Source organism: Nostoc cycadae WK-1 (assembly GCF_002897135.1).
Classification (GTDB): domain Bacteria; phylum Cyanobacteriota; class Cyanobacteriia; order Cyanobacteriales; family Nostocaceae; genus Nostoc_B.
This window is the reverse complement of sequence record NZ_DF978445.1, coordinates 1-57,671: the sequence shown is the minus strand read 5'-3', so window position 1 is coordinate 57,671 and position 57,671 is coordinate 1. Positions and strand designations below refer to the sequence as shown.

58 protein-coding genes, 1 tRNA gene and 1 riboswitch are annotated in these 57,671 nt (G+C 40.0%); of the genes, 28 read left to right on the top strand and 31 right to left on the bottom strand.

Annotated elements, in window-relative coordinates; all coding sequences use genetic code 11:
* Positions 1 to 328: 328 nt before the first annotated feature.
* Positions 329 to 502 (bottom strand): ribbon-helix-helix domain-containing protein, encoded by a 174-nt coding sequence (locus NCWK1_RS26245; RefSeq protein WP_015115823.1) that lies wholly within the window; start codon positions 500 to 502, stop codon positions 329 to 331.
* Between the two features lie 1,535 nt (positions 503 to 2,037).
* Positions 2,038 to 3,669, bottom strand: a complete 1,632-nt coding sequence (locus NCWK1_RS26240) for a DUF6930 domain-containing protein (protein ID WP_103126723.1) — start codon at positions 3,667 to 3,669, stop codon at positions 2,038 to 2,040.
* A gap of 317 nt (positions 3,670 to 3,986) precedes the next feature.
* Here NCWK1_RS26240 and NCWK1_RS26235 point away from each other — a divergent pair, with 317 nt between their 5' ends.
* The 3 genes from NCWK1_RS26235 to NCWK1_RS26225 all read left to right on the top strand — a co-directional run bounded on the left by NCWK1_RS26235 (position 3,987) and on the right by NCWK1_RS26225 (position 5,224).
* Positions 3,987 to 4,343, top strand: coding sequence for an iron-sulfur cluster assembly accessory protein (locus NCWK1_RS26235; RefSeq protein ID WP_096577724.1), 357 nt, complete (start codon positions 3,987 to 3,989; stop codon positions 4,341 to 4,343).
* 80 nt (positions 4,344 to 4,423) lie between these two features.
* On the top strand, positions 4,424 to 4,846 hold the full coding sequence (locus tag NCWK1_RS26230; RefSeq protein WP_096577722.1) for a tetratricopeptide repeat protein: 423 nt from the start codon (positions 4,424 to 4,426) through the stop codon (positions 4,844 to 4,846).
* 135 nt (positions 4,847 to 4,981) lie between these two features.
* On the top strand, positions 4,982 to 5,224 hold the full coding sequence (locus NCWK1_RS26225) for a hypothetical protein (RefSeq protein ID WP_103126722.1): 243 nt from the start codon (positions 4,982 to 4,984) through the stop codon (positions 5,222 to 5,224).
* A 51-nt stretch (positions 5,225 to 5,275) separates the two neighbouring features.
* Here the strand turns inward: NCWK1_RS26225 and thyD are convergent, their stop codons facing one another.
* Positions 5,276 to 6,196 (bottom strand): thylakoid membrane protein ThyD, encoded by a 921-nt coding sequence (gene thyD, locus NCWK1_RS26220; RefSeq protein WP_103126721.1) that lies wholly within the window; start codon positions 6,194 to 6,196, stop codon positions 5,276 to 5,278.
* A 194-nt stretch (positions 6,197 to 6,390) separates the two neighbouring features.
* Here thyD and NCWK1_RS26215 point away from each other — a divergent pair, with 194 nt between their 5' ends.
* Entirely contained in the window at positions 6,391 to 6,738 is a 348-nt protein-coding gene (locus NCWK1_RS26215; protein WP_103126744.1) for a hypothetical protein, read from the top strand.
* A gap of 104 nt (positions 6,739 to 6,842) precedes the next feature.
* Here NCWK1_RS26215 and NCWK1_RS26210 read toward each other — a convergent pair whose 3' ends face one another.
* The 5 genes from NCWK1_RS26210 to NCWK1_RS26185 all read right to left on the bottom strand — a co-directional run bounded on the left by NCWK1_RS26210 (position 6,843) and on the right by NCWK1_RS26185 (position 14,363).
* Positions 6,843 to 7,352: an FHA domain-containing protein gene (locus NCWK1_RS26210; RefSeq protein ID WP_096577716.1), complete on the bottom strand. Its 510-nt coding sequence runs from the start codon at positions 7,350 to 7,352 to the stop codon at positions 6,843 to 6,845.
* Positions 7,353 to 7,534: 182 nt separating this feature from the next.
* A complete protein-coding gene (locus NCWK1_RS26205; protein WP_103126720.1) occupies positions 7,535 to 9,970 on the bottom strand; it encodes a heavy metal translocating P-type ATPase in 2,436 nt (811 codons plus the stop codon).
* Between the two features lie 723 nt (positions 9,971 to 10,693).
* Positions 10,694 to 10,972 (bottom strand): TM2 domain-containing protein, encoded by a 279-nt coding sequence (locus NCWK1_RS26195; protein WP_096577710.1) that lies wholly within the window; start codon positions 10,970 to 10,972, stop codon positions 10,694 to 10,696.
* 904 nt (positions 10,973 to 11,876) lie between these two features.
* A complete protein-coding gene (locus tag NCWK1_RS26190; protein WP_103126719.1) occupies positions 11,877 to 13,439 on the bottom strand; it encodes a CPBP family intramembrane glutamic endopeptidase in 1,563 nt (520 codons plus the stop codon).
* A 540-nt stretch (positions 13,440 to 13,979) separates the two neighbouring features.
* Complete coding sequence (locus tag NCWK1_RS26185) at positions 13,980 to 14,363, bottom strand: hypothetical protein (protein WP_096577706.1); 384 nt, start codon at positions 14,361 to 14,363, stop codon at positions 13,980 to 13,982.
* 477 nt (positions 14,364 to 14,840) lie between these two features.
* On the opposite strand from NCWK1_RS26185, the gene NCWK1_RS26180 reads away from it, so the two are divergent.
* Positions 14,841 to 15,032: a CbtB-domain containing protein gene (locus NCWK1_RS26180; RefSeq protein ID WP_096577704.1), complete on the top strand. Its 192-nt coding sequence runs from the start codon at positions 14,841 to 14,843 to the stop codon at positions 15,030 to 15,032.
* Here the strand turns inward: NCWK1_RS26180 and NCWK1_RS30470 are convergent.
* The gene (locus tag NCWK1_RS30470) at positions 15,029 to 15,163 is read right to left on the bottom strand and encodes a hypothetical protein (protein WP_281259172.1); all 135 of its coding nucleotides are present in this window, start codon (positions 15,161 to 15,163) and stop codon (positions 15,029 to 15,031) included. The two genes, NCWK1_RS26180 and NCWK1_RS30470, sit on opposite strands and share 4 nt — an antisense overlap.
* 5 nt (positions 15,164 to 15,168) lie before the next feature.
* Here NCWK1_RS30470 and NCWK1_RS26175 point away from each other — a divergent pair, with 5 nt between their 5' ends.
* Positions 15,169 to 16,362: a peptidase associated/transthyretin-like domain-containing protein gene (locus NCWK1_RS26175; RefSeq protein WP_245894996.1), complete on the top strand. Its 1,194-nt coding sequence runs from the start codon at positions 15,169 to 15,171 to the stop codon at positions 16,360 to 16,362.
* Here the strand turns inward: NCWK1_RS26175 and NCWK1_RS26170 are convergent.
* Positions 16,359 to 17,027 carry a tetratricopeptide repeat protein gene (locus NCWK1_RS26170; protein WP_096577702.1) on the bottom strand — a complete coding sequence of 223 codons (669 nt, stop codon included), beginning with the start codon at positions 17,025 to 17,027 and terminating at the stop codon, positions 16,359 to 16,361. The genes NCWK1_RS26175 and NCWK1_RS26170 overlap by 4 nt on opposite strands.
* A 44-nt stretch (positions 17,028 to 17,071) precedes the next feature.
* Positions 17,072 to 18,400, bottom strand: a complete 1,329-nt coding sequence (locus NCWK1_RS26165) for an Nramp family divalent metal transporter (RefSeq protein WP_103126718.1) — start codon at positions 18,398 to 18,400, stop codon at positions 17,072 to 17,074.
* A gap of 245 nt (positions 18,401 to 18,645) precedes the next feature.
* On the opposite strand from NCWK1_RS26165, the gene NCWK1_RS26160 reads away from it, so the two are divergent.
* Together NCWK1_RS26160 and NCWK1_RS26155 are read left to right on the top strand one after the other, a co-directional pair.
* Positions 18,646 to 20,622 (top strand): heavy metal translocating P-type ATPase, encoded by a 1,977-nt coding sequence (locus NCWK1_RS26160; protein ID WP_103126717.1) that lies wholly within the window; start codon positions 18,646 to 18,648, stop codon positions 20,620 to 20,622.
* 61 nt (positions 20,623 to 20,683) lie between these two features.
* The gene (locus NCWK1_RS26155; protein ID WP_103126716.1) at positions 20,684 to 21,361 is read left to right on the top strand and encodes a hypothetical protein; all 678 of its coding nucleotides are present in this window, start codon (positions 20,684 to 20,686) and stop codon (positions 21,359 to 21,361) included.
* Positions 21,362 to 21,581: 220 nt separating this feature from the next.
* On the opposite strand, the gene NCWK1_RS26150 is transcribed toward NCWK1_RS26155, so the two are convergent.
* From NCWK1_RS26150 to NCWK1_RS26140, 3 genes are all read right to left on the bottom strand, one after another.
* The gene (locus NCWK1_RS26150; RefSeq protein WP_103126715.1) at positions 21,582 to 22,640 is read right to left on the bottom strand and encodes an aromatic ring-hydroxylating dioxygenase subunit alpha; all 1,059 of its coding nucleotides are present in this window, start codon (positions 22,638 to 22,640) and stop codon (positions 21,582 to 21,584) included.
* A gap of 390 nt (positions 22,641 to 23,030) precedes the next feature.
* On the bottom strand, positions 23,031 to 23,225 hold the full coding sequence (locus NCWK1_RS26145) for a heavy-metal-associated domain-containing protein (RefSeq protein ID WP_103126714.1): 195 nt from the start codon (positions 23,223 to 23,225) through the stop codon (positions 23,031 to 23,033).
* A 24-nt stretch (positions 23,226 to 23,249) separates the two neighbouring features.
* Positions 23,250 to 23,909: a DUF305 domain-containing protein gene (locus NCWK1_RS26140; RefSeq protein WP_096577690.1), complete on the bottom strand. Its 660-nt coding sequence runs from the start codon at positions 23,907 to 23,909 to the stop codon at positions 23,250 to 23,252.
* A gap of 399 nt (positions 23,910 to 24,308) precedes the next feature.
* On the opposite strand from NCWK1_RS26140, the gene NCWK1_RS26135 reads away from it, so the two are divergent.
* Complete coding sequence (locus NCWK1_RS26135; protein ID WP_096577688.1) at positions 24,309 to 24,626, top strand: RNA recognition motif domain-containing protein; 318 nt, start codon at positions 24,309 to 24,311, stop codon at positions 24,624 to 24,626.
* Between the two features lie 472 nt (positions 24,627 to 25,098).
* Here the strand turns inward: NCWK1_RS26135 and NCWK1_RS26130 are convergent, their stop codons facing one another.
* Positions 25,099 to 25,548 (bottom strand): TOBE domain-containing protein, encoded by a 450-nt coding sequence (locus tag NCWK1_RS26130; protein ID WP_096577686.1) that lies wholly within the window; start codon positions 25,546 to 25,548, stop codon positions 25,099 to 25,101.
* Positions 25,549 to 25,648: 100 nt separating this feature from the next.
* Here NCWK1_RS26130 and modA point away from each other — a divergent pair, with 100 nt between their 5' ends.
* Positions 25,649 to 26,443, top strand: coding sequence for a molybdate ABC transporter substrate-binding protein (gene modA, locus NCWK1_RS26125; RefSeq protein WP_103126742.1), 795 nt, complete (start codon positions 25,649 to 25,651; stop codon positions 26,441 to 26,443).
* 239 nt (positions 26,444 to 26,682) lie between these two features.
* The gene (locus NCWK1_RS26120; protein ID WP_096577682.1) at positions 26,683 to 27,459 is read left to right on the top strand and encodes an MBL fold metallo-hydrolase; all 777 of its coding nucleotides are present in this window, start codon (positions 26,683 to 26,685) and stop codon (positions 27,457 to 27,459) included.
* Here NCWK1_RS26120 and NCWK1_RS29775 read toward each other — a convergent pair.
* Positions 27,456 to 27,629: a hypothetical protein gene (locus NCWK1_RS29775; RefSeq protein WP_187308254.1), complete on the bottom strand. Its 174-nt coding sequence runs from the start codon at positions 27,627 to 27,629 to the stop codon at positions 27,456 to 27,458. The two genes, NCWK1_RS26120 and NCWK1_RS29775, sit on opposite strands and share 4 nt — an antisense overlap.
* Positions 27,630 to 27,739: 110 nt before the next feature.
* Between NCWK1_RS29775 and NCWK1_RS26115 the strand changes: the two genes are divergently transcribed.
* From NCWK1_RS26115 to NCWK1_RS26100, 4 genes are all read left to right on the top strand, one after another.
* Positions 27,740 to 28,171 carry a hypothetical protein gene (locus tag NCWK1_RS26115; RefSeq protein WP_103126713.1) on the top strand — a complete coding sequence of 144 codons (432 nt, stop codon included), beginning with the start codon at positions 27,740 to 27,742 and terminating at the stop codon, positions 28,169 to 28,171.
* 180 nt (positions 28,172 to 28,351) lie between these two features.
* Positions 28,352 to 28,491: riboswitch (cobalamin riboswitch) on the top strand.
* 22 nt (positions 28,492 to 28,513) lie between these two features.
* Complete coding sequence (locus tag NCWK1_RS26110; protein ID WP_096577678.1) at positions 28,514 to 28,933, top strand: DUF1636 domain-containing protein; 420 nt, start codon at positions 28,514 to 28,516, stop codon at positions 28,931 to 28,933.
* Between the two features lie 4 nt (positions 28,934 to 28,937).
* Positions 28,938 to 29,699 carry a cobalt-precorrin-6A reductase gene (locus NCWK1_RS26105; protein ID WP_103126712.1) on the top strand — a complete coding sequence of 254 codons (762 nt, stop codon included), beginning with the start codon at positions 28,938 to 28,940 and terminating at the stop codon, positions 29,697 to 29,699.
* A gap of 179 nt (positions 29,700 to 29,878) precedes the next feature.
* The gene (locus NCWK1_RS26100; RefSeq protein WP_245894997.1) at positions 29,879 to 30,142 is read left to right on the top strand and encodes an ArsR/SmtB family transcription factor; all 264 of its coding nucleotides are present in this window, start codon (positions 29,879 to 29,881) and stop codon (positions 30,140 to 30,142) included.
* A 10-nt stretch (positions 30,143 to 30,152) separates the two neighbouring features.
* Here NCWK1_RS26100 and NCWK1_RS26095 read toward each other — a convergent pair whose 3' ends face one another.
* Positions 30,153 to 30,941 (bottom strand): metal ABC transporter ATP-binding protein, encoded by a 789-nt coding sequence (locus NCWK1_RS26095; protein ID WP_103126711.1) that lies wholly within the window; start codon positions 30,939 to 30,941, stop codon positions 30,153 to 30,155.
* A 35-nt stretch (positions 30,942 to 30,976) separates the two neighbouring features.
* Positions 30,977 to 31,966, bottom strand: coding sequence for a metal ABC transporter substrate-binding protein (locus tag NCWK1_RS26090; RefSeq protein WP_103126710.1), 990 nt, complete (start codon positions 31,964 to 31,966; stop codon positions 30,977 to 30,979).
* Positions 31,967 to 32,284: 318 nt separating this feature from the next.
* Here NCWK1_RS26090 and NCWK1_RS26085 point away from each other — a divergent pair, with 318 nt between their 5' ends.
* The 5 genes from NCWK1_RS26085 (at position 32,285) to NCWK1_RS26060 (ending at position 40,613) form a co-directional block, all read left to right on the top strand.
* Complete coding sequence (locus NCWK1_RS26085) at positions 32,285 to 33,982, top strand: iron uptake porin (protein WP_103126709.1); 1,698 nt, start codon at positions 32,285 to 32,287, stop codon at positions 33,980 to 33,982.
* A gap of 200 nt (positions 33,983 to 34,182) precedes the next feature.
* Entirely contained in the window at positions 34,183 to 34,446 is a 264-nt protein-coding gene (locus tag NCWK1_RS26080; protein ID WP_146034046.1) for an alpha/beta fold hydrolase, read from the top strand.
* Between the two features lie 576 nt (positions 34,447 to 35,022).
* The gene (locus NCWK1_RS26075; RefSeq protein ID WP_245894995.1) at positions 35,023 to 36,330 is read left to right on the top strand and encodes an efflux RND transporter periplasmic adaptor subunit; all 1,308 of its coding nucleotides are present in this window, start codon (positions 35,023 to 35,025) and stop codon (positions 36,328 to 36,330) included.
* Positions 36,331 to 36,347: 17 nt separating this feature from the next.
* Positions 36,348 to 39,587 (top strand): efflux RND transporter permease subunit, encoded by a 3,240-nt coding sequence (locus NCWK1_RS26070; RefSeq protein ID WP_103126708.1) that lies wholly within the window; start codon positions 36,348 to 36,350, stop codon positions 39,585 to 39,587.
* A gap of 738 nt (positions 39,588 to 40,325) precedes the next feature.
* On the top strand, positions 40,326 to 40,613 hold the full coding sequence (locus NCWK1_RS26060; RefSeq protein WP_187308253.1) for a hypothetical protein: 288 nt from the start codon (positions 40,326 to 40,328) through the stop codon (positions 40,611 to 40,613).
* Between the two features lie 15 nt (positions 40,614 to 40,628).
* Here NCWK1_RS26060 and NCWK1_RS26055 read toward each other — a convergent pair whose 3' ends face one another.
* The 7 genes from NCWK1_RS26055 to NCWK1_RS26025 form a co-directional block, all read right to left on the bottom strand.
* A complete protein-coding gene (locus NCWK1_RS26055; protein WP_103126706.1) occupies positions 40,629 to 41,267 on the bottom strand; it encodes a ThiF family adenylyltransferase in 639 nt (212 codons plus the stop codon).
* 2 nt (positions 41,268 to 41,269) lie between these two features.
* Positions 41,270 to 42,100: a hypothetical protein gene (locus NCWK1_RS26050; protein ID WP_103126705.1), complete on the bottom strand. Its 831-nt coding sequence runs from the start codon at positions 42,098 to 42,100 to the stop codon at positions 41,270 to 41,272.
* Between the two features lie 462 nt (positions 42,101 to 42,562).
* Positions 42,563 to 43,996 carry a vWA domain-containing protein gene (locus NCWK1_RS26045; RefSeq protein ID WP_103126704.1) on the bottom strand — a complete coding sequence of 478 codons (1,434 nt, stop codon included), beginning with the start codon at positions 43,994 to 43,996 and terminating at the stop codon, positions 42,563 to 42,565.
* Between the two features lie 187 nt (positions 43,997 to 44,183).
* Entirely contained in the window at positions 44,184 to 44,564 is a 381-nt protein-coding gene (gene rplL, locus NCWK1_RS26040; protein WP_103126703.1) for a 50S ribosomal protein L7/L12, read from the bottom strand.
* A gap of 81 nt (positions 44,565 to 44,645) precedes the next feature.
* A tRNA-Leu gene (locus NCWK1_RS26035) sits at positions 44,646 to 44,716 on the bottom strand.
* A 33-nt stretch (positions 44,717 to 44,749) separates the two neighbouring features.
* A complete protein-coding gene (locus NCWK1_RS26030) occupies positions 44,750 to 45,469 on the bottom strand; it encodes a hypothetical protein (protein ID WP_103126702.1) in 720 nt (239 codons plus the stop codon).
* Positions 45,470 to 45,943: 474 nt separating this feature from the next.
* Positions 45,944 to 46,144, bottom strand: coding sequence for a hypothetical protein (locus NCWK1_RS26025; protein WP_103126701.1), 201 nt, complete (start codon positions 46,142 to 46,144; stop codon positions 45,944 to 45,946).
* Between the two features lie 91 nt (positions 46,145 to 46,235).
* Between NCWK1_RS26025 and NCWK1_RS29295 the strand changes: the two genes are divergently transcribed.
* The 6 genes from NCWK1_RS29295 to NCWK1_RS25995 all read left to right on the top strand — a co-directional run bounded on the left by NCWK1_RS29295 (position 46,236) and on the right by NCWK1_RS25995 (position 51,387).
* Positions 46,236 to 46,439 (top strand): hypothetical protein, encoded by a 204-nt coding sequence (locus tag NCWK1_RS29295; protein ID WP_148666405.1) that lies wholly within the window; start codon positions 46,236 to 46,238, stop codon positions 46,437 to 46,439.
* Between the two features lie 132 nt (positions 46,440 to 46,571).
* Complete coding sequence (locus tag NCWK1_RS26015; protein WP_103126700.1) at positions 46,572 to 47,132, top strand: HD domain-containing protein; 561 nt, start codon at positions 46,572 to 46,574, stop codon at positions 47,130 to 47,132.
* Between the two features lie 181 nt (positions 47,133 to 47,313).
* Entirely contained in the window at positions 47,314 to 47,850 is a 537-nt protein-coding gene (locus NCWK1_RS26010) for a methanogen output domain 1-containing protein (RefSeq protein ID WP_103126699.1), read from the top strand.
* A 141-nt stretch (positions 47,851 to 47,991) separates the two neighbouring features.
* Entirely contained in the window at positions 47,992 to 49,332 is a 1,341-nt protein-coding gene (locus NCWK1_RS26005) for an ATP-binding protein (RefSeq protein WP_103126698.1), read from the top strand.
* An 89-nt stretch (positions 49,333 to 49,421) separates the two neighbouring features.
* The gene (locus NCWK1_RS26000; protein ID WP_103126697.1) at positions 49,422 to 50,777 is read left to right on the top strand and encodes a DUF697 domain-containing protein; all 1,356 of its coding nucleotides are present in this window, start codon (positions 49,422 to 49,424) and stop codon (positions 50,775 to 50,777) included.
* Between the two features lie 331 nt (positions 50,778 to 51,108).
* Complete coding sequence (locus NCWK1_RS25995; RefSeq protein WP_096577635.1) at positions 51,109 to 51,387, top strand: Calvin cycle protein CP12; 279 nt, start codon at positions 51,109 to 51,111, stop codon at positions 51,385 to 51,387.
* Between the two features lie 173 nt (positions 51,388 to 51,560).
* On the opposite strand, the gene NCWK1_RS25990 is transcribed toward NCWK1_RS25995, so the two are convergent.
* The 6 genes from NCWK1_RS25990 to NCWK1_RS25965 all read right to left on the bottom strand — a co-directional run bounded on the left by NCWK1_RS25990 (position 51,561) and on the right by NCWK1_RS25965 (position 55,406).
* A complete protein-coding gene (locus NCWK1_RS25990) occupies positions 51,561 to 52,379 on the bottom strand; it encodes a TlyA family RNA methyltransferase (RefSeq protein WP_103126696.1) in 819 nt (272 codons plus the stop codon).
* A gap of 52 nt (positions 52,380 to 52,431) precedes the next feature.
* Entirely contained in the window at positions 52,432 to 52,878 is a 447-nt protein-coding gene (locus NCWK1_RS25985) for a DUF29 family protein (RefSeq protein WP_096577631.1), read from the bottom strand.
* A 271-nt stretch (positions 52,879 to 53,149) separates the two neighbouring features.
* Positions 53,150 to 53,533 carry a hypothetical protein gene (locus NCWK1_RS25980; protein ID WP_103126695.1) on the bottom strand — a complete coding sequence of 128 codons (384 nt, stop codon included), beginning with the start codon at positions 53,531 to 53,533 and terminating at the stop codon, positions 53,150 to 53,152.
* Between the two features lie 168 nt (positions 53,534 to 53,701).
* Positions 53,702 to 53,980, bottom strand: coding sequence for a hypothetical protein (locus tag NCWK1_RS25975; protein ID WP_103126694.1), 279 nt, complete (start codon positions 53,978 to 53,980; stop codon positions 53,702 to 53,704).
* 737 nt (positions 53,981 to 54,717) lie between these two features.
* On the bottom strand, positions 54,718 to 55,146 hold the full coding sequence (locus NCWK1_RS25970) for a type II toxin-antitoxin system VapC family toxin (protein ID WP_103126693.1): 429 nt from the start codon (positions 55,144 to 55,146) through the stop codon (positions 54,718 to 54,720).
* A gap of 20 nt (positions 55,147 to 55,166) precedes the next feature.
* Positions 55,167 to 55,406, bottom strand: coding sequence for a hypothetical protein (locus tag NCWK1_RS25965; RefSeq protein WP_103126692.1), 240 nt, complete (start codon positions 55,404 to 55,406; stop codon positions 55,167 to 55,169).
* 281 nt (positions 55,407 to 55,687) lie between these two features.
* Between NCWK1_RS25965 and NCWK1_RS25960 the strand changes: the two genes are divergently transcribed.
* Both NCWK1_RS25960 and NCWK1_RS25955 read left to right on the top strand, forming a co-directional pair.
* Positions 55,688 to 56,125 carry a hypothetical protein gene (locus NCWK1_RS25960; RefSeq protein ID WP_103126691.1) on the top strand — a complete coding sequence of 146 codons (438 nt, stop codon included), beginning with the start codon at positions 55,688 to 55,690 and terminating at the stop codon, positions 56,123 to 56,125.
* A 144-nt stretch (positions 56,126 to 56,269) separates the two neighbouring features.
* On the top strand, positions 56,270 to 57,671 hold a 1,402-nt coding region (locus tag NCWK1_RS25955), incomplete at its 3' end, for a tetratricopeptide repeat protein (protein ID WP_245894994.1).

Genomic DNA, 57,671 nt, shown 5'->3' with positions numbered 1-57,671 from the left:
CAAATTGTAACTGGGTTGGTGTCGGAATTTGCTATTAATATCAAGCCTATTTGCGAGGTTTTACACTCGCTGAGTTAGAAGTTAATTGTCAGAGATTTATCAGGAGTCCACCAATATGTAGATGCACGATGGGTTTTAACCCACTAGTAATAAAATTGCATTTATTACTTTATTTGATTCCTGATCACTAAATTTACTGCCTTCAAAATGCTTGTGTTGAGCTACACAAACTTTAGTAAAGGTGGACTGAAAAAAGTATGATAGAGATTTTTTAGGTATCCCAGCGACAATCTACGACGCTGTGGAAAAAATTCCTGATTTTCCCTATCTATTTTGCTTCTTTGTTGTCATCAGATGTTGGTAATCCGCGAATAAGTTCTCGAATTACATCTGTCGCAGGTCTACCTGTTTGCTGACAATATTTTTCTAGTTTCTCTGCTTCCTGTGTTGCTAAATTCACAGTGATACGTTTAACGGCCCATTTTTTATTAGTCATTATCATGCTATCTGCTGTATATTAACACCATCAAAACAACAAAAGACTCCAGACAAGGAGGAATAAGATTATCAGAGTTTGTGTCAAGAAACAAGAAATGCTATAGACACAAAAAATCGTCATTTTGTCAAATTATTCATCATTTTCCCAGAAGATAATCATAACGGGATTACTATTGTGGCAGGAAAAGTCCTTAGTGTACATTCATGTCTTGTAACAATTGCACTAGTGATGTTTTCAAGAAAACCAGACAATTGAATTCTCTAAATTAATTTGAGACACCTAAGTTTCACTCAATCGAGATTACCAAGATTTTTATTCACATAAAGTATTTCAACTTCTCTGCTTTATTAAGATCAGCGTACACTTCTTAAGAGACAATTTTTTGAATAACTTGAGACCTTAATAGGTCTACTGATTATCAGGTGTGTATATTTGGCTGGTAATTACCCAATAATACGCACCTATAAGCGATCGCTCTTATGTGAAAAAGTATTTACTTTGATCTATCAACTGTTTTTTGGTACTCATTGGGTGTAGATATCCACAAATTCATATTTAGTGTTTAAGTCATCATGAGTCGGCTCCTTTATCTCAGTCGGTTAAATTTGAGATTTTATTAGTAACTACTAAAAGTAGTAATACAGTGATGTTTGGCGTGTTTACGAATCTCCGCAAAGATTTTCGTAAATGTTTAAAGATATTTGTGTTGTCTGCACACATCACCATCTTTGTTTCAGAAGTTTATCAATTAAAATAAACATCTGCTTTCTATCCTAAATATTTAGCCAGATTTCAATACAAATTTAGGAATATCTCTAAATTTGTATATCTAAAAATCAAAGCAAATTAAAATTTGCCCTCCTGGAAATTTTCCATCATAAAATTATTTAGTAAGCACTTACCATATAAGGTAATATCTGCTTGATTTTTAGTGTTAAGGCTATTATAACCATGATTTTTAGGCTTTAAATAATCTTCATTTAATACTTAATTGCCATATTTTCTCAACTTTATAAAGAAAATACAAAGAAAATTAATAGCAAATAAAGATTTAAGTAATTTCCTTGAAATATGATGCTAATGATTATCAAGAAAAAGAATATTCCTAAATTTTTAGGATAAAGATCAAAGCTTATTTGATTTCATAATTACTTTGAAAGAAAAATATCTCTGCGGCGAATAGCATAATGTAGTAAAAACATTACTAAAAAGCCAAATAATATCTATGCTTCATGAACTTTGTATAAAGTAATTAACTGCACAAAGCGATCGCATCGGAAATATGGGAACATCACCACGAATCTTGGTTAAAAGAATCGCACATACTCCTATTTCACTTGTCAGATAACTAAATCCTGATTTTTTTATATGTCCTAGACAAAAAAGCTGAAAAAGCTGGTTTGATGAGGTTTTTCTCCAGAGTAGACCAAGAAGAGCAGTGTTGAACTCAGGTGAATTAAGCACAGCGAAATATCCAACAACTCTGGTTTGGGGAGATTCTCAATTTAGTTATGGTGATTGCCAAGTATTTGTGGGAATTACAACTGCGGCATAAGTTGCAGCATTCCCAGACCTAAATCTTTTGGTGAAAGCGATCGCGCCTCAAACAAAGCCACCATATCACGCAGTTGAGGATTACCACGAGCCGACCCTGTTAGCCCTTTGGCTATGATTAAACCGCAATAACCTTTGGTATTTTTACACCGCTGATTCCATTTTTTACGAGCTTCGACATGGATGGGATCATCATCTAAAAATTCACCGAAGAGAAACAATTCACCATTTTGAGTTTGTAACAAACCCAAATCGTAGCGATCGCCATCAAAAGGATCTGCTCCAGGATTAAAGCAAATGGCTTGTAGTCCACCTGCTGCCTCTATATTTTCAATTACAGTTTTAGCTTTGGGGCGAGAAGTTTGAATCAAAATTACTGGTAATCCATCGCCTACCTGCTTAATTTCGCCGGCGGGATGATAAGTCACCCCTTTACGCAGATACTCCAGCATCTCCCACGAAACCACACCCAAACTCAGAAAAGAATCTTCGGGAATTAAGTCATCGCGTAAAGACCGGAATATTGGTAAATCTGGTGTTTCCATTTCCGACTCCGACACACCAAACCCTGCCATTTCCTCTAACTCAGATGCCAACTGTGGCATTGAAGCCACCGTCACAGATACTGATTTCGTGCCAGTATCTGATTCTGGTAGAGAAATCCGATAGCGATGGCTGAGTTCAGGGAAAGTTTCATCACGTAACTGCCGACGGTGATCACGAATGAAGCGACACAGGCTTTCTAAGGCAACGTAAACGACTAGTGCCTCTTCATCATATAAAACAGACCGCAGCCCTTCTAAGGGGTGAATATTGCCGAATGTTGGGGCAATTTCAGCTAAAGGCATCTCTGCTAAATTGTCAATTTCATCCTCATCTTCGTCATCAGCATCTAAACTTTCAAAAGTGAGAAACAGACAATCTTGCTTGAGAAAAGCTTCTTCTAAACGTCCTTGCGACTCCTCACTTTGTAAAACGGCGGCACGAAATCGTTGGAGTGATTCTTCCGAACGATAAAACAAAATGCCATACTCCATCCCCAACATACCCATAACTGAGGCGTAAAGCGTCCCGACATCCCATTTATTAATTTCTATAGATAAGATTTGTTGCTCTTCCAAAAATTCCCAAGGAGCTGCTTGCCAAAGGGCAAATGCTTTTTCTTGCAAAGCTTCGGCATACTGTGGTGGTAAATCTGGGATTTGGCTATCAACAACTTCCGCAAAACCACGAAATAATTCATCAATTAACGGTAATTCTGGGGCGTAGTCAATGGCAATATCCAAATCTTGTAACACGCCGCGCAGGTAAAATTGAATTTCTCGGTCTCTGACCACAATTTTGTGAGGTCTAGCAGGTTTAGCAGGGCTGTGGGGATGTTCCATTGCCCGCATAAGGGTGCGAACAATTGCTTCCGGTCCTGTTTCAGGAGGTACTACGTCCATACCACGGACAACACCTTGTGAGCCATCAACCCAAAGAATGCAATCACCATTGGCGGATGAATCAGGATGTGGGATGGGTGATGATAATGGACGGCGATCGCCCTCCCATACAGAAGGAATTTGAGGTAATTTATTCAACCGACGACTGGTAGAGCGATTAAAACTTGTCATAGAGTCAGTTAATCAAAGGAAGCAATTTGCATATCAATGGTTGGGGATGGCTGGCCTGGGAGGAGACTTTCCGGGTTGCACCTGAAGAGGGACTGCGACTCAGGCTGCCACAAGGCTGAAATTCTGAAAATACCGAATCTATAAATATACCGAGTCTCTCAATTCTAGAATAAAAAGCTTTGGCTGCTTTTGACGGAGTGTTTACAATTGGCAATTTCTGGCCTCAATGTCGCTAGAATATATACAAAAATTACCCATTAACCCAGCAGCAATCATCAGCTTCTATCAGGTTACTAGTTATAAGGAGTTAACAAAAGATGACACAAGCAACGCAGCCTCAACAACGCGGCATTTTGTTAAGCGAAACAGCCTTGCGCCAAGTCAAACTCCTGCAAGAAAAGCAAGGTCAAGATTTGTGCCTGCGGGTAGGCGTGAGACAAGGTGGATGCTCCGGGATGTCTTATATGATGGACTTTGAGGATACAAGCAAGATCACCCCGCAGGATGAAGTTTTTGACTATGATGGCTTCCAAATTATCTGCGATCGCAAAAGCTTGCTTTACCTCTATGGCTTAATGCTTGATTATAGTGATGCGATGATTGGCGGTGGTTTTCAGTTCACCAATCCCAACGCTAACCAAACCTGTGGTTGTGGTAAGTCATTTGGTGTGTAGTAAGATTGTCAATTGTCAATTGTCCTTTGTATTTACTCATGACCATTGACCATTGACCATTGACTAATGACTAATGACTAATGACTAACACTGTTGAATCCCTGTTTGATACGGGTTTGGAACGCTATAAAGCTGGCGAAGCAGTGGATTCTTTGATCCCTGTGTTTAAGGAGGTATGCGATCGCGCTCCTAAAACTAGTGCAGCTTGGATTTGTTTAGCATGGTTGTATCTGTTAGATAACAAAGGCAACTCAGCTTATAAAGCCGCACAAAAAGCAGTCAAGTTAAGCCCACAAGACCCTCAAGCCAGAGTTAATCTAGCTTTAGCAATGCTAGAAACTGGTCAAAAAGGCTTGCGTCAACATATTGATGCTGTACAACAGTTATTCTTGGTGAACCCAGAATGGCGCGATGAAATCAAAAATAGTATTGAAGACGGTCTGAATAGAAAACCAGACTGGGATAGTTTACTAAAAGTCAAGAAGTGGTTATTTGAAGAATAGCGGTGAGGGGCTAGAGGTTAGAGTAAGATTCCTATGATCGTCAATATCTAATAGCTAATTTCTAGTTCTTGATTCTTATGTTCCTAGTCTCTATTCTCTAATTCCTAGTCCTAGTCTCTATTCTCTAATTCTGATATGAAAGATAAATTGTTAAATTGGCTGAACTTGATTTTGGTAGCCGATGTATTCTTAGTTTTATTTGGCTTTGGTTGGTTTGCGATCGCGGTTTTTGGTGATGCTGCGGGGATAAATTTGGGTCTTGATTTATGGCATCAGCTTTGGCAGCCAGTATTTAACCCAGCAATTGGCATTTTGATGGGAGGTGCAATTCTCAGCGGAATTATCAGTTGGATATCTCGCAAATTTCAGGCTGATTAATTATTCGTCAATGGTCAATAGTTCAATTTTGCTACTATTAACCATTGACTTTTATCTTAAAATCTGATTCAAAGCTGGTTGTAAATTCGGATATTGATAAGCAAAACCGGATTCTAAAGTACGTTTCGGCAAAACTTGTTGACCTTCTAACACCACAATTGCGCCATCTCCCAGCAGGGCTTCAATGGCAAAAGCTGGAACAGGTAGCCAAGAAGGACGATGCAATACTTGGCCTAGAGTTTGGCTAAGATCATTCATTCTGACTGGATTTGGAGCAGTGGCGTTATACACCCCTTGCATATTTGACTGATTTAAAGCTTGCAAAATTAAGTTAACTAAATCGTCAAGATGAATCCAAGAAAACCATTGGCGGCCACTGCCAATTGGCCCCCCAGCAAAGAGTTGAAAAGGTGGAATCATTTTGGCTAAGGCACCACCATTGCCGAGAACAATGCCAAACCGCAAAATTACGAGTCGCACCCCAGCTTCTTTCACTTTTGAGGCTTCTGCTTCCCAAGCTTGACAGACTTGAGCCAGAAAATCATTGCCAGAGACACTGGTTTCATCAAAGGTCGCGGTTTCACTTGTACCGTAGTAACCAATAGCTGAAGTATTAACTAATACTTTAGGTTTAGGGTTAGCTTTAGTTATGGCTTCAACTATTTTCTGAGTACCTAGCTGACGACTGTTGAGGATTTCTTGCTTGCGTTCTGTTGTCCAGCGTCCCTCACCAATAGGTTCACCAGCGAGATTAACTATAGCTTCGCAACCGGCAATTGCATCTTGCCAAGCACCCGATGTAGTTGGAGTATAAGTAACAATCTCAACACTTGGGAAATTTGTGGGGGGAAAAACCTTTTGAGCAAAGCCAGAGTTACGCGTTAACACCAATACTTGATGACCTTCTTTGTAGAGTCGTTCTACCAAACGACTACCGACTAATCCTGTTGCGCCAGTAATTGCTACCTTCATAATCCACTTCCACCAAAGCCTTATTTTAAAGTTTTTTATCAATTTTTCAACTTGTGTTTCTCTGGGATATTGATGAAAAGCACTTAGTTTTAGCTTATTTCCCAGTACCTTTATGTAATCAATCTGTAACGAATTACCGTTTGATGGCTTCGGTATTATACGATGGACGGAGTGTTGCAATACTTGGGGCTATTATGGCTCGCTATACCTGTTCATTTACGATTTCTCTTTCTATTGACCATCTTCAGCCGTTACTTTTAGATCTTCTCCAAGGCTGTGATTTGGAAATTCAGTATTACAACGCTGATTACATTCTGGCTCGTGAGATTCCGGGTAATGTTTCGTTCTCCAAATTGGTCAAGGTTGAAGTATTCATTGACAGATCAAGCGCTACGGAAACAGAATCCCGGATGAATATCGTTATTAAAAATGAGGAATTGCCACTCCAACTGGATAATCACTGCCGACAAATGTTTGAATTTGTCAAGCAAGAGATTGAACACAGTCGCCATTGGCATTTAATTGAAAGTCTTGCCGGTTGACATCGCTGACTAGGCTGGCTTTGGGTAAAGCTATCTCTGACAAATTTGGGTATTGGAAAACGAGTCAGCTAATAGTCAACATCTATCTGAAAATTAGCTAGTTTTTAATCTTCCATGTCTTCTGGGTCGTCGGTCATACCGGGGTTGATGAGGGTAATATCATATTCGCTGGAATCTGTTTGTCCTGAGCGCTGAGTATTTCTCAAGAGATAATAGATGGCACGTACCTGGGGGCCAAAAACGATTTCGTCTTCATTTTTTAAATCGTGAGCCGGGATTTTGCGGCCGTTAATCATCAATCCATTGGCACTGGGTTTACCTTTAGCATCACCATCGACAATCCGATAGTAATAGCTATGAGTGTTTTGCCCTCTTGGCAATCGTACTAAGGTAGCATGACGGCGAGAGACAAACTGAGAGACTAAACGGATGTTGCAATCTCGGTCTCTACCAATAGAGTAAACGGAATTTTCTAGAGAAAATTCTTTGCGACCCTGATCATCTTCAAGAATCAGTAGATGGCTTTCATTAGTTTCTGGTGCCATTGATATATCGTTATGACTATCAGCGAAATTTTGATTGATTAGTGTTGGTCTATTATTGTTTCCTACCATTCTTACGTACTACAGTCTGTGGTAATAACTCTGACAAACTTGAAAGCTATTCTGACTGAGAAGAGTAGAACATTCCTGTTCTACTCTTTGAGATGTATAACATCTAACTATCGATTTAGTTTAACCTGAGTTGGTAAAAACCGACATTTAGTTTGCAGTTTTACATTCAACAGCAGTCTTGATCAACGGTGAGCTAGTCTTCGTAAGAATATAGAGTTAGTCACAACACTAACTGAGCTAAAGGCCATAAGTGCAGCGGCGTTGGATGGACTGAGGACAAACCCCATAGTGGGTAACAAAACACCAGCAGCTAGAGGAATGCCCAAGGTATTGTATGCAAAAGCCCAAAATAAATTCTGGCGGATTTTGTTGAATGTGGCACGACTCAGGCCAATTGATTCTACAACGTCACTTAAGCGATCGCGCATCAAGATAATTTCCGCGGTTTCCATTGCCACATCTGTGCCTGAGTGTAAGGCAATGCCGACATCTGCTTGGGATAAGGCGGGAGCATCATTAATGCCATCACCAACCATTGCTACTTTAGCCGCAGATTTTGTCTGTAATTCTTGGATAAAGGCAGCTTTTTTACTGGGGGGGACTCCGGCGATGATATCACCACTATCTAATCCTAATTGTTTACCGATCGCCTGGGCGGCTTCTTGGCGATCGCCACTCAGTAGCATAACTCTTAAACCCAGTTGACGCAATTTGTCTACTGTGGTTTGGGCATCTGGTCTGAGGGTATCTTGAATAGCTATAAGTCCCGCTAAACCACCGCCAACGGCTACGCAAACAACTGTTTTATCTGCTGTTGCTAGTCTTTGAATTTCTTGTTGGGCGGTTTCACTCACAGCAACTCCGTGCCAACTTAACCAATCTTGATTGCCTAAAAGTACTGTTGTATTTTCTACAACCGCAGACACTCCTAATCCTGGTTCGGTATGGAAGTCTGCCGCGTTAGGAACAGTTAACTGTTGGCGTTGTACTTCTTGCTGAATTGCTTTGGCTAAGGGGTGGTATGTGCCACTTTCAACGGCGGCGGCGAGTTGAATCAGGGAGTAGGATATGGGGAGTTGGGAGGAGGCAATTTCCAGGCAATCAGTCACAGTAGGATTACCTGTAGTGAGAGTACCAGTTTTATCAAAGACTACGGTATCTAGTTTGTGGACTTTTTCTAAAACATCACCGCCTTTGATTAATAAACCTTGTTCTGCGCCTACACCAGTACCGACGAGAATGGCTGTGGGTGTGGCTAATCCTAAAGCACAGGGACAGGCGACGACCATAACGGCGATCGCTAGTTTTAAGCTGGTTAAGAGTGCTGAGTGCTGAGTGCTGAGTACTGAGTGCTGAGTACTGAGTACTGAGTACTGAGTACTGAGTGCTGAGTGTGTGTTGTGGGCGGCGTGACTCATCATTTCCATGCCACTGGAGGTGAGATCAGGCCAGAGGTAGGTGCCGTAAAAGTACCAAAATACAAAGGTTAATACAGAGACTGTCAACACGCCGTAGGTGAAATAACCCGCTACTTTATCGGCTAATTTTTGTACGGGTGCTTTGCGGGTTTGGGCTGCTTCGACTAAGGCGACAATTTGCGCCAAGGTGGTATCGTTGCCTGTACGAGTTGCCTGAAGTGCGATCGCTCCTGATTGGTTGATAGTGCCGGCTGTGACTATATCCCCTGGTTGCTTGCTTACAGGTACGGCTTCACCAGTTAACATCGATTCATCTATGGTTGTTTGCCCAAAGCGAACTTCACCATCTACAGGAATTTTATCTCCAGGCAATACTTGTAACCACTCACCAACCCGTACTTGTTCTGCGGGAATTTCGAGACTGTTAGCACCGACTCCCCATTTTTCTGGGTCTGGGTTGGGAATTAACCTTGCTACCTGTGGTTGGAGGGCGAGTAATTGTCTAAAAGCAGCAGCAGCTTTACCTCTGGCTTGTCGTTCTAATGTTCTACCCAATAAGATAAAGCCTAACATCATCACTGGTTCATCAAAGAAGCACTCCCAACCCATTTGCGGGAATAACAGGGCTACTAAACTGGCAGTGTAAGCGGTGAGTGTTCCCAAACCCACTAAGGTGTTCATATTGGGACTGTTGCGCCGCCAGCCTATCCAACCATCGACGATGATGGGACGGCCAGGAAATAACAAGGCAACTGTTGCCAATCCACAGTGAAACCAAATGTTGTCTAATATGGGCAAAGTTACGCCAATGATGCTGCTGAAATGCCCAATTCCTGACAACACCAGTAATATAGCAGCGATCGCCAATTGTCGGAATGCAGCACGCATTTCTTGGTGCTGTCTTTTTGCTGAATCGTTTAAAGCAATTTGGTTACTAGATTTGCGGGGTTGAGTTGGGAATCCAGCGGTGGTTAATCGCTGTGCTAGTGCATCTGGATTTACCACCCCAACTTCTGACTCTACGACTGCTACTTCTGTCGCCAAATTCACGCAGGCAGTCTTGACCCCTGGATATTGGGTTAGCTGACGTTCTACAGCACTTACACACCCAGCACACTTCATTCCTCCCACATCCAGAATAATTTTTTCGGATGTTAGGGCTAGTTCTGGGTCAAGGTTCGTTTTTGGCACAAGTTGCATGGCAAGTTTTTGGATTCGCTACGAACATTTCACGCCTGACTAAAAGCGTCTCTAATTCGAGGGTAGGCGAAATCTGGAACTATGACTGAATGTAAATAACATTAATTTTCTTTATTTGTCTTTTGGCTTTGGCCTCAACTGCGGTTCCAGCGTAGATAAGTCACATAAAAAATAGCTGCAAACTGCAATGGCAGCATGAAAACTACACTCTTTAAATAAGAATTAATTTCTAAATTAGACATAGCACTAAAATATCCACAGCTTAATAGCAGTAAGCAAAACCAGATGAGATGTTTACGTTTGATAGTTGGCATGGCATTAAAATCAGACTGTTTTCTCAAAAGGGTAGACTAAATAGCCATTTCATAAAGTACGTAGGGTGGGCATTTGCAGTAAAAATATCAATCAACCTAGAATAAATATTTACTGTAGAAGCAATTGACATAAAAGAGATTTGCTAAAATTAATATATAGTTCGCCTATTTGTAATAAGTGAGATAGTCGGAAAATAATTACTTTATACATACGTATTTACACTAATAACAAGATCATTCATAATTCGTAATTACAATTAGTGGGTATTTATTCTCTCAAAATTACGAATTATGAATTAGTAATTATTTAGTAAATATATGACTCTTGGTTACTTTAGCTAACTAAACATTTAGTTTTCTCTTTTGGCTAAAGGAACACAAGAGCGAATTAGCTTGTGCAGTAGAAATTTTAGAACCAGCCCTGCTTATTCACAAAGTAAGTATCTACGAATTCTTCCGAGGACTTGTTTAAATAAATCATGCCTTCAATCAGTCCTACCAGTTGCATAACTATCAAGGCAATTCCATAAGTGAATGTGCCTGCAACTATAGATATAGCTAACATCATGAAGCCTTCTGCGGCGTATCCTAAAATAAATTTATGAACGCCAAACCCGCCAAAAAGAATCCCACAGTAACCAGCCAGAAGTTGCTTATTAGGATTACTAGTAGGGTTGAGATTTGCCATAGTATTGTGACTCCTCAAAGATTAGGTAAAAAATTAAATTTTTCTTTTGATTAAGAACCAGTAATATTCAGTGATATTTTGCAATTAAGGTTCTTTAAGCTCAACAAAGATATTGTGAAATAACTAAGAAAAAACCTAGTTTTTCTCAGTTTTGCATAAATAGTAAGCTAGGAAAAAATGTTTATGGGAACTGGGATTTTGTTAGTATACGCCTAACTTCTGTCCAAAGAAAGATTTCAACACTTTAAAAGAAACACTAAAGAATATGAGTAATCAAAGCAAGTACTTTGTAGCCGAGAACTAGAAAGCTATTTGATGTATATATTTAATTAGGATTATGACACCAAATACAGCAGTTTTGCAGATTTGTAAGTATGATTTCTCTGGATGAGTATCAAGACTCAAGAACAGCAAAAAACGGCGGTATCATACCATTTTCTACAAGCCCATTAATGTTATTTCCGGACTTTTTTGATGTGGCTACGATGATGAGATTCCAATTTAGCGAGAAATGTCTAATTAGCTACAGATGACATATATCTATTAACTAGAAAGTTATGCCATCTTGGTTTCAGTAAATTGAAGTTACACTGAATACTTTATTTAGTTGTCGTTCGTAACTCCTATTGTTAAGTACTATTATTCAATATTGCCTGTAACACACAATACATAGGCAATCAACATCTGAAAAATAGCTTTAACTATCTAGATAATACTAAATGTTTATCTAGAAATTTTGTCATCTATTTAACAGTAATCATGATATTTCCGTTGCCGTCAATATTGTTAAATTTGAGTCAAAATTCACTGAATACTTAATTTAATCATGACCAGCGAAAAATCATGACCTACGCAGATGAAATCAGATATTTTTTGTTACCGCAACCGTATAACACATGTTTCATTAATTACTGCCTAGCAAAAATAAACTAAGTAGTGTGCCACTATTCCAAAGGCTGTGGAGTAGCATAGGAGCGAGGAGATTGCGCGATCGCGTGTAGACTACTCCCAAGACGATCCCCAAGGCGGTGAGTGGTAAAACTTCTGACAAGCTAAGATGAGCGATCGCAAACAATAAACTACTAGCTAGAATTGCGCCCCACACTGGTAAGTAACGAGTTAGGGAGGGCAGCAAAAAGCCGCGAAATAAAATTTCTTCAAATAGTGGTGCGGCGATCGCAGCTGTAGAGAAAAATATACCTAGTGCTACCCCATCTTGGCTTTCTAGTGCCAATTGCAATAACGGATTACTCCCGCCTTGTCCTTGCCAGAGTTTTTGATTAATCAATGACACCACGACAACGATAGGTAAAGCGGTGCAATAACCTCCTAATCCCCACACCCACCAATTATCTCGTAGCTGTAATTTAAACCACAATCTTGGTAGAGGGAAAAACCGTTTGATGGAAAAATACATCACTGAAAGCGCACCCACAGCCACAAACAGGTAACTAATTAACACAGATACAGCTTGTAGGCGCACACCCACAATCGGGCGGGGAATCGGCAGTAGAGACAACAACAGGGGAACAAATATCTGTCCCATAAAGAAAAATCCCACAACAAAAACTTGGAGTATGGTTTCCCCATCCCAAGGTGTTGTCCAAACTAAATCACCATTTTGTGCAAGTAACGCCTCTTTTCCTTTAAGCAAGCGTTGCGTCAATAAGAAAATTAGCAGGATTGTCCCTATCAATGCTGCCAAAGCTGGTATCGTACCGATGAGGGTGAGTTTAAATACAGCTTGAGATGCTGCTGATTGCTGTGCGGCTGTAACTGCTGCTAAAGATTCTTGACGTTGCTGGAGTTGGTATAGCTGAATCAATGCAGTGTTACGAAACCAACCATCTAAATTTTTTTGAATCAACTGTTGAGCATTAGGTAAAATCCGGGGGGGATTACTCCAGATTCCACTTAAGACAGTAGCTGTATCTTGAAATTCAGTATTGAGTGTAGGCTGTTGTAATTTACCCCAAGTTTTCAAGGCTAAGTCTTGTTGTCCTTGTTGTACTTGTAAAATCCCCAGACGCAAATCTAATTCCCCTAGTAATTGTTGCTGTTGCTTAAGGGATTGCTGTAATTGTTGCCGCGTTACTTCAGGAGAGGCGTTAGTATCAACCGTTTCTTGTGGTAGGGGTTTAGCTGGAGTTGTAATTTTTGGCTGAGAACTTAGCTGTGCAAGTTGCTTTTCAACTTTATCTAGATTAGCTTGTACAGATATTTGTGCCTCTTGATATTGCTTTGTAGCATTTTCTAGAGGCTGGTCTTCGAGTATAGCTTGGCGAATCACCTGAAGATTATCACCATCTTCTGGTTGCCAAGCTTGGGCTTGCAGTGCAATATTTGTTTGATAAAGTTCCAGACGACTTTGGAACTGGGGTTTTTGCCAACTACTGACTAGAGATAAAGTTGCCAATCCAACCGCTATCACAGTCGAAATTATTAAAACCAATCGTTTGATCGTCATCTATCCCCCTTTAACAAACCAGAACATGCCCCTTGGGAATTATCGCAAGAAAAAGCAGGAGGTGGATAGATATCATCAATATTGTGAGTCTACTTTACAAGGACAGCGGCTCAGATCAACCCACCATGTTAAATGGCAACCTGCGGCATTGCTTCCCCTGTGCGAAAGATTTATCAATACAACCTACTAATTTTTTTGATTTCTTACCCAAGTACAAAGTAATTTAAGCAAAGCAATTTCTCCGATGTTTTGACTTTAACTACAAGATCCCCGACTTTTTAAAAAAGTCGGGGATCTGAGCCTCTCGATTTCTACAATCAAATAAGATTGCTATATAGTATATGGCTACAAAAGCTTTTGATAATTGAGAAGTTAGATTTTACTAAGGTAGACTCAGAAAATCTATTACCCTGATTATTTTCTAAATCTAAATAAAATTTTTAACCACAGGCTTACGAAGATTTGAGTTTTCCGCTGATATTCATTTTCTCATCAGCTTCGCCAGCTTTTTGGGTAACACTTGCATGGCGGTAATGTAGATTAGTAAACTAAATTACCTGTACCACGTAATTGTCTTAAAGAATTGATGCAATAAGGACAGTCGCACTTAAAGATTCTAATTGCCGCATCACTTTCTTCGTCTGTAAAATTCAGTTCTGCAACGTTGTTATCAGATGGTCTGGATGAAACCACCATAGATTTAGGAGCAGGAGCAGCCTTGGGATCTCTTTCAGAATCTCGAATACAGACAAAATCTTTTAGTCCGTGGGGATTGGTGATACAGGTACGACCGTCGTCTGTGTGTATTAATCTTTGGGTGAGGTTAACAGAGGCATGGGCTGGATTGATTGCTGCCAATGTAGACATCAGAGAAGTAAAAATTGCCGAACTAGAAAGCAAATTAAGTACTAATTTCTTGTTCATATATTTCCTGATAGAACATCTCTGATTGCCAAGCCTATCCTATTAGTTGTTCTCGGTCAAGATGATGTTAATCATAAATATAAGTTTTTTCTAACATATTGCATCTTTTTTGCCATTTTTGGCGAAAGATAGCAAAAAGTTGTTTTATTCATCTATCAAACTAAGTAAAATAATTCTCTATTAAAGGTCACGCCATGAAGCTGGTCGAGGATACAAACTAACTAAATAAAACTAATGAGTATCTCAAAATTTTTATGGTCTACCAAAAAACATAAAGATATAGAATTGCACGGTGGTAAAATATAATAACTTGTGTTATCTGCTTAATAATCGGTTTTACATAAATAACTGTCATTAGAGATTGTGAATAAACTTTAGTTCCAACCTCACAGATGAAAACTGTAAAGCGGTTAAAGCTACTCTTAGCTATAATCCTTACCGATGCGTTAAATTTTCTATACTCATCCGAGGTATTTGATGACTACTCAAACTCATCCTTCAGTTTTAAAAAAAACCGCAAGTGTGACTTTATCCACACCTGTACAAGCTACTCTTTATGTTTCTTTGTGTGCTTTGACACTGTGGACTGTTTACTTTACTACTAACCCAGCTATTCACGATCGCGTACACTCTGTACGTCACCATACTTTGCTAGTAGGTTGTCATTAGAGGTATTGATGATCTGAACCGATGGGGAAGTAGGGAGATAAGAAATTTAAACTATTCTCCCCATCACCACCGAAATATATCAAAATTATGGCGATCGCTACGGCTAGATAAGCTACACTAGCCTCTCTCAAGATATATGCTAAAAATCAAAAAGTTAAAGGTTTATCTATTCCTCAGTACTGTGGCTGGTTTGATGAGTGTGGGTTTTGAACACTCTGCTGTTTTTTCGCAGTCATCGCCTCAAGCAAATGTGCGATTAACTACTGAACCGCCAATTAGCCAAACAATACCTTTTGAGGCCGAAGCCAGCACACCCCAAAAGCCAGTAAAACTGACATTGCAAGCGGTTGATGCAACAGGTAAACCTGTAGAAAATGCCAAAATAAATTTAAAAATCTTTACTCCCCCGAAAAATCCTTGGTTTACCACAGATTTTCCCATCGTCGAGGGAACCAAGCTGTTAGATGTACAAGCGATCGCTCCTCAAGGTCAACTGCAAGTCCAGCAAATTTTACCAATTCGGGGTAACTACCAACTACAAGTTAATGTTACTCCAATAACGCCCAATGCTTTTACTCCCATTCAGCAAAATCTCCATCTGTCAGTTCCCGAAAATCCAGTTAAGTATCGTAATTTTGCTATTCTCGCCGGAATTTTATTGATTGTCGGCTTAGGTGGTGGCTGGGTAATTGGGGGACGACAAGAAACCCAACCAGGAGAAATTGCGCCCCAACGAGTAAGATTATTATTGAGTAGTGCAACTGTTGTCGCCATTATTGCGTTATTAGCAATTAACCTCAGTTCAGAAATGGCACAATCGCAGACATCGCATGGAGAACATCACCACCATACATCTGCGGCTGAACCGGAAACTGATAACTACGATATTGTGAAACAGCAGGGTTTACAAGTGCAACTGTTGGGTGATGCTAGTGCAACAGTTGGCGAAACTGATAAATTACAAGTGCAAGTTGTAGATGAAAAAACTCAGCAGCCTGTTTCTGATGTCTTGTTAAACATCAAAACAAAGTCACTGGAAGATGGCTGGGTTCCTTTCGCTTACCAAGGTATCCCAGATGCTACCGGGAAACTTACTTGGGAACAGCAATTTTTTGATGGCGCACCTCACAATGTTTTGGTAGAAGTTTCGCCTCAACCAAACGCTTCACGACAATTTTCACCTCTGCGAGTGCAAAAAAATGTTGATGTGGAAGGAGTTGCGCCACCTGTATCAATTCGCTTAATTGTGCTGGCTTATCTCACCGGAATCATTATCATTGGGTTGTTAGTGGGATTGCAGCTACGTCGGCAACTTAGTTTACAACACTAACGTTGCACCTGTTGAATTAGAGTTTGGGTTTGTTGATAGCTGGCGGTATCACCTTGTTGACGAAAAAGTGTGGCTGCTTGCTGGAGATCGGCGATCGCGTTACGTTGATCGCCTAAAGTATATTTAGCCAGTCCCCGATTACCATAAGCATCAGCTAACTGAGGATTTAAGCTAATTGCTTGGTTAAAATCAGAAATCGCCGCTTGGGGATTTTGCTGTTTAAAGTAAGCAAGTCCGCGATTATAGTAAGCATCTACAGACTGCGGATCAATTTTGAGTGTAGCGTTAAAATCGGCGATCGCCTTTTGCAGATTGCCCAGTTGAGCATAAATCGTTCCCCGACTATTATAAGCATCTACATGGTGAGGATTGAGTTGTAGCGCTTGGTTAAAGTCGCCAATTGCTGCTTGTAAGTCTCCCAGTTGTGATTTAGCTAAACCTCGCAGACAAAAACCTTCATAAAATTTAGGATTTTGCTGTACTACTTTGTCAAAATCTGTGACTGCTGCACTAAAGTTACCTTGTTCTAATTTTTGCACCCCTTGTTGAAAAGATTCCTGAAAATTTGTTTGACTACTTGGTGTTTTTGCATATACAACCGCAGGTGTTGCACCAAGCAATATTGTAATTCCCCAGACGGCAATTTTTTGCTGGATATGGTTCATAATTTCACCCCTTTACACTTGCAGTATTCTTTTATTTCTACATTTTAACCAAACAACCAATCATAAATAGTTTGCCATAGCAACCAAGCATTTAAAATAATTATGGCGATCGCTACTAACCATGATAATGTTTTTAACCACCAAGGATTGACAAACTCACCCATTAAGCGAGGATTACTGGTAAACATCACTAACGGCACTACTGCAAATGATAGCTGTAAACTTAAGATGACTTGGCTAAAAATTAATAAGCTACTTGTACTTTTTTCACCAAAATAAATAATAGAAATTAAAGCTGGCACAATTGCGATAATTCTGGTCAACAATCGGCGTAACCAAGGTTTTAAGCGTAAATTTAAAAAGCCTTCCATAACAATTTGTCCTGCTAAGGTGGCTGTGAGGGTGGAACTTTGTCCAGAAGCTAATAATGCTAAACCAAAAATTGCACTCGCTGCATTCACACCCAACAAAGGAGAAAGCAATTGATAAGCATCTTGAATTTCTGCAACATCTTGATGTCCAGAAAAATGAAAAGTTGCTGCTGATACAATTAATATTGCAGAATTAATTAACAATGCAAAACACAAAGCAAATGTCGAATCAATCGTACCAAATTTAATTGCTTCCAATCGCTTCTCATTAGTTGGTTGCCAATCCCGCGTCTGGACAATTGATGAGTGCAAATATAAATTATGCGGCATGACTGTAGCACCCAAAATGCCAATAGCAATGTACAACATTCCGGGATTTTGCAATATTTCTATTTTGGGAGCATAGCCTAATAAAATTCCGCCCCAATCAGGACGGGAAAAAATAATTTCTGCTGCAAAACAAATGCTCACAGTTCCTACTAACATCATTACCAAGGCTTCGGTGTAACGAAAGCCTTTATTTTGTAGTAATAACAAGACAAATACATCTAACGCAGTGATGCAAACACCCCAACTTAGGGGAATACCAAAAAGTAATTGTAGCGCGATCGCACTTCCCAAAACTTCTGCTAAATCACAAGCGGCGATCGCAATTTCACACAGTAACCATAAACCAAAGCTCACACGCGGACTAAAATAATCCCGACAAGCTTGGGCTAAATCTCGTCCAGTAGCTACCCCTAACCGCACACACAGTGATTGCATTAAAATCGCCATCAAGTTAGAAAGCATAATCACCGTTAGCAATGTATAGCCAAATTTAGCCCCACCAGCTAAATCAGTCGCCCAGTTTCCCGGATCTATATATCCTACAGAAACGAGATATCCCGGCCCTGCATACGCCAATATCTTGCGCCAAACACTTTTCGTATGGGGGACTTTAATGCTGCGGTGAACTTCAGGTAGGCTAGGCTTTTTAGCATTATTCTCCGAAAAAGGCATTCGTTTATGCTTAAATTTTCATAATTTCCTCATAATCTTACAAAATGCTGACGCAAATACATCTTTCTGGAGATAAATTCGCAAATATTCACATTGACTGAAAATTTCTCTGCAAATTCAACAGCATCCTTAAATTATCACTTGATAAAGATTATCTTTCTTAAAATTTTAGCTTGCAAAAAATATTTATTTCTAATAAATTTGAATATACGCTCATATATTAAATAGACCAGACTTTTGACAAAATGCAGCATAAAACACATTCAGAATCTTCCAGTTGTTGCAGTCATGATCATCATGAAAATCATCACCATTCTCATGAACATAATCACGATGATAATCATAATCATGACCACGGTGGAGAATTTATCTTTAAAAACGAGATATATTCTCTAATTATGATTGGTATTTTATATATATCTGGAATAGTTTTTGAGCAACAATTACACAACACACCTTATGCTATTGGTGAATATCTAGTTTTTATTCCTGCTTATCTCCTCAGTGGATGGAGTGTTTTAAAAACAGCCGGACGAAATATTCTCCGAGGTAGAATTTTTGATGAAACATTTTTAATGACAATCGCCACACTGGGTGCTTTGGCAATTCATAAATTACCCGAAGCTGTCGGTGTAATGTTGTTTTATAAAATTGGAGAATTATTTCAAGATATTGCCATCAATCGTTCTCGCAACTCTATTAAAGCTTTATTAGAGGTACGCCCAGATTATGCCAATATTGAGATAGGCAACCAAGTAAATAAAGTATCTCCAGAGATAGTAAAAATTGGAGATATTGTTATTGTTAAACCTGGAGAAAAAATTCCTTTAGATGGTGAAATTATCACTGGGAATTCTCAGATTGATACATCTGCTTTAACAGGAGAATCTGTACCACAAACGGTGAGAGTTGGAGACACAGTATTAGCAGGGACAATTAATCAAGTTGGCTTGCTGAAAATTAAAGTCACAAAATTATTTAATGAATCTTCTATCGCCAAGATTTTAGACTTGGTGCAAAATGCCAGAAGTAAAAAAGCAGAAACTGAAAAATTCATTACAAAATTTGCTCGTTATTATACACCAATAGTTGTTTTCATCTCTCTGGCAGTAGCAATATTACCACCTTTACTCATTCCTGGCGCTACATCTTCAGAATGGGTGTATCGAGCTTTAATATTATTAGTTATTTCTTGTCCTTGTGGACTAGTGATAAGTATACCTTTGGGCTATTTTGGTGGAATTGGCGGTGCAGCAAAACGCGGTATTTTGATTAAAGGCTCGATGTTTTTAGATACTTTAACTACAGTTAAAACAGTAGTTTTTGATAAAACAGGCACTTTAACAAAAGGCGTATTTAAAGTAGTAGAAATTGTTCCATTTAATGGGTATAGTGAACCAGAAATTCTAGAATTAGCGGCAAAAGTAGAAGCTCATTCTCATCATCCCATTGCCCAATCAATTAGAGAGGAATATGGTGATACTTTTGATATATCAGAAGTTACAGATTATGCAGAAATTGCAGGTCATGGAATTAAGGCAAAGGTAGGAAATAAAGTAGTGTTAGCGGGAAGCGATCGCCTATTACATCAAGAGCAAATCAACCATGATACATGCAATGTAGAAGGTACAGTTGTACATCTAGCAGTAGATAAGATTTACGCTGGATATATCATCATTGCTGATGAGTTAAAATCTGATGCAAGAGCAGCGATTCAAGCACTGAAAAAAGTAGGCGTAGAAAAAACAGTCATGTTAACAGGAGATAATCAGGCGATCGCTGCTCGAATATCTCAACAACTTGGCATAGATTCCTATATTGCCGAGTTATTACCCGAAGAAAAAGTCTCTGCAATTGAAAAGTTACTTAGTCCCAAAGGTCAAAATGGAAAAGTCGCCTTTATTGGTGATGGAATTAATGATGCACCTGTAATTGCTAGAGCCGACGTAGGTATGGCGATGGGTGGTTTAGGCTCAGATGCAGCCATCGAAACCGCCGATATAGTCATCATGACAGATGCGCCTTCTAAAGTAGCTACAGCAATCCAAATTGCTCGAAAAACCCGCACAATAGTTTGGCAAAATATTAGTTTCGCCTTAGCAATTAAAACTGCATTTATTGGCTTGGGAATTTTAGGTGTAGCCACAATGTGGGAAGCTGTATTTGCTGATGTTGGTGTAGCTTTGCTGGCAATTTTTAACGCTACTAGAGTAATGAAGTAACAGGGAACTGTCAGCAATAGGAGTCGTCAGTTTAACTCCTAATACTCAATAGAGAAATACAGTGTATCTACCAATTAAAAACATGACAACGGCTGCATTAGCTTTATTAATTAGCTACTCAGCACACCCAGCCGTTGCGCTACCGCAAAATAATTCTCATCACTTCACTGTTACCCAATCACAACGATTAACAGATACTTTAATCGTTCCCGGCGAACGAGTTGGGCCGATTACACCTAAAACCACCAAAAAAGATTTAGTCAAACTATTTGGTGCGTCTCGCCTAGTCGATAAAACTATTTCTGGCGCAGAAGGAATCGGTAGTTTTGCCGCAACTCAGTTAAACTTAGGTCGAGAGCGATCGCTTTTAGTCGTTTGGAGTGATCACACCCGTACCAAACCGCTAGATGTGCGTAACTTAGGAACTGCTTGGAAAACCCGCGAAGGTATTGGTGTTGGGACTCCGTGGCGTGAGTTACGCCAAAAATTAGGCAACTTTAAACTGTATGGACTGGCTTGGGACTATGGCGGGACGATTTTGCTAGACAGCAGCAAACTATCCTCTTATCAAGGTAAACTCATCCTGCAAGTAGACGCTGCGCCTAATGCTGACCAAAAATATCCCCATCACTATCGTGCTGTATTAGGTGACAGCACCTTTTCTTCTAGCAACCCTCACTGGAAGCCTCTAGGAATGAGAGTTTCACAGATGATGGTCTTACTTAACCCAGAGCAGTAGCGATGCACATAAGTCGGAATTAAAATCTTAACGCTTGATCAGCCAGGAAAATTGGCATCTCAGATTAATCAGTGTCTATTTATACCATTTTCTATTTCTGAAATCGCTATACTTATCTCTAGGTTCTACCTGGGAATGATGAAGTGGCTTTGCCACTTCTTTTTATTTGAGCCATAGCCTAGAAAAAAGCAAAAATTTGACTTTAACTTTTCAGCATTACTTAATCATTAATTAAATCATCACGCCATTTATTAGGGTTTTCTTGAGCTTCAACCTCGCGCGATCGCGCTAACTGCCAAGTTCCCCATGTCAGAGGTTTTTGTTTTTCAACATGGTTGATCAGTTGCACAATAGACTGATCCGCTTTAATCGGAGTTTTAAAATTAAACTGCATTGTCTTAAAAATTTTGTTGTCACCCTTAACAAAATTTTGACCAAAAAGCTTGAGCATCCACAGCACAAATTGATTAAATAACTTTCCTAAAATTCTTTTACGTTTTTTCATCATTAAAATAGTTCGTCCTTCCGTTTTGCCACCTTCTATAAGCCGCAGGGCAAACATAATATGTAAACTAAAAAAATCAAACCCCAGTGTCACGATAGAAGTACTAGCATACCAATAACAAATATTGTAAGTAATCGACCTTTTGGATATCCTCCGAATAAGTTTTTTAAAGCTATAATCTCCCCGGACATCAGTGGTGTTACGGAAAATAATTGTATTTGGACTATATTCCTCTGTATCAAAAATAATTTCAAATGGCAGTTGGTGGATTGTATTAAAATGTTGAGCATCAATTGCATTAATCATCACTATATTAGGATGACAGTTTTTGAAAAAGTGAAAACCAAAGGTAACATCGAACTCATCTTGGTCTACATCTGGAATAAATGGTAGTGGTTGTTGTGTTGCTTCTCCTGTCCAAATCCAGATCATGCCGTACTTTTCCTCTGTCGGCCAAGTCTTTAATTTAAGAGGTAATGGCTCATATAAACAGGGAATTTCTACACATATTCCTTGACTATCAAATTTCCAATTATGGAAAAAACAGCGTAATTCATTACCTTCTACTTTGCCTTCAGCAAGATGAGCGCCCATGTGGGGACAGTAAGCATCACAAATAACTACCTGTTTATTTTGACCACGATAAATTACTAAATTTCTCCCTAAAATAGTAACAGGTTTAACTTCACCTATTCGCAGATTTTGAGATGGCATTACCCAATACCAGCCCTCAATAAAACGCTCTGAATTATTAAAAGTTTTAGGTTTACGCATCTAACTAAAATTCTGCGAGTTAACATTCATTTGCACGTTTCACTAGTCGTGAAGCGGTTCTTCTAGGAATATCATGTTAATCTCATAAAAACGGTTATTTTTAGTACTAGCTAAAATTTGAATTTAATTAATTAAGTAATACTCTGTACATATAGGTAAAGATAATAGTAAAATTCTTGCTGAATCAGATAAAGTTGCATAATAAACAACCCCAGTATTATCAGTAATTGCAAAACTGAAACTGTGGAAAATACCAATCAATTTAAAAATATTTTGATTTAATAAATAATTAGAAAAGTTGGTTTTCCATAAAAATAAGGGTTCAAAGCAATTTATCCTTGAACCCTTACTCTAACTGCTACAATAAGTCTATTAGTTTCTCATTAAGAATTAGGCTGCGGGATAGCCAGCATCGGCTAAAGCATCCTTAATTTTTTGCTCAGAAGCTTGAGTCTCCACACTAACAAGCTTAGTTGTCGGATCGGCTTGAACGATCGCACTACCATCAACTGTTTTCACAGCATTGGTAATATTGTTTGCACAAGCAGAACAAGCCATGTTGGGAACTGTGAGTGTAAGTGTCATAGATTTAGGATTTGAACGATAAAATTATTTAGACCAAGCTTGATACCATTGCTGCATCTGTTGAATTTCCGCAGTTTGGGATTTGATGATAGCTTCAGCTAAGTTGCGAATTTCTGGATGAGTAGCATTATTTGCTACCATCTTGGCCATCATTACTGCTGACTCATGGTGTGGAATCATCTGGCGGATAAATTCCTTGTCAAAGTCAGAGGCATTTTTTAATGTCTCTAAATTCATCCCCATACCCATCATTCCTGAGTGCATGGACATTTCCGGCATATTTTGGCCTCTACCATGAACCATTCCCATACCAGTTTTGGGAGTAGCAGGAACTTCCGCGCCATACCATTGTTTGTACCAAGCTTTCATTTGGTCAATTTCTTGATTCTGGTCGGCTTTAATCGCAGTAGCCAGTTTTTTAAGCTCAGGATGTTGTGCCTTTTGCAAAGCTAGATCTGCCATCTCTACTGCTCCCTGATGGTGAGGTATCATCATTTCGATGAAGTGCTGATCTACTTGGTGTGTCCCAGCCATCTTGTGTGGCATGGAACTGCTTGTGCCACAAGGCGGAGATTGTAAAGGACGCTGTTGCGCGGCTCTGGTAGTGTAAGTAATGGATAAAGCTGTAATAGCACTACCTGCGAGTACACCTACCAGCCCATAAATTGTTGATTTACTTAACATACTGTTCTTCCTTTTTTTCAAAGGAACTATTTTTGTTCTAGTTGTTACATCCTGTTCACAGTCAATAACTAGACTCAAATTTATCCTATACTCTCCAGCCGCATGGAGAATCTAGCATAGTTTACAAGTTGTTACATTGAGCAAATTCTGATTGGGCGATCGCCATCACGCAAGTTAAGCCAAGACTATAAAGAATTGGGCGATCGCAGGTTTACATATCTTTATATTACAATTTTTCTATTTTTTTCCTAATATCGACATTTTATGTAATGATGAGGTGTGAGAGTTAATTCGGCGATAGCGTTTGTTTTTAGTATTGATAGGCTTTTTCCTCTTGGTATTTACAGACTTCTCCCCGAAATCTAAATCTCTGCAAACTTGCGATTTCGGATTAAATTTATGTCAATTTACGTAGGTAACCTCTCTTATGAAGTTACACAAGATGCTCTGAACAGTGTTTTTGCAGAATATGGTTCTGTAAAGCGCATTCAGATCCCTACCGACCGTGAAACAGGTCGTCTACGTGGCTTTGCCTTTGTAGAGATGAGTAGCGATGCAGAAGAAACCGCTGCTATTGATGCACTTGATGGTGCTGAGTGGATGGGTCGTGACCTTAAAGTTAACAAAGCCAAGCCTAGAGAAGATCGTGGCTCCTTTGGTGGTGGTGGTAACAGAGGAAACGGTGGTGGTGGCTATGGTGGCCGTAACCGCTACTAAGTTCAACCCTTTAAGAAAATAGTATTGAGATGAATAAATAATCTCAGTTAACTAAATTAGAAAAGGCTCAAGTTTTAGTACTTGAGCCTTTTGTTTTTGCTAATTTTATTTATTAAAAAATAATTAGTAAATTTTCTTTCTCTGGTGGAACTGAGCCTGTGAATTTTCAGTAAACATTGCAAAAATACCGCACTTTCAGTCCAGAAGTCTAGGACATATAAGCACCAAGGATGTTTTAAATGTAGTTTTGGCAGAAAGTTTTTGTGATGTACGACCTCAATCAATTCACGCTCAGGAATATGTCTGAATTTGGTTTAGCATTACGCCAATTAGGGAAGAATACTGAATATTGAACTACTATAAATAAAAGTTTTCTAAGCTATTAGCAGGCGTTTAATTCAAACTTAAACGCCTATTTAAGTTAAGCTCCTAATACTCTTTATCTAATAGTTTCGCTGTAATTCCATCATCTTTATTCTTTAGCAATCACAATATCGTTAGATTTAATCACAGCATAGGCTTCTTCTCCCGCCACTAGACCCAACTCTTCTACAGATGTTCTCGTAATCATTGAGGTTAGCTCAACTTTGTGAACAATTTCTAGCGTTACCTCACAATTAACAGCCCCAGTCACAACTTTTTTCACCACACCCTTGAGAATATTCCGGGAGCTAACTTTTAAAGCCTTCTTAGGACTACTAACTTCCGTAGTAGGTATTGCCAAATTTTCCTGATTTACCTGTGTAATAGTTTGTTTGGTTGGTATAGGGGCTTGTGATGCTTGGTGCTTATTAAGACCACGGACTAACTCCCGTAGAATCTCGGTTTTGGTGCGTTGAGAGTCCTGGCAAAACTCTTCGAGAATTTTCCGTTCCTCTTCCGATGTTTGAAATGTGATCCATCCTTGTTCTTTTCTTGGCATAATGTTACCAATTCAGTTGGTAAAGACTGGAATGACGCTCGGTATGATCCTACCAAGCGCCATCAAATTGCAGAAGAACCTATTGCTACACCATCTTTCTATGAAAAGAAAACAAGTTCTTTCCTTTTTTGGCACAGCACTAGCTAGTTTGTTACTTGCTGTTTGCTCAACATTCATTGTACCTTCTGTTGTTACGGCACAGTCGAACGTCAATTTACTTGTTTCGGCGGCTGCTAGTTTAAAAGAAGCATTGGAAGAAATTAAACCGATTTATCAACAAAGTAAACCCAATGTCAATATAAATTATAACTTTGGGGCTTCTGGAGCATTACAACAACAAATTGAACAAGGCGCACCAGCTGATATTTTTATTTCCGCTGGGAAAAAGCAAGTAGATGCTTTAGAACAAAAAGGGCTGTTGCTTCCCGGTACACGCGCGATTTTGGCAAAAAACCGCCTTGTCTTAGTTGTACCCAAAAATATTACTAGCATTACCAGCCTTTACAATCTTAAAGAATCTAAAATCAAACGCATCGCTATTGGTGAACCCAGAAGCGTTCCGGCTGGTCAATACGCGCAGCAAGTTTTACAAAAGTTAAAAATTTGGTCGCAAATAACTCCTAAACTGGTTTATGCCAACAACGTGCGTCAAGTTTTGGCGGCGGTAGAAAGCGGTAATGCTGATGCAGGTTTAGTTTATGCTACTGATGCCAAAATTTCTGACAAAGTAAAAGTAGTTGTGGCGGCTGACGAGAAATATCACTCCCCAATAGTTTATCCAATGGCTGTTGTCAAACGGAGTAAGAATGCCATTGCAGCTAAAGAGTTTAGTCAATTTTTATCGAGTAGTGCAGCTAAGGCGGTACTCAAAAAATATGGCTTTATACTGCCTTGAAAAAGGGTTGAGTAAATCTGAAGTGTTTCATCTGTAGGACTGACGCAAGCAAGGAAAAATTAAGGATTGAGTCAGGGTGTAGGTATTCAAAACCCTTACGCCCCTATACCCTGGCTAATGAGCCGACTTCTCTCGATTATCGCAGCCGTTCGCTAATGAACAATGACCAAAAACCAAGGTGAACGCCAGCCTCTAAATTCATCCGTAATAATAAAGGCAGGTGTTACTTCAGTTTGGTTATGTACTTAACTTGGTTAGACAACAATAGTTGGTTAATGGAAATTGGTGGTCAACGCATACTAGTTGACCCTTGGTTAGTTGGCGAGTTAAGTTTTGGCTTAGATTGGCTGTTTAAAGCTTCTCTCAAACAAGAAAGATTAATTTCAGAAGATATTGACTTGATATTGTTGTCTCAAGGTTTGCCAGACCATGCACATCTGCCAACATTGAAGCAACTTGACCACAAAATTCCTGTAGTGGCTTCTCCTAACGCTGCTAAAGTTGTTCAAGATTTGGGTTACATTTCTGTCACCTGTTTAGAGCATGGTGAAAGTTTCACTTTAAATAATCAAGTAGAAATTAGGGCTTTGCCTGGTTCTCCCATTGGCCCTACACTGACAGAAAATAGTTATCTGCTGAAAGAATTAGCAACTAATTTCTCACTCTACTATGAGCCACATGGCTATCATTCACCACAACTAAAACAGTTTGCACCTGTTGATGTCATCATTACACCAACAGTTGATTTGGCATTGCCATTAGTCGGTGCAATTATTCGCGGGACAAACAGCGCCTTGGAAGTCTCTAAATGGTTGGAACCGCAATTTATCCTACCTACAGCTGCAAAAGCAGATGCAATCTATGAAGGGTTGATGGTGAACTTTTTAAAAGCTGTGGGTACGGCTGAAGATTTGCGTGCGTCGCTTGAGAAAAATAATCTGACTACTCAAGTGCTGGAACCTAAACCTGGCGATCGCTTGAAATTAGCTTTAAAAAAGCGTGCTGTAACCTGCTAAACTTTGTATAGGCGATCGCATGTTGTCACAGCAAGAATACAGCGATCGCAAATCATAGTAAATAGCAACGAAAAAACCTCACAGCCAGATTTTTCATCAATTTTAATATTCAGTATATTTTGATAAACTTTTTCCGGAATCAGGAAACCCCAACTGTAGTTATATTTCACAATTATCTATTCAGGCGAACTAAGTACAGCAAGTCTGAAATTATAACAAATAAATGTCAGTACTAGTGAGTATTTATTCTAACTTTTAAATTTAACGGAAGTATAAACTTATGAAACTTTCAACTTTAACAGCTTCCTTTCTTACCATTGCTTCCATGATGCTTACCGCAGGAATTGGGTCTGCTCAAACAGCTACGGATATCACATCCGCGAATATTGACGTAACTCCTATCACCACACATGGTCAAGTCATAACTACAGCCATTAACTCTTACATGTCTCCTAGTAATGCGACTACTTTCCGTGGAATTCAGCCTTTTAATCTTGTTTATCTTGCTTATCAAGGTAATCTTAAATCACAAGGCATTCCTAGTGGCAGCACACTGATATTTCAGCATCAAATAGGTACTCTGAACGCAAGAGATTTAGTTCAAGCTGCTGTTAAAGCCAAAAAACTACCAGACCAATTTCTACACGATTCCACTTATCTCAGTGCGGTTGATGTACAACTGTCATCTTTACAAAAGACTTTTTTGCGTTAATTAATACATAGAAATTCTATCTCATCTGTGAAAATAACAGGTCTTTATAACCCCGATTTCTGGAAAAAGTCGGGGTTATTGTTGATTATGAAGCATTCATAATCAAGCCTTTTATTCAGCCATACCTTAATTTTAAGCATGGAGATTTACTCATTCCTTTTCCTAAAAATGCAGATGATATAATAAACAGAATATTCGGTTTTGATGGAGATCAGCCACCAAAGGTAACGGGGAAAGTTCGGTGCAAATCCGGCGCTGTCCCGCAACTGTGAAGGAAAAACTTTCCAAGTCAGGATGCCCGCCGAAGTATACTAATAAGTCCAACACATCTGCGAGGTACGGATGACTGCTGCTCATACTACTATTACAACTAATTCGCCTGCGATCGCTTCCCAGACTCATACTTTATTTGTTTGCCAAACCTGTGCCAGCCTTTGGCAAGATGGTAAGCGTGTAGGTGAAAGTGGCGGTCAAAAATTACTGCACCAGATTCAGCAACTAGCACAAGATTGGGATTTGCAAGATGAATTTCCGATCCAAGCTGTTGAATGTATGAGTGCTTGTAACCGTTCTTGCGTTGTCGCCTTTGCTGCTAAAGGTAAGTTAACTTATCTGTTTGGTGATTTAAATGTTGATAGTAGTGCGGCGGCTATCCTAGAATGTGCTAGTCAATACTACGCTAAACCTAACGGATTATTGCCTTGGTCAGAACGACCAGAACCCTTGAAACGGGGTATTTTAGCGAAAATTCCCTCCTTGTAGTCAAGTGCTAAGTGCTGAGTATAAACGTGTTTTAATTTTGGGTGGCACTGGCGAAGCCGCGGAACTCGGTGCGAAAGTTGCAAGCATCACTGGAATTGAAGCGATCGCATCTTTAGCTGGTCGCACCCGTGAACCATCAGTTCCATCTGGCAATGTGCGGATTGGTGGTTTTGGTGGTGTAGAGGGGCTGGTGGAATATCTGCGTCAAATGAAAATTGACCTACTAATTGATGCTACTCATCCCTTTGCAAATCAGATATCCTTTAATGCAGCGGCGGCGGCCAATGAAGTAGACATACCCAGATTAATGTTAATTCGTCCGGCTTGGGAAAAAGTGACAGGCGATCGCTGGATTGAAGTAGAAAGTAATAGCGCCGCCGCAGAAGTTTTAAAAAATCAAGCAAAAAGAGTATTCTTAACTGTTGGTAGACAAGAACTAGGCACATTTGCACACCTCCAGGATATTTGGTTTTTGATGCGGATGATTGACCCTCCTGGACAAGATGCCTTAGTACCACCAGGAATGATATTGTGCGATCGCGGCCCTTTCGTCTTAGGAAATGAAAAGAAAATTCTGATTCAGTACAACATTGATACCATCGTTAGTAAAAATAGTGGTGGTGATGCAACCTACGCCAAAATTCTGGCTGCGCGAGAACTGGGTGTACAGGTTGTTATAGTCAAGCGTCCAAAAGTACCAGCAGGCGAACAAGTTGCAGATGTTGATAGTGCAGTGGCTTGGTTACTAAATAAATTACACTGTTAAAACTAGAGAAATTTTAGATTGTTTATCAAAAAAATTATAATATATCTTGGTTTAACAATTTATTTATGTTTAAGTTTTAAATTACAAAAATGATTCAGCCAAACTCAATATCAACTATCAGTAGTGAGATTTTATCTCCCCTCACAGAAGAATTTCTTAATATTGAAAAAGCCCAACGGATGGCAGAATTTTTTAGTTTTCTAGGAGATGCTAATCGTCTGCGAATTCTCTCTTTTTTAGCGCAAAAAGAATTGTGTGTGAGTGATTTAGCTACCTCATTAGAGATGAGTGAATCTGCGGTTTCACATCAGCTAAGAAACTTAAGGGCAATGCGTTTAGTCAACTACCGCAAGCAAGGACGTAATGTCTTTTATCGCCTCCACGATAATCATATTCTGCATCTTTATCAGGTAGTAGCTGAACACTTAGATGAACCTGAATAAAATAGGAATTTTAATTGTGATGATGGTGATAACGACTGAAGCCTGGGCCATAGGTTGCTAAAAGGTTTTCTGGTGATAAAGCAAATTCTGGCTGACCAGTACAAACCACAGTTTGATTGAGACAAAGAACGCGATCGCAATGGCGGCTTACCATATCAATATCATGAGAAACTTGTAAAATAGTCCAGCCTTCTTCTTGTTTCAACTCATTTAATAAAACATAAAAATCGGCTGCACCTTGCATATCAACCCCAGCAAAAGCCTCATCTAATATCAACAGTTTTCGCGGCATAACTAAACAATAAGCGAGTAACACCCGCTTTAGTTGACCACCGCTGAGAGTTCCTATCGGTTGATGTCGCAAATGATAAACCCCAGTACGCCGTAAAGCTTCTGTGACTGCTACTGTTTTTTCCCGATTTTGTTTCCATATTCGAGAGAATAACGAATTTGTTGCTTTGGCTTTTTGCTGTTTAACTTCATTAGTCCATCCTAAACCAATCAATTCACCTACAGAAATAGGAAAACTGCGATCAAAAATGAAATTTTGTGGCATATAGCCCAAGCCGTGGCGTAAATTGCCTAGTTTTGTAATTGGATAACCAAAAATTTCGACTGTGCCAGCATTGCGAGGTAATAAATCTAAAATTGCTTTGACTAAAGTACTTTTACCAGCACCATTTGGCCCAACTATAGCAGTATCTGTTCCTGAAAATAATTCAAAGGAAACATCGCGCAGGGCTAAATAATTTCCTTGATATACAGTTAATCCGTCTACTTTTAAAATAGGTACATTCATAATAAACAAAAATTATTGAAATTCAAAATAGTATTTTACTGACATGCTGTTTCGAGAGTTTGTAGATTTAATCTCATTGCTTTGAAATAGTATTGCGGGTCTTTTTCACCCTTTTCTAAAGAATCTAGAGTCCGCAAATTTAATTTTAAATCTTGCGCCAGCGTTTTAAGTAATTTATTATCTACACCTGGTTCACTAAACAAAGCTTTAACTTTGTATTTTTTGACTGTATTAACTACTGTTTGTATCTCTGTTGGTGATAATTGATCTTCGGGAATTTGCACTACAGCAACTTGTTTAAGATTATAGCGTTGTGCTAAATATGGATAAGCATCGTGAAAAGTCACAAAGGTACAATTAGTTTTTTTTTGTAAGGCTTGTTGAAATTCACTATTTAACTTGTCTAATTCCTGGATATAAGCCGCCGCATTAGTTGTGTAAGAGGTTTTATTTTCTGGGTCAGCAGCAATTAATCCATATAGAATATTCATTACCTGCTGTTTTGCTAAAACAGGATCTAACCAAACATGAGGATTCCCTATGGTGTGGTCATGGTCTTTTTCTGCTTTTGTGGTAGTTTCCACTAGGGAAATTTCATTTAAAGGTTTAATCCCTTTACTAGCATCGATTTCAACTAACTGAGCATTTTGGGCATTTTTGACTGTACTATCCAAAAATTCTTCTAAGCCTAAACCATTTTTCACTAATATCTTAGCTGTGGCGATCGCCTTTACATTATCTGGTGTTGCTTGGTACTCATGCACCTCTGTACCAGGAGGAACTAAAATTTCCACATCAGCCGCATCACCAGCCACCGCCTTAGTCAACAAATACATCGGTAAAAATGTCGTTACGACCTTGGTTTTAGCTGATGGTTGGGAAGCCTCTTGCACCTGTGGTGAGTTCTCAACACTGGTTTTTTGATTTGTATTTGCTTGGTCACAGCCGCTAATACTCACTAGCAATGTGAGTAAAGAAATTAACGAAAATATACTGCTGGGTTGTCTTTTCTGATTCGTAGTCATCCGATTCCTTTGAGAAAGGGACACTTGTTTGATGTTTATCACTATGATAATGATACTTATTTCTAATACTCAATTTTATAATAATTATCATTCTCATGCAATCAACTTAAGAATGATTTTGTGTCGGCAAATACAATTGATGCCTGTAAAAACGTATTGTTTTTTACATAAAAATTACTTAGAAAAATAAATATTTCTTGACCTTCTTTATTAAAAGAGTCACTCAATACTGATAATATTTTGAGAATACTTTTTAAAAGTGTTATTGCACAAAGCGCAGTTTCAAGCGCTACCGACGGTAAAAGAGTGTGAGAGTAAATGCACAAACAATTACATTATTTGCTGGCTATTCCAGCAGCTTTTAGCAGCATAATATCAATTAGTAGTAATACTTTAGCTAGTGAAATATCAACCACATCAGATGAGAAAAATCAGCCCTTAGTTATTGTTAGTCCAGCTAAAACACTTGAGAATTTACATCAAGAACGGACAATGGCACAAGTTACCTCTGTGTCGCAATTGTCAGACGTACAACCTACAGATTGGGCATTCCAAGCGTTGCAATCACTAGTAGAGCGTTATGGTTGTATTGCTGGTTATCCCAATAGTACATATCGTGGTAATCGCGCACTCACACGTTATGAGTTTGCTGCGGGTTTAAATGCTTGTTTGGATAGAGTCAACGAACTACTGCTTACTGCTGTAGTCGATTTAGTCACCAAAGAAGATTTAGCCAAATTACAAAAACTCCAAGAAGAATTTACCGCAGAACTAGCCACATTGCGGGGTCGTGTCGATGCTTTAGAAGCCCGCACCAGTGAGTTAGAAGCTAATCAGTTTTCCACCACAACCAAACTCAGTGGTACTGCTATTTTTGCACCCATCAGCTTTTTTGCAGGCGATCGCGCCGATGGTAGTAATCTTGATAGAGGAACTTCATTTGGCGATAGAATACGCCTTGACTTCAACACCAGTTTTACAGGTAAAGACCTGTTAAGAACTCGACTGCAAGCCACCAACCTGGATGCGTTGTCCGCTTCCACTCTCACACCAGAAGGAGATTTGCGGTTTGTAGATAATGAAAATTTCGGTTCTGGTAATAATAATGAGGTAGCTATAGATGCACTGTTGTATAGCTTTCCTCTGGGCGAAAAAACCACAGTCATCCTAGAAGCCAACGCGGGTGCAGCAGATGATTTTACCAATACTGTGAACCCATTTTTTGACGGTGATGGTGATTTTGGTGCATTGTCTAACTTTGGTACACGCAACCCAATTTATTATCCTGTTGCTGGTGCAGGAATTGGTCTGAGACACCAGTTCAACGACGCATTGGAATTAAGTTTAGGTTATCTAGCCAGCAGCCCTAACGACCCTACCTCTGGAAATGGTTTATTTAACGGCGCTTACGGTGCTATGGGACAGTTAACTGTCCAACCGACTAAAGGTTTGACTCTCGGTTTTACCTACGTTAATTCCTATAATGCTGACTTGACCGCTGGTAGTAACCGTGCTAACTTACGCACTGCCCTAGCTAGTAATACGGCTTTGACGGATGTTTTAGGAGAAGGACTAAATCTACCAATTTCTAGTAATTCCTACGGCTTCCAAGCATCCTTCCAACTTAGTCCGAAGTTTGCTATTGGTGGTTGGGTTGGTTATACCAACACGCGTACCTTAGCAGCAGTTGATACAAATAATGGTACTATTCCTCGTGGTGAACTGGACATTTGGAACTATGCAGTCACACTCGCTTTCCCCGATTTAGGTAAAGAAGGTAGTGTTGGTGGCATTATTGTGGGGATGGAACCAAAAGTCACAGGTGCCAGTAGTGGGTTAAGAAATACTATTGGTAGAGACTCTGATACTTCACTGCATATTGAAGGCTTCTACCAATACAAACTGAGCGATAACATCAGCATTACTCCAGGAGTCATCTGGTTAACTGCTCCAGACCATAACAATGACAATGATGATATTGTGATTGGGACAATCCGCACCACATTCACTTTCTAAATTTTGAAACTTTAATAGAAGACGTAACTTATAAGTTTGCGTCTTCTATGCTGTATTTTTATGCAAATAAAATTAGGTGGAACTCTCCAAAATTCTAATTGTTGGTATTAATGATTCTGCTTGAACAAATAGCATACTTTGCTCAGGAAAAGCCGTCCAATTTTGGTTAGATAAAGGTTCTGAAGCAACAATAATTTGATTTGGATGAGTTACATCATCGCAACACCAATAAAGACTGGGTGCTTGTTTACGCTAGGCATAGCGCGTTTCTGGCTGTCTGCGGTGCTTCTGATATAGCCACTAAACCTATTGCCAGCGATCGTATGGTAGCAGAATTACCTGCGGCTCAAAAAATTACTCTGCAACCAGGTGGACACATGGCACTGATGGAACAAAATCGTCAGTTTTCGCAAGCTGTTGAGGCTTTTTGTGCAACTGGTTCTGAGATTAGTGAGCTTCCTTAATAGAAGGCAGGAGGCAGAAGGCAGGAGGCAGGAGGCAGAAGGCAGGAGGAAAAGTCTTACTAATCCTTGTATTCAAGCTTTCAAGTTGTCTTAACATATCTGACTACCGCTATAACTGAGTTACTAAGGAAAGATTTATCCCATATTTATTTCTTAAAAAAGTAAAATATGCTGTTTCATCACAGATGTATGAGTCATATTTGATTTGGGCAAAAAATCAATATATTTAAACCCTAATTGTTTGCGGTTTGCTGTTTTCTGTTTCTCATTACCTACCTACATAAATAACTTCAGTAATCAAACCAGAGTCTTATAGCTATCTGACTAATGAAAGATAAATTAATTATGCGTATGCCCTATAGTGAATTCTCAGTGTTGCCAAGATGAAATAGTTGTGACTTTTTCATTTCTATTGCGGCGCAAAGATCATCTCTTTGGAGCATGAATGCACTTATTAATAGGGTAAGAGATCATCCTGTTGCCCACATTTAAAAAAAGTTAGATTCCGGCTTCAGAATAAATGGTTGGCAAACTCACATTTAATTAATTTTGCTGGGGCAGTTGTAAGGTGAGGTAATGGAAACTCCTAAATTTAGTAATGCCGCTTTGAGAAGGCTTTCAGGGCAGCAAGGTTTGTTAGTCGGTTTGGGGTTAGGTCTCGTTGTCGCTATTGGCGGAATGACTTTATTTTCGCATTTTGGCAATCAACGTTCAGCTGCTCCGATTCAAAATGCTCCCGCAGCCAGTGGGAAAAACTCGGCATTGCAGGTAAAAGTTCAACAAATTGGCAATAGCACAACCCAAGAAAGTTCTAATTTTGTAGGAGCTTTAGAAGCACAACAAAAAGTGACGCTACAGCCGCAAATTCAAGGACGAATTGAATCAATTTTAGTGTCTAGTGGTCAGAGGGTACAAAAGGGAACAGCGATCGCAACTTTGAGTTTAGATCAAACTCAAGCCAATGTTGCCAGTTCTATAGCAGCCACCAATGCTGCCCAAGCTGGGTTAAAAACGGCGCAAGCACAACTACAACAAGCCGAGGCGCAACGGACAAAAGTCGCCGCGAATGTTCAACTGCAAAGAACCCAGTTTAATCGCACTCAACAGTTAGTGACTCAGGGAGCGCAAGCCAGACAAGAATTAGATATTGCTAGAAATAACTTACAAGCGGCGATCGCAGATTTACAAGCCGCAGAAAAAGAAGTTGCTGCGGCGGGTGCAGCCGTTCGTCAAGCCCAAGCTAATGTCCGCGCAGCTCAAGCCAGTACCGCAGCGGCTCAAGTTAATGTGAATCAGAAACGAGTAGTTTCACCCATTGCTGGCGTAATCAGTGAATTTCCTGTCAAAGTGGGAGATTTTGTCAATACCGGACAAACAATCACCACAATTATCCAAAATGATGCCCTAGATTTGAATCTTTCTGTGCCTTCCAATCGAATGCCGCAACTGCGAATTGGATTACCTGTGGAATTGCTCAATCCCAACACACAAAAGGTCATCGGTCAAGGTGCAATTAACTATATTTCCCCAACGGTAAGTTCTGATCAGCAGTCAGTATTAAGCAAAGCCCGCTTTCGTAATGCCCAAGGACAATTGCGCGATGGGCAATATGTACAGGCGCGGATCATTTGGAATCAGCAGCCAGGAATATTAATTCCCACCGTGGCGATTTCTCGCATTGGCGGACAAAGTTTTGTGTTTGTCACAGAGAACACAACTGTAGACGGTAAACCGCAACAAGTTGTACATCAGCGTTTAGTCCGGCTGGGTGAGATTCAAGGCACAAATTATCAAGTTCTTGACGGACTGAAAGCTGGCGAAACCATAGTTACTTCTGGCATTCTCAAACTCAGAGAAGGCACACCTATTCAACCCCAATCTTAAATCCAGGACATCCGATCATGTCGATCGCTAATACTTTTATCAAGCGTCCGGTGTTAACCACCGTTTGTTCTCTGTTGATTTTGATTTTGGGAGGCGTGTGTATTCCCCTACTCCCTCTCAATTACTTGCCAGATATTGCCCCCATCCGCGTTCAAGTTTCAGCTAACTATACTGGGGCGGATGTTTCTACTGTGGAAAGTGCTGTTACAACCACAATTGAGCGTCAACTGAACGGGGTCGAGGGGATGCAGTACATGACCTCCAATAGTTCCGCTGGTAGTAGCCAAATCTCTGTATATTTTGGTTCGGAAACTGATAAAAATATTGACCAAGTAAACGTACAGAACCGGATTGCTCGTGCTACACCCCGCCTACCCACAAGTGTGCAACAACTGGGTGTAACCGCGCAGACAGCTTCTACAAGTATTTTGTTAGTGTATACATTTTATGCGGAAAATAATGAATATGATCCGCTATTTATTAGTAATTATATTGACCTGAATTTACGCGATCAACTGCTGCGAACTCCAGGAGTCGGCGATTTAACAATTTTTGGTGAAAAACGTTATGCAATGCGGCTGTGGCTTGATCCTAATGCTTTAGCGAGTCGACAATTAACTGTCGCAGATGTAGCGACGGCATTGCGATCGCAAAATATTCTCGCCGGAGCCGGAACTTTAGGTCAAGCGCCTATCCCTGCTGGTCAAAGTTATGAAATTCCCCTGCGGGTAAATGGTCAGTTTAAAGATGCTGCGGAGTTTGGCAATCTTGTGATTAAAGCGGGGACTAACGGTAATTTAATTAAACTTCGGGATGTTGGCCGGGCGGAACTCGGCTCGGAAACTTACGCCAGCAATGCCAGAAATAATGGTAAACCTGCCATTGGGCTGGCAATTTATCAGTCACCAGGAAGTAACGCGCTGGATGTGGCAAAAAACATTGAAGCGCAGATGGATGAATTGATTAAAGATTTTCCGCCGGAATTAAAAACTCAGATTGTTTACGATACCGTTGGGTTTGTGCAAGCTTCGTTAGAAGAAGTAATCAAAACCTTAGTCGAAGCGATCGCTTTGGTGGTGTTGGTGATTTTTCTGTTTCTCCAAGACTGGCGAGCTACGATTATTCCCATTGTGGCGATTCCAGTTTCGCTGATTGGGGCATTGGCATTTGCTTACATATTTAAATTTTCCCTCAATAACTTGACTTTATTTGGCTTAATTTTAGCCACGGGATTAGTTGTTGATGATGCGATTATTGTTGTAGAAGCGATCGCCAGCAAAATTGAACAGGGAGTTAGACCGCTACAAGCCTCTTTTGAAGCAATGGAGGAATTGACGGGAGCAGTAGTTTCCACTTCCTTAGTGTTAATGGCGGTGTTTATTCCCGTGGCATTTTTCCCTGGTTCCACCGGGAAAATGTATCAACAGTTCGCCTTAGTAATTGCATTTTCGATCGCCATCTCCACATTTAACGCCCTTTCCTTTAGTCCGAGTATGGCGGCGATTTTACTGCGTCCGCCCCAACCCAAACGCGGCCCTGTGGGTTGGTTTTTCAACAAATTTAATCAGATATTGCAATGGATTATTCAAAAGTTTATTGCGATCGTTAATTTTTTGATTCGCTTACGTTATGCTGTTGTGGCATTGTTTGTGGTGGGTTTAGCTGCAACCTATTTTATGTTTACTCAAGTGCCAACAGGGTTTGTTCCTAATGAAGACCAAGGCATTGTGTTAGGAATTATTCAAGCTCCTGATGGCGTTTCTCTCGGTTATACCGATGAAGTAATTACAAAACTTGAACAAATTCTGGAGAAGGAACCAGAGATTGATAACGTGTTTGCAACGTCAGGATTTGGCTTTGCGGGTAGTGGTTCTAATCGCGGTGTATTTTTTGCCAAACTTAAACCTTGGGAAGAACGTACTCAACCAAATCAAAGCGCCACGGCAATTTTAGGGCGAATCAATGGCGCATTTCAATCAATCCCCGAAGCGATTATCACCGCAGTTAGTCCGCCACCAATTCAAGGTTTTAGTACATTAGGGGGATTTGAGTTACAGCTAGAAGACCGCACCAATGGAAGATTAACAATTGATGACTTTTTCGCCAACGCTCAAGCGGTAATTGCTCAAGCTAATCAACAACCAGCCTTAGCAGGTGGCGTATTTACGCAATTTACCGCCAGTACACCCCAGTTTCAAATTAACTTCGATCGCGATCGCCTAGAAGCCCTCAACGTCGATTTTCAGCAAGCTGTCAACACCCTCTCATCTGCCGTTGGCTCCCAATATGTGAATGATTTTACCCTGGGACAGCAGAGTTATCGTGTTTATGTACAAGCAGACGGCGACTATCGACAATCACCAGACGATATTCGGCAATTGTATGTGCGATCGGCAAATAACCAAATGGTGCGCTTAAGTGAGGTAGCCACACTCACACCCATTACCGGGCCAGCCGTCATCTCTCATTACAACGGCTTCCGCGCTATCAGCCTTCAAGGTAGAGAAGCGTCGGGTTACAGTAGTGGACAAGCTATCCAAGCAATGCAGCAAGCAGTCAATACAGCCGCCATTCCCGGAATTGGTAGCGACTGGATTGGCACAGCGCGAGAAGAATTATCTGCGGGTAGCTTGGGTATTCTGATTTTTGGTTTCGGAATCGTGATGGTGTTTCTCACCCTTTCGGCTCAGTATGAAAGTTATATTGACCCAGCAATTATTTTGTTGACTGTACCCTTAGCGTTGTTAGGTGCGTTGAGTGCTTTAGCATTACGCGGTTTAGTCAACGATGTCTATGCCAACGTTGCATTAGTCATGTTAATCGGACTTGCCTCAAAAAACGCAATTTTGATTGTCGAATTTGCTAACCAAGCCTTTAAACAAGGGATGACAATTCAAAAAGCAGCTTTAACCGCCGCCCAAGAGCGATTTCGACCAATTGTCATGACATCAAGTGCATCATTGCTAGGGTTTTTCCCTCTAGTAGTCGCTTCAGGAGCCGGTTCTGCCTCACGCTGGTCGTTGGGAACGGCGTTATTTGGCGGGTTACTCGTTTCTACAATTTTGAGTTTGCTGATAGTACCAGTGCTGTACATCATCATCAAGAATTTGGAAGAACGCTTTTTAAAGCGCAAACCTTCTCATCGTTCTGGGTCTCCTGATTCTGAGAGACAAGCAACAGCAAATACACAACCTAAATCAGTTGTGACTGTAACGCAGAACCCTGATGATCACCAATCTCATGATTCAACCCACTGACAATTAGTTTTTTTCATCGGCAATGTTAATGTAACGCGTTACATTGCGAATGCGTTGCTTGATATTGTGAATGTTGAGCAACACATTATTAATGCGTCGCCTCACATAATTAATGTGTTGGCTGACATTGTGAATGCAGCGGCTAAATTAAGAAGATATTTAAAAAATTCTGCTGTGTGTAGCAAAAGTTTGTAGATCCCCCTAAATCCCCCTTAAAAAGGGGGACTTTGAGTCCAGTTTCCCCCTTTTTAAGGCTATCGTGTACACACAAATCATCTGATCCTTTTAAATCCCTATTTTTAAGGGGGACTTGAAGAAATTCCCCCCTTTTTAAGGGGGGTAGGGGGGATCGATAGGTGTTTACAATCACAACAAATCACGTTTAAAACAACCTCTAAGAATTTCATATTACAACAGGTAAAAATTTAGGTGCAAATTTGTTAAATCCACAGATAATCAAGCCATACCCGCAAGAACACCAATTTAGTAATCTGGAAAGAACCTCTCCCCCAACCCCTCTGTCTTGAAAAGTTTTGCGCCGGGAAACCCGGACGCGCAACGCCAGTTGCTTTATGCCGGGGAACCCGTCCAACGCACTGGCTCAACTTTTCGCTCCGACGCGGAGAGGGGAGTTGAGTTACCCCCTTCCCTGTGAGGGAAGGGGGCTGGGGGGTTAGGTCTTCGATTAGTAAATCGATGCTCTAATATGCGAGTAAATTGAGCATTGGAGCAAAGCAAATGAACGCCAAATTAATTACCTTCTCTGGCATTGTCACCGCATTTTTAGGCGCAGGTATAGGTTTTGTTGTGGCTCATTTACTTCCTTGCCCGTACACAAGTCCAATGTATAAAGATTTAGCTCAAAAATACGCCATTATTGGTGGAGTTGCGGGTTTATTGATTGGTTCTAGCCAGGAAATGATTCGAGAACTCAAACAAGAACGGGATGCAGAAGAAGACTTGTTTCAAGATTTGAACAAAGCCATTCGCTCAAATACGACAAACAAAATGACTGATGATGTGTAAACTGTTTGCTTGAGTTCACAAACATAGCGATTGAACAGTTAAATCTTTCAATGTAATTGTGAAATTACGCTGTTGTGCTGTAGCAATGAATGAAACGATCGCCTCACAAGTCACAGCCACAGTTAACATCACCAAGTTTCGCGCTAGTGGATAATCGCAAACATCATCATTCACATCGGAAGGAACGCGATAAACGTCATTCCAAATAATTTCTGCATAATCAGCAGCTAACCCAGCGTGAATACAAGGAATGCTAAATTGATCAGCATAATCTTTCACCGCTTGACGTGACACACTGTTGTCAAAAACATCAACAATTAGCTGATTATCTTTGAGTAATTGATTGGTATTTTCTGATGTCAATTCTTTAGTTTTGGCATCAACTTTAGTACCAACTGCACGGTATAAATTATTAGCCAAAATTTTCGCTTTGAATGCACCGACATCAGCACGGTAGTAAGGCTGAGTAGAAACGTTGCGTTCCTCAATGCGATCGCGATCAATCACTGTCAGTTTATCAAAACCAGACCGCGCCAAGTTCTCAGCAATGTTAGCTCCTAAAGCTCCCGCACCACAAATTGTTACAGGATAATTTTTCAACTTTGCCATAACAGCATTGCTGCGGTAAAGCTGTTCGTGGAAAAAAATACTCATTATTACTCCTGCTGTTCCATGACAGCTACTAAAGATTGCAAATCAAAATCGCGATCGCGTCCACTCAAGCAAATACCAGAACTAATTACAGTCAAATCAGTTTTAGCGATCGCGCTACTGTGACGCACACCATCAGCGGTTGTCCAATCAACTGTCCAGTAATCACCGCGATCGTGAAATTGGTTTAATTCACCACCACCCATCTGCAAAGCTTTTTTCAATCGCTTTTCATCTTGTTTGGTTTGATCAAAACCCTCAATCCGCTTAGTTGCTAATTCATACACAGTGCGAATTTCTGGAGTCAAATCCTTAAACTTCAATTCCTCCACGGGAATCAGTTGCTTCACAGCAGATTGCAGAGTTTCCACAATTATCGGATCTGTACGGCGATCGATATCTTCAAACCAGCACGATTGTCCATTCCAACGGGCGATAATTTGCTCAAATACTCCAGCCTCAGTTACTAAATGAACTGCGATCGGTTTTACCACCTGCAACCGTTGACGCACATCTACTTCATTCACCGGATATGCTAACCAAGTTTTTCCCTGTAATTGATGTGCTAACCGCAACCTAATTTGGGGAAAATGTTGCAAGTATTCTGCGATTTGGGGTAAGTCTGCTTCTTCCACAACCTTTGCTGTCTTCGTATCCATAGGCTGAAAAATACCCCAACCTTCAAATTTATTTGGCTTTGGTATGAAGGTGTAAACCATCCCCGTTACCTTTGTGCGAACTCGTCCACCTTTGACACAAGGCGCGAGAAATTGGGTAGTGTACAACTCAGATTCAGCGATCGCAATTTGATTAATTAGCTTACGGATATTAGTCATAATAAGCTCACGCAAAGTTGCAAAGAAGAATTTATCCGTTAATTGAGTAACATTAGAATTTATATAATTATTTCCCGCGTGCAAGTTTGTGGAGCATTGCGTTTTCTCTGTTACTAAAGGAACTCCGCTGGTGAGTTGTTACACACTCTTTCAAAGATGGCTACTTTTAAGCCTACTTTCCAGGTTCTTCGTACTCCCCTTTCACAAACGCCCACTGATTTGACAGTGTTACTTTTCCTCTCGTACTAGTATGTAGGCTCCAAAAGTCGGGTCACGCAAGAGATGAATTAAGGTTTTTAGCAAAGAGTAAACATTGATTTTTTGCGCCTTTACATCTACTCTTCGAGAAGCCGCTACCGCGTCTATGCGCGAAACAACACATATTCTACTAATCAGCAACACCAAAATTGCTTTAGGTTATCAGGTGCGTCAAGTATAAACATAACGCACCCATTTTCGATTCTACTTATCCTCACGCACAGGCAATGGCATATCTAAAATCTCCATTAGCAAGTCTAGGCGCGAGGGACGTGTTAGCAGTGGAACAAGATTAGGCAAGCTGTAGTAGTCGCCGGCAAAGGTGAAAGTTTCTACAGGTGCTTGCTGCTGCTTGAGTTGAGTTTCTACCCAGTTGTAATAAGTACCAAGACGAACAATCACAACATTAGGCATCACTGCAAACTCACGACAGTAAGTCTTATAGGCTTCACTGAAGTAAGGTGTCGCATTTTCACCTTCATCTGTTACCAGAATTATCTGGTCAACTACCTGCTTTTTCTTCCGCATTGCTTCCAATGCACAGCCGATACTAGTACCACCACCTGCATTGATGTGCTGAAAGGCACGCTCCCAATCTGTTAGCTCTTTGCCTTTAGCGGTGACAGGGTAGGGAATGGTATCGAAGGCGTAGACAAACAACTCTGCTTGCGTGATACCAGAGATCAGCGCAGCCAGTTGCTTACCAAGAGCGATCGCATTATCCATTGAACCAGATTTGTCAATCAGCAAAGCGGTTGGACGGGCAATTGTTCCGCGTCGTTTCACCTGCTCGTTAGTGACTTTTTCTAGTCGCGCAACGGTATCTGCGTCGAAGTCTGCGGTGTCTGCGGCAATCTGCGCCTTGAATGCAGCCACACGCCCACTTTTAGATGCTTCTTCCAGCTTAGAATCAATCAGCTTTTTGACTTCTGGATGATCCATTGCACCCCGCGCCTGGAGTGATTTGAGGTTATTGATCACTTCTTGGGGAGTCATGCTGTTGATTAACGCTACCAACACAACTGGTGTAAGTTGTTTGATTGCACCGATCGCAATAGTATAGGGAATCTTAAATTCCACAATCAACCTTGCTTGTTCTGCGGTACTTTTTGCCTTAGCCAGTTGCTTTAACACATTTGCTAAAGAACCCTCTGGCGGAGTATCGCGGAACAAAATCGCATTTGCGCGTTCGTTTGGCTTGATGTGCAGAGACGCATACAAATGCTTCATTGCTTTACGTCCTCGCAGTGCCGCGCGATCGAATAAAGCTGGATTGCTTTCTCGTGTCTTCAGGTAACGTCGCACCGCAGTCCGCGCTGAACGTGGCATTTTATTTTGCTGCTGCTTCATAAAATCTACTACACGAGCCACCTGATAAGGCGGAAACTCTTGCAGCATCATAAATCCAGCATCTCTGTGTTCAGTTAAATTGCTGGTTAGCAAATGAGCCACAAACACTTCCTTGTGGTCGCGGACATCACCATGACGCTGATACCAAACTGCCAAATGTCCGTAAAATATAGGGTCAAGTTCAACAATTAACTGATGAATTTCTGCGACTTGCTCAAGTTTGCGGTGAGGTGTTGTTAGCAAACTGTTGAGCATTTCTAAACGCAAGTCGCGTTCTGTAGTATTCATAATACCTCCTCAAAAAATTTTAGATTTTGGATTTTAGATTGCAATCTAAAATCTCAAAATTGCAGGAGGCAGATGTTGCACGCGGGGTGATATTGTCACCGCGCAAGTTTTAGAAGCATTTTTGTAACTGATTTAGAGTTATGTAAGCTTCTGCGATCGGGGCGCGGCAACAACTGCCGATATTATGTTATTTGAGAGAAACAACAGCACCAGTTTCCTCTAACTGCTGTTTGAGAGCTTCAGCTGCTTCTTGATCCAATCCCGACTGCACCACTTGAGGAAGGGAATCTACAAAATCTTTTGCTTCTTTGAGTCCCATTCCAGTTAGCGTACGGATGACCTTGAGTAAGGTAATCTTTTTTTCCGCCGGAACCGATACCAATAAAACATCAAATTCGGTCTGAATTTGCGGTTGAATTTCATCTTCATCTCGTTTACCAATCCGAACTAATTTCGGTGTGGAACTATCAACATTGAAGGTTGCTTCAATCTGCTTGACTAATTGAGTAGTTTCGTTGGTAGTGAGAGACTTGAGTTGTTCTAAAATTTCTAAAGTTTTTACAGACATGGCAACCTCCAATGAGTTGAATTTAACTCATAGTTGATGATGAATAAAATCACTTCATGTAAGTCGAAAAAGCTGTTGATTCATACACAGGGTTTGAACCTGTAAACTCTTGCTTTTAAGTCAAGTGCCTATTCCAATTTGGCTAGTATGTAGGCTTTTGCGGTTAGGACACGAAGTGAATAATTTTAATTTTGAGAAAGTTGTTTTAAAATCCATCGGAGTTGTTTTTTATTACACTGTTGTTTTTTCACAGCGTAAACTCCACCGGCTGAACAATACTCATTAAGTACACCTTTAAAAATATCCTTTGTATAATCTTTTGGGTCAGGAGGAAAATCTTCAAAAGTAATGAGATACCAAATATCGTCTATTTTTTGGTATTGATGATAATTATCAATGGTAATAACATCATTATTTGTTGGGAAACTCCACTTATGAGCTACTCGCCTTGCTACACAAAGAATCCCAGTTTCTGGATGAACATAGAAGCAATTGCGGTCAATGCCATCTAATTTAATTCCATACCACCGATAAGACTTCCCATACAAGACATCATCAATTATTTCTACGTGGCGTTCAACGAAATCCCACAAATGACCAATAACGTGTTGTCCTGTCATTGTGTTAGTCTTTAAACGTTGACAGAGTTTGCTATAAACATCATCCCAAGGTTGTCCAACATTCGAGCGCAAAAACCGACGCAACGGGCCAAGCTGATCTGAAGAATGCTTTGTTCTATGTCTGCGGTTAGTTTTAATTATGTAGGGATTGAAGAACCCATATTCAGTTGCTTCTTGGGTGAGTTTATACAGTTGCTTTTTAGAGCCTGTCTGCTTTTTTAGACTAATTCTTCTGCCATAACGAGGACGTTCAATCACGACTTCGCTCAAACGATGTTCGCTCATAACTTATGTTATTGAAAAATGGTTTTACTGATGAGGTTGTGTGGCTACATAAGTTATGGGACATCATTGAAATCACCTCTCTATGATTGAATTAATGTTTTAGTTAAATACAATTTCAATTATTGGAATTCCGCACAAGTTAGCAAAGCTATTTCACAGTCGCCTTTACCAATTAGGCTACGCTCCCATTAGTGGAAGCGACAGGAATTGAACCTGTATATCCATTGCTGGATGGTGTGTAGGCTTTACAAGTTAGGGCGCGGAATAAAGTTTTAAATAAATCCGTGTAAGTTCAAAAAGCTTTTTACAACTACGGCCGTTCTTACCAAATATTGGCAGTGGACACGCACGCTAAATCTGCGAGAGATTTAAAAATCATGCTTCGCTTGTTCGATCGCTCGAATTTTACTACCTTAGAGCCGTTATCAATGTGTATGTATGCTTGATGTGTCAGGACACGGAAGATTAGGGTCTTCAACCGTACACAGCTTCAGGACGGATAATCAAATCACCACTAGAGCGGCGATCTACAATGTATGCAGAAAGGCGATCGCTATTGACATCTAAATGTCGCGCTACCTGTTCTTTGACTGCTACATCATTCATCTGTGCAACAATTCCTAGTTGTCTTTCTGCAACATCAACAGAACGTCCTTCAAATCGAATATGAACCATGACAATCACCTCTTGTTTAATGACAAATTATTTAATGGATCTGATCGGAATTGAACCGATACCCTCCCTGTGAGAGTTGCACTCACTCCTCATGCAAGTTGAAAAAGCTGTGGTAACACACGCAGGAATCGCACCTGCAACTAATCGTTCTCAAGACGAGCGCTCTACTATTGAGCTAGTATGTAAGCTTTTTCGGTTAGGACACAAGTGGAATCCGGGAACTCTACCGTTAGAGCTACAGACCCATGTTTTGATGATTTGGAACTGGGTTGTTATCTTTATACTACAAATGTAGTATGTAATGTGTGTAATGTCAAGAGGGTAGTTGAATTAAAATTATGCCGTCTTATCTGTTCCCTGTTCTCTTTGTAAAAAGTCTGGTATCTGAGCTTTGAAGTGATTACATATTAGATTGATAATTTTTGATATGAATACCCAAAACTGGTCACAAGAAAGTTATATTAAAGCGTATAAATTCGCGGCGATCGCTCATCAAGATCAGAAGATGCCAGGTTCAGAATTGCCTTATATTATGCACCTGAGTTTTGTGAGTATGGAAATTATTGCAGCTTTGAACGTGGAAAAAGTGGCTGATGGTGATTTGGCAATTCAATGTGCAGTTTTGCATGACACCATCGAAGACACCGATACAACTTTTGAACAAATTAAAGCTGAGTTTGGTGAAGCAGTCGCCCAAGGTATACTTGCATTAACTAAAGATAATAATCTGGTAAAACATCTTCAAATGGCGGATAGTTTAAGGCGGATAAAACAACAGCCGCCAGAAGTCTGGATGGTAAAGTTGGCAGATAGAATCACTAACCTCCAAGCACCGCCACATTACTGGAATCAAGAAAAAATTGCCAAATACCGAGAAGAAGCTATGCAGATATACACAGCTTTGAAAGATGCAAGTCCATTTTTGGCTGCACGGTTGGCTAGTAAAATTGAAGGCTACAAGGCATTTATCAATTCAGAGGATGTTTAAACCAGTTGAAATCAGGTAAATTATGCACTGTTGATGTGAGTTTTCTAACTAGTAAGGGAAGACTACTATTAGTTGGGTGTCAATAGAACTAAAGGAAGGGATTTTGATATTTCATTAATTTTCCTTTAACACATTCCTATTGAAGATTCTTCACTTTAGATATCCAGGGGAAAACTCCATTATGATTCAAACATCTTTACTCGACGACGAGATAAAATCATTAGAATTACCGATAGAACGTGATCAGTTTCTGCGGACTATCATTCGAGAATTAGCTGGAACTTTACAAGATGTGGTTGGTATTGAAGAAGCAGCAGGATTTTTGAATGTAGTTGGCTATCGAACTGGTCAGCACGTCAACCAGATATATCATAACGGATTGCAACTATCTAATCTCTCCCGTGAGCAGGTAACAGCAGTTCTTGTCGATTGGAAACGCCGGATTCAAGGCGACTTTTATGTAATTGAAGAAAGTGATGAGAAAATAGTTTTAGGCAATCGCAGATGTCCCTTTGCAGAACAGGTAGAAGGGCGCGAAGCTATGTGTGTGATGACATCGAATATATTTGGTGCGATCGCAGCGGATAATCTCGGTTATGCAAGAGTCGAGTTAAAAGACACAATCGCTAGAGGTGCAAAGGAATGCACAGTGATTATTCATCTCAAACCGAGTGAAGAAGTAGAGGATTTTGCTGGACAAGAATACTTTAAAGTTTAGTAGCAGCGTTAAGCTTATAACCCTGTGGCTGTAATATGTTCCGGTTGAAGTTGATTCCCTCAAAGATAGCGGAGTCTTTTCACTTTTACTCTGTTAGTGTTCCGTGCAACAGCAAAGATACTGCTGCTATACCTCAAGATCATGACACCTGATCAATTTTTAACCTTTGCCCAGGTTTTGCCAGAACCTATGCTGCTGATAACTAGCACAGGTGAAATTTTGGCAGTCAATCAAGGTGCAACTAAATTGTTTAATAAACTTAGTAAAGCACTGATTGGTCAGTATTTGAGTGAGTTTGTCACTGATTCGCCAGAGAAGGTAGCTGATTATCTGAAAGCTTGCGCCCAAAGTCGTCAAATGATTTTGGGCGCTTTTACTATTCACCAAGCCCAAGAAGAGGGGATTGCTTGTCGTAGTCAAGGGGGGGTAGTTCAACCGCGATCGCCTCAAAGCCCCGCAATTATTTTACTACGGTTAGACAAGCGCAAGAAAAATGAATTTGTTGTGCTGAACCAAAAAATTCATGCACTAAGTAAGGAAATTCAACAGCGCCAACGCATTCAGGTTGAACTAGCACAATCGAATGAAACCTTAAAATACACTCTGATCAAACTGCAAAATGCTCTGGAGGCTGTGCAAACAGAAAAAATGTCTGGGTTAGGACAGTTAGTTGCGGGAATTGCCCATGAAATTAATAATCCTATTAGCTTTATTCATGGAAATCTTGCTTATGCCAGTGAATACTATGATGATTTACTCAAACTAATTCACCTCTATCAACAAGAGTATCCCCAGCCAACACCGAAGATTGAGCAAGCAATTGGCAACATAGAGCTTGATTTTCTGCAAGAAGATATCCAAAAATTACTCCAGTCTATGCAGATGGGTTCTCAGCGGATTGCTGAGATTGTCAAATCTTTGCGAAACTTTTCTCGATTAGACGAAGCAAAATTCAAGTTAGTTAAAATTCATGAGGGTTTAGAGGCGACATTGATGATTTTACAAAGTCGCCTCAAACCTAGCGCTGAGTATTGTGGCATTGAAGTGATTAAGGAATATGATGAATTGCCATTGATTTATTGTTCTCCTGGGCAACTCAATCAAGTATTTATGAATATTTTAAATAATGCGATTGATGCTTTAGAAGAAGCGGAAAAATTGCGATCGCTGGCAGCGTCACCAGAATTAAAGCAAAATTATCCTAGTCGCATCTGGATTTGTACTGAGAAACTCAACGATTGTTACATTGCCATTCGCATTAAGGATAACGGTAACGGTATACCCTCCCAGATTCATCATCAAATATTTAATCCTTTTTTTACTACTAAACCCGTCGGTCAAGGCACAGGATTAGGATTATCGATTAGTTACCAAATTATTGAGAGTCATAATGGTCGAATTAATATGATATCTGATCCATCCTGGGGAACTGAATTCAGCATTGAATTGCCGATTGTGGAAGAATCAGATCTAGAGTATTAAGCAACAACACAGACAGGTTATAAATTAACGCAGAATAGAGATATGGCTATAGTTCTTATAACCTATTGTTTGTTTTACCTTAAATCCCCGTGCGTAATCGTAACCTGGAAGAAACTCATTTAAACCGCGCCCGTGCTAGTCTCCGACAAGCGTTATCTTGGTATGGATATCTTCGCAAGTCAGGACAGTTATCATTTAACCCAGAATTGGCGGGTTTGGTAAAGCCGGAATTAGAGGTTTTGAATGCCACACTCAGTAAACTAGATTCTAATTTAATTAAAATAGCTGTCTTTGGTTTGGTGAGTCGGGGAAAATCGGCAGTGTTGAATGCTTTGCTGGGAGAGAAGATTTTGCAAACAGGGCCGTTAAATGGGGTGACTCAATGGCCGCGTTCTGTGAGATGGCAACCAGCGGGAGGCAAGATAATTGTAGAGTTAATTGATACTCCGGGGTTAGATGAAATTGCTGGGGAGTCACGGGCGCAAATGGCGCGAGATGTGGCGCGTCAGGCAGATTTGATTTTATTTGTTGTGTCTGGTGATATTACGCGGACTGAATATCAAGCATTGCTAGATTTACGTCAGGCGCAAAAACCGCTGATTTTGGTATTTAACAAAATCGACCTTTACCCAGATACAGATAGAGGCGCAATTTATCAAAATTTACAACAACTTGGTGCAGGACATCCCCAAGGTAAGCCTTTGTTACCCGATGAAATTGTGATGGTGGCGGCGGAACCTGCACCACTGGAAGTGCGGGTGGAATGGCCGGATGGGCGTGTAAGTTATGAATGGGAAACGCCACCACCGCAAATTGAAGAACTTCAGGAAACTCTGTTGAAGATTCTTAATCGTGAAGGCCGATCGCTTTTGGCTTTAAATGCACTACTACAAGCACGGGAAGCAGAAGCGGCGATCGCCCAAAAAACTCTTGATTTACGCGAACAAGAAGCAGAAGCAATTATCTGGCAATTTACTAAATATAAAGCTTTAGCTGTAGCGCTCAACCCGATTGCTGTTTTAGATGTGCTTGGGGGAACTTTTGCCGATTTAGCTTTAATTCGGGCTTTGGCGCGGTTGTATGGTTTACCAATGACTAGCTATGAGGCGGGGAAAATTTTTAAAACTATTTTAATGAGTTCTGGCGGTTTATTAATTGGAGAATTAGGCAGTAGTTTTGTATTAGGATTAGGTAAAAGTACCGCAGCGATCGCTAGTGGTGATAACCCAGCTAATATTACTGGCTTTGCTGGTAGTGCGATCGCCCAAGCGGGAATTGCTGGTTATGGTGCTTATGCTGTTGGCAAAGCTGCTCAAGTTTATCTTGCAAAAGGCTGCACTTGGGGAGAATTAGGCGCTAGTACTGTGATTCAAGAAATTCTCTCGCAGGTTGACCAAAATACAATTCTGTATCGTTTGCAACAAGAATTAGGCTTGAAATATTGAGAATTTCAAAGAATTATTTCCCTAATTATTACTGTTTATCAGCCTTTATCAACTTGTATCAAATTCTGCTGATAATTGCCCTAGATGCCTAATTTACAATGCACTATAAAAGTGTAGAGATGGAACTTGCTATTTCAGGTTTCATTATTTCTTGGTCATAGCTTTTTGCATCAAAAATGACAAGGTGGATTTCCCAATTAATTTAGTTTATTAAAAGAGGGTATTCACCACAGCAATATTTTTTTAGCTTATCTAAACTGAAAGTATTGGCTTGTGAATTTCACAGCAGCACACATCTCTCTCTATCTCAGTAAACAAAGGTAGATTTATCATGACAGCAACTTACGACAGATTCGACACTGCAAACCAATCTGAGCAAAATGGTAGCAAAACCATTGAACAAGCAATTTTTGAAGCGATCGCAGAAGCTCGCTCCACTTGTGAAGTAACCGGGGATGGATCTCCTAACTGTGCTGTAGCTTGGGATATTGTCGAAGAATTACAAGCTGAAAAATCTCATCAACAGCAAGCACAACACCGCAAAACCTCTCTAGAATCATTCTGCGACAGACACCCAGAAGCTTTAGAGTGTCTGATTTACGATGTTTAACAGTAAACAGTGAACAAAGTAGTTCAACATAATTAATTACACAATGTCATTGCGAATGGAGCGAAGCGAAATAAAGCAATCGCAAGGGTTAGGATTGCTTCGCTTTGCTCGCAATGACTGTAATTAATTTTGCGTGGTTACTTATCAGTTATCAATAAATACTGATAACTGGTTTAATTCTCGCGTAAATCAGCCATTGCTGATTTCGTCAATTGTTTAATTACATCTAAATTTGGTGGTGGTGTTTCACTTTCCATCCCTAACCATAAAAGATATTCTACATTCCCGGCCGGGCCTGTAATTGGCGACCAAGTTAAGCCTTTGTATTTCCAGCCTAATTGATCAGCGGTTTGTAATACTTGAAAAATAGCATCAGCTTGGTCGTCAGGATCGCGCACAACACCTTTTTTGCCAACACGAGATTTTCCCACTTCAAATTGTGGCTTGACTAGCAACACTGCTTCACGGGGAGCTTGAGTTAATTGCCACAATGCAGGCAAAATCTTGGTTAAGGAAATAAACGATACATCCACCACCGCCAAATCGGGAATGCGATCGCCTTCACCATATAATTGTTGGGGTTGTAGTTGTCGTAGATTTGTCCGTTCTCGCAAAATCACCCGCGCATCATTTCGCAACCGCCAATCAACTTGGCCGTAACCAACATCAATACCATAAACTAAACTGGCTCCTGCTTGGAGTAAACAATCGGTAAAGCCACCTGTAGAAATTCCACCGTCTATACAAACCCGTTCAGCGGTAGGAATGGCGAATTCTTCTAAAGCTTTTGCTAGTTTTTCGCCGCCACGGGAAACAAACCGCGATCGCTCTTTAACTTTGATTTGCGCCGCAATATCTACTTCTGTCCCAGGCTTATCAACTATCTGCTGATTAACAGTCACTTCTCCTGCTTGAATTAGTCTTTGTGCTAAAGCGCGAGAAGTACATAAATTTAATTCTACTAATAATGTATCGAGCCTTTGTTTAACCAATTAATATTAGTTCTCCTTTATTAAAAATCGAGTAGTTCAGATACCCGACTTCTCAAAGAAGTCGGGTATCTTGTTCTCCTGATAATATTAAGTCTAAAGCACGGTTAATAATTTCTTCGCTGTTAACTAGCTTTTCTAATTCTTCTGGTTCATAACGACCTTCTTCTACTTCTAAAGAAGCTTGATCAATGGCATTTAAATAAGCTTCTGCTAAAGTTTCTCTGAGTTCTTCTGGCGTGAGATAATAACCTCCTGCTTTACGGCGCTTATTTTCTCGTTGAATTTCTCGAACTGAATTCCGAATGGAGACATCCCAAGAACGAGTCGTGCGATTTTCAGCTTGTTGTTTAATTAGATGTAACAACAAAATTACTGCATAGCTACGAATCGTTTTGATGATGTCATTGCGGCTCATTTCTGCTAATTCTTCTACAATAATTAATGCTCCTGGGATATTACCTTGAAGCAGCAATTCTTTCAGAGTTAATAATTCTTCCATAATTAGCGCCTCATACCATTTTGCATTTTAGTACAAAAATAATAAGGTGCGTTAAGAGGTTGTTTTAAAAGTCATAAAAGATACTAAAAACCCCTCTCCAAACCTCTCCCCGACGCGGAGAGAGGCTTTAAAACCCCCATTCCCTACAAGGGAATGGGGCTGGGGGGTTAGGTTTTTAAGATTTTGATGTTCACAATAATACTTTCTCAACATCCTCTAAGAGTGTATTCCTAACGCACCGAAAATCTTGGATAGTGTAGGGTTATGTATTTTAAACTTTATTAGATATCTCTTCTGTGCTTCCTTTCAAGCGAGTGATTGAACTTTTGCGGATGCGATCGCTTTTGCGAACACCACCAGCCATCTCATATTCAGTGCTGTCGTTACCATATTTAAAAGCAACTCCAATTAGCATTTTTTCATTAAGAGCGCCTAATTTTTTTTCTAACTCTTTCATTGCCATTTTGGAAGAGTCAATCACAGCTAGAGCAGTATTATAAGCATCAATTTTGCTACGATACTGCTCAATTAGTTGTGTCATATTTTGCAAATTGCGCTCGTCCCCAAAATCCATATTTGGATCAATTGCTTTCAATCCAGAGGCTCTTAATTCAGCTTTTTCTAAAACGCGGGGTGTACGTTTTTTCAGAGACATAACTATTCTCCTAATAATACTTCTAGAGTTAGTTTGTCTTAAACTAACTGCATTCCGCGTCAGCAAAATTCACAAACATTAATATTTGTTATCTGATTTTTTTAGGTAAAAACTGGTGTTTTTGCTTAAATTTAAAAGACGTTGCATTGCAACGTCTCTACATTTTGCTTATTGCATCAAAATTGACCTAGTTAAAATACTCATCACTTCGGCTGGATTGGCGGTTGGGAGCAGTGGACTCCAATCCCCAACACTGGCGTAGCCAATTACTTGCAAATAGTGAATTGTACTGGTGACGGCTTTGGGTGAACCAATTAATAAATGTTTGATTGGTTCTCGGTGGGGAAATGGCTGTTGAGAAATTTGATTAAGGATGGAGGAATTGCTATCTTCGCCTAAGAACTGCGCTAATTTTGATTGGGCGGATTTTGGTAATTGTGCCATCATGATATTTATACTCCGTTGTTGGGGTTTGTATAAAGGCGATCGCTTTCTTCTTCGCGGGATTGGGCGATCGCTTTTATCATGTCTTTCAATATAATGTATAATTTTATACTTGTCAATTACTAAAACAAAGATTTTTGTTAACAATTTGCCAGTTTTTACAGAGACAAATTATGTTGCATCAGAGTAATTTTAGTAAGACTACTTAACAGAATTACTCCAATTGTGAACAGTTATTTAATTTAGATAAAATTGATAATTTAGCTAAGTGCAATTACTAAGTGAATATAGGATTTTGTATTGATTACTAACGACAAGGTTTCGTGTAGTGACGACAAGGTTCTGATTACTAACGACAGAGTTCTGTGTAGTGACGACAAGGTTCTGATTACTAACGACAGGGTTCTGTGTAGTGACGACAGAGTTCTGATTACTAACGACAGAGTTCTGTGTAGTGACGACAGGGTTCTGATTACTAACGACACAAGATGTAGATGTAGGTTAGATGTATAACGATGTGAAACCCAACATTTCCGAATTTTTATTAGAGGATATCTCAGAAGTATTCCTGCTAACATCTAAGTTTTAAAAACCTAGCCTCTTCCCTACAAGGGAATGGGGGTTTCAAAGCCTCTCTCCGTTTCGGGGAGAGGTTTGGAGAGGGGTTATTAGTATAATTTTCGACTTTTCAGATATCCTCTTAAGCTGAGTGAAGTAGAGCGCAGTCTACTCTTCTATGATTATTCAACTAAATTAACCCAAGGCAAAACAGAATGAACCTGATTAAATAAACGTTTATCACCTGTGTAAAAATTTGCCTGAAATCTTTGTGCTAATGCTAAATAATGAGCATCATAAGTTGCGGAGAGGTTGAGTTGTTGTGCAATTTCCCAAGCCTGTTGATGAAGTTGCTGATCACCGTAAAATTGAATAGATAAATTTAAAACATTATGGAGACATTCTTGAGCTTCTGTCTCCAATAATTGTTTTGCCAGTTGCATTCGATGAAAAACATTTGTGACTTCGTAGCATAAAAGAGTTGGAGCAATAATCTGAGCTTGGTTCTGCTCCCAGTTATCCCATAAAATCAAGTATGGCGATGTTTTTGAGGTTGAAGTAACTAACTTAACTAAAAAATTAGCATCTACACAAATAAATATTGCAGTCATGATTGTTTTTGACTGGGTAACTAATCTGCTAACAATTGTTGATCTCGTTCTTCTCGCATTTGATGAATTATTTGGTCAATATCTGGCTCAAAGGGTTGACTATTGTATCTTTGTTGAATAGCTTGAGCATTAGTTAAAATTTTGGTTCGTACCTCTTGCCAATTAGATTTATGTGCTAATTTTTGCTTTAATAGTTCTTGTTCTTCAACAGATAAAGCTTTGATGGCATTAACTAAAGATTCAACAAGCTGAATGTTCATAAATTTATTTATTACACTAATTAGGCAAGCATTATGCTGATAGTTAACTAAACTAGCATATATAGCAATTTTATTAGATTTGGAAAAATCGGTGCGCTTTAGATCCCCGACTTCTTTGAGAAGTCGGGGATCTGTTTATTCACAAGCAATTGAGGAAGAAATTAGCCATAACGTACTGCTTTTGATAGTCAAAATCTAAATTATTTAAGTTAAATTGCGTAATTTGAGGCTAAAGTCGTGTGTTACTAAATAAGTAGGATGCACCTAAATTAAAGTAGCACATGGAACCTTTAACTACTGCGGCGATCGCACTTGGCTCTGTAGTCGCCACCAAAGCGTTAGAAAGAACTGGTGAGATAGTTGGCGAAACTCTGTGGAATAAAACTGGCGATTTGCTTGTCAAGCTGAGAAAACACTCGCCGGATGTTGTCGCCGCGATTGAAAAAGCACCAGAACAAGCACTCGATTATGGCAAAGCTGTAATTGAAGTAGAAGCTGCGGCTAAGGTTAATCCTGAAATCGCGCAAGCTGTACAAGAAGTGGCGACAGCAGCACAAGCAGAAACGAATCAGAACTTTATTCAATTAATACAGGAAATCGCCGACACGCTCAAATCTCAGTCACAACAGCCGATTTTTAACAACAATCAAAAGTTCGCAGATGAAATCAAGAACTTTTTTCAAGGTAATACATTTAACGCCCCAGTCACTTTTAATTGACTAAACTCGTCCGATGGGAAACGGACAAAGTTAACTCCCACAAAACATATACCACGCGGTTCTGTTCACTTTGTCGGGCGAGAAACAGAACTGACACAAGCACATGAAGACTTACAGCGTGGTAACTATGTCGCAATATCAGGGATGGGAGGCGTAGGTAAAACAGAATTTGCCACCCAATACGCTAAACAATATCAAAATAATTATGGCGGAATAACTTGGTTTAATGACCGAGCCAGTAATCTCGCGGCGGAAGTTTTGAGTTTTTTTGTTCAACTTGGTTTTGAGATTCCCCAAGAACAAGGCGGAAGACTGTTAACTTTACAAGAACAAGTCGCTTGGTGTTGGTTGCAATATCCCCAAGCTGAGTTACCTATATTAATAGTTTTTGATGATGTCACCAGCTTAGACAACCTGCGCGAAGTTGTTCCCAGCGATAACCGTTTTCGTGTTTTAGTGACAACTCGCCTGCGAAATTTAGATCCAAACTTTATTCAAGAAATTCCCTTAGATGTTCTCTCGCCAGAAAAAGCATTAGAACTGTTAAAAAAATTGCTGGGGAAAGACAAGCGAGTAGACAACCAACCAGAAGCCGCAGACGCAATATGTGAATGTCTAGAATATTTGCCTTTGGGGATAGAGTTAGTTGGTGCTTATTTAGCAGAAGACCCAAATTTAAATCTATATATAATGTTGGAGCGACTGCAACAACGCAAGTTAGACGAGGAAGCTTTACAAAATAGGAAAACTCTTAACAAAGAAGAACTGGGAGTGAAAGCCGCCTTTTCTTTAACTTGGGAAGAACTCAACCGTTACCCTTTGACGCAACAACTAGGCAAATTTTTAAGTTTATTTGCGCCCCAGTCAATTTTATGGGATTTTGTGGTGTGGGTAGCGACTGGTGGAGATGATGAAGATGATCCCTCTCCAAACCTCTCCCCCCGTGGGGGAGAGGCTTTGATTCCCCCATTCCCTCGCAGGGAAGGGGGGCTAGGGGGGTTAGGTTTACCAGATGAAATCAACGAAGCCAAAAAACAACTCTACAAACGTCACTTGCTGCAACAAGTAGAAGACAGCCAAGGATATTATAAAATTCATGCCTTAGTGCGGTGGTTTTTGCAAGAACAGTTAGCAAACGCTGGTGAGATGAAGTCAGTTTTAGAAACTACCTTCGCTTCTGCAATGATAACCGTTGCTCAAAGCCTTCCCCAGTCAGCAACATCTAAAGATATCGAACGTGTTAAAGATGTTATTCCCCACATTGAAGACTTGGGAGAACGGATAATTGCAGAAGTAAACGAAGCAAGAGAACAACAGATAAATTTCTCCGCATCAGTACCTAATGATGAAGTAGCTTGGGTATTTGAGGGAGTAGCAAGATTTTATGAGGGACAAGGACTATATCAATTAGCCGAACCTTGGAGTCAAGAATGCGTTAATGTTTGCCAAGCTTTATTCACAGGTGATCATCCCAACATCGCAGATAGCTTGAACAATTTAGCTATACTCTTCTTTAGCCAAGGACGATACAGCCAAGCCGAACCTC

Coding starts and splice junctions, on each gene's coding strand:
- NCWK1_RS26245 (WP_015115823.1), bottom strand. CDS start 502: ATGATAATGACTAATAAAAAATGGGCCGTTAAACGTATCACTGTGAAT.
- NCWK1_RS26240 (WP_103126723.1), bottom strand. CDS start 3,669: ATGACAAGTTTTAATCGCTCTACCAGTCGTCGGTTGAATAAATTACCT.
- NCWK1_RS26235 (WP_096577724.1), top strand. CDS start 3,987: ATGACACAAGCAACGCAGCCTCAACAACGCGGCATTTTGTTAAGCGAA.
- NCWK1_RS26230 (WP_096577722.1), top strand. CDS start 4,424: ATGACTAACACTGTTGAATCCCTGTTTGATACGGGTTTGGAACGCTAT.
- NCWK1_RS26225 (WP_103126722.1), top strand. CDS start 4,982: ATGAAAGATAAATTGTTAAATTGGCTGAACTTGATTTTGGTAGCCGAT.
- thyD (WP_103126721.1), bottom strand. CDS start 6,196: ATGAAGGTAGCAATTACTGGCGCAACAGGATTAGTCGGTAGTCGTTTG.
- NCWK1_RS26215 (WP_103126744.1), top strand. CDS start 6,391: ATGGCTCGCTATACCTGTTCATTTACGATTTCTCTTTCTATTGACCAT.
- NCWK1_RS26210 (WP_096577716.1), bottom strand. CDS start 7,352: ATGGTAGGAAACAATAATAGACCAACACTAATCAATCAAAATTTCGCT.
- NCWK1_RS26205 (WP_103126720.1), bottom strand. CDS start 9,970: ATGCAACTTGTGCCAAAAACGAACCTTGACCCAGAACTAGCCCTAACA.
- NCWK1_RS26195 (WP_096577710.1), bottom strand. CDS start 10,972: ATGGCAAATCTCAACCCTACTAGTAATCCTAATAAGCAACTTCTGGCT.
- NCWK1_RS26190 (WP_103126719.1), bottom strand. CDS start 13,439: ATGACGATCAAACGATTGGTTTTAATAATTTCGACTGTGATAGCGGTT.
- NCWK1_RS26185 (WP_096577706.1), bottom strand. CDS start 14,363: ATGAACAAGAAATTAGTACTTAATTTGCTTTCTAGTTCGGCAATTTTT.
- NCWK1_RS26180 (WP_096577704.1), top strand. CDS start 14,841: ATGACTACTCAAACTCATCCTTCAGTTTTAAAAAAAACCGCAAGTGTG.
- NCWK1_RS26175 (WP_245894996.1), top strand. CDS start 15,169: ATGCTAAAAATCAAAAAGTTAAAGGTTTATCTATTCCTCAGTACTGTG.
- NCWK1_RS26170 (WP_096577702.1), bottom strand. CDS start 17,027: ATGAACCATATCCAGCAAAAAATTGCCGTCTGGGGAATTACAATATTG.
- NCWK1_RS26165 (WP_103126718.1), bottom strand. CDS start 18,400: ATGCCTTTTTCGGAGAATAATGCTAAAAAGCCTAGCCTACCTGAAGTT.
- NCWK1_RS26160 (WP_103126717.1), top strand. CDS start 18,646: ATGCAGCATAAAACACATTCAGAATCTTCCAGTTGTTGCAGTCATGAT.
- NCWK1_RS26150 (WP_103126715.1), bottom strand. CDS start 22,640: ATGCGTAAACCTAAAACTTTTAATAATTCAGAGCGTTTTATTGAGGGC.
- NCWK1_RS26145 (WP_103126714.1), bottom strand. CDS start 23,225: ATGACACTTACACTCACAGTTCCCAACATGGCTTGTTCTGCTTGTGCA.
- NCWK1_RS26140 (WP_096577690.1), bottom strand. CDS start 23,909: ATGTTAAGTAAATCAACAATTTATGGGCTGGTAGGTGTACTCGCAGGT.
- NCWK1_RS26135 (WP_096577688.1), top strand. CDS start 24,309: ATGTCAATTTACGTAGGTAACCTCTCTTATGAAGTTACACAAGATGCT.
- NCWK1_RS26130 (WP_096577686.1), bottom strand. CDS start 25,548: ATGCCAAGAAAAGAACAAGGATGGATCACATTTCAAACATCGGAAGAG.
- modA (WP_103126742.1), top strand. CDS start 25,649: ATGAAAAGAAAACAAGTTCTTTCCTTTTTTGGCACAGCACTAGCTAGT.
- NCWK1_RS26120 (WP_096577682.1), top strand. CDS start 26,683: ATGTACTTAACTTGGTTAGACAACAATAGTTGGTTAATGGAAATTGGT.
- NCWK1_RS26115 (WP_103126713.1), top strand. CDS start 27,740: ATGAAACTTTCAACTTTAACAGCTTCCTTTCTTACCATTGCTTCCATG.
- NCWK1_RS26110 (WP_096577678.1), top strand. CDS start 28,514: ATGACTGCTGCTCATACTACTATTACAACTAATTCGCCTGCGATCGCT.
- NCWK1_RS26100 (WP_245894997.1), top strand. CDS start 29,879: ATGGCAGAATTTTTTAGTTTTCTAGGAGATGCTAATCGTCTGCGAATT.
- NCWK1_RS26095 (WP_103126711.1), bottom strand. CDS start 30,941: ATGAATGTACCTATTTTAAAAGTAGACGGATTAACTGTATATCAAGGA.
- NCWK1_RS26090 (WP_103126710.1), bottom strand. CDS start 31,966: ATGACTACGAATCAGAAAAGACAACCCAGCAGTATATTTTCGTTAATT.
- NCWK1_RS26085 (WP_103126709.1), top strand. CDS start 32,285: ATGCACAAACAATTACATTATTTGCTGGCTATTCCAGCAGCTTTTAGC.
- NCWK1_RS26075 (WP_245894995.1), top strand. CDS start 35,023: ATGGAAACTCCTAAATTTAGTAATGCCGCTTTGAGAAGGCTTTCAGGG.
- NCWK1_RS26070 (WP_103126708.1), top strand. CDS start 36,348: ATGTCGATCGCTAATACTTTTATCAAGCGTCCGGTGTTAACCACCGTT.
- NCWK1_RS26060 (WP_187308253.1), top strand. CDS start 40,326: ATGAACGCCAAATTAATTACCTTCTCTGGCATTGTCACCGCATTTTTA.
- NCWK1_RS26055 (WP_103126706.1), bottom strand. CDS start 41,267: ATGAGTATTTTTTTCCACGAACAGCTTTACCGCAGCAATGCTGTTATG.
- NCWK1_RS26050 (WP_103126705.1), bottom strand. CDS start 42,100: ATGACTAATATCCGTAAGCTAATTAATCAAATTGCGATCGCTGAATCT.
- NCWK1_RS26045 (WP_103126704.1), bottom strand. CDS start 43,996: ATGAATACTACAGAACGCGACTTGCGTTTAGAAATGCTCAACAGTTTG.
- rplL (WP_103126703.1), bottom strand. CDS start 44,564: ATGTCTGTAAAAACTTTAGAAATTTTAGAACAACTCAAGTCTCTCACT.
- NCWK1_RS26030 (WP_103126702.1), bottom strand. CDS start 45,469: ATGAGCGAACATCGTTTGAGCGAAGTCGTGATTGAACGTCCTCGTTAT.
- NCWK1_RS26025 (WP_103126701.1), bottom strand. CDS start 46,144: ATGGTTCATATTCGATTTGAAGGACGTTCTGTTGATGTTGCAGAAAGA.
- NCWK1_RS29295 (WP_148666405.1), top strand. CDS start 46,236: ATGCAAGTTGAAAAAGCTGTGGTAACACACGCAGGAATCGCACCTGCA.
- NCWK1_RS26015 (WP_103126700.1), top strand. CDS start 46,572: ATGAATACCCAAAACTGGTCACAAGAAAGTTATATTAAAGCGTATAAA.
- NCWK1_RS26010 (WP_103126699.1), top strand. CDS start 47,314: ATGATTCAAACATCTTTACTCGACGACGAGATAAAATCATTAGAATTA.
- NCWK1_RS26005 (WP_103126698.1), top strand. CDS start 47,992: ATGACACCTGATCAATTTTTAACCTTTGCCCAGGTTTTGCCAGAACCT.
- NCWK1_RS25995 (WP_096577635.1), top strand. CDS start 51,109: ATGACAGCAACTTACGACAGATTCGACACTGCAAACCAATCTGAGCAA.
- NCWK1_RS25985 (WP_096577631.1), bottom strand. CDS start 52,878: ATGGAAGAATTATTAACTCTGAAAGAATTGCTGCTTCAAGGTAATATC.
- NCWK1_RS25980 (WP_103126695.1), bottom strand. CDS start 53,533: ATGTCTCTGAAAAAACGTACACCCCGCGTTTTAGAAAAAGCTGAATTA.
- NCWK1_RS25975 (WP_103126694.1), bottom strand. CDS start 53,980: ATGATGGCACAATTACCAAAATCCGCCCAATCAAAATTAGCGCAGTTC.
- NCWK1_RS25970 (WP_103126693.1), bottom strand. CDS start 55,146: ATGACTGCAATATTTATTTGTGTAGATGCTAATTTTTTAGTTAAGTTA.
- NCWK1_RS25965 (WP_103126692.1), bottom strand. CDS start 55,406: ATGAACATTCAGCTTGTTGAATCTTTAGTTAATGCCATCAAAGCTTTA.
- NCWK1_RS25960 (WP_103126691.1), top strand. CDS start 55,688: ATGGAACCTTTAACTACTGCGGCGATCGCACTTGGCTCTGTAGTCGCC.